Here is a 56,428-nt window from a genome sequence, read left to right on the forward strand (position 1 = left end):
ACGGCAAGAATGTCGGATTTAAAGGCAAGATATCATATTTAATGGCAAAGAAGCCCCATTGATTTCGTTGACTTTCGTATCCCGCTTTTAAGGGCTACGCGACACCAGGGCGAGCCGCCGACCACCCTGCGCCTGCCACCCGGCGCGGTGGGGCAGATCGCGATGGCCGGCCTTCTCCTTGGCCTCCTCGTCCTCTTTTGGCTCAGGGCGGCCGACCTCCTTTATGCCCTGTTCTTCGGGCTTCAACCCTTCCCCGGCGCGGCCGAGGCGTTCCAGAACGCCTTCACCAAGCCAAGGGGATGGGCGCTGATCGCGACAGGCCTGCTGGTGGGCGGGCTGTTCGCAGCCCTCGCCTTCGCGATCAGCGTCTTCTCCTTCCCCATGCTGGTCTCGTCCCGCCGCGATGCACTGACCGCGATGGGCCGCAGCTTCGCGCTGACCGCGCAGAACCTTCGCCCGATGCTGGCCTGGGGCGCCATCGTGACCGCCGGCACCGCCCTGTCGATCCTGACCGGCCTTACCGCGCTGCTTCTGGTCTTTCCCCTTCTCGGCCACGGCACCTGGCACGCCTGGCGCGCCATCGACCGCGAGGCCCTATGACCATCGGCTTCCTGATCCCGCTGTCGATCGGCATGGGCCTTGCCGGGCTGGTCGCCTTCTTCTGGGCGCTACGCAACGGCCAGTTCAGCGACCCCGAAGGTGACGCCTGCCGCATCCTGATCCCGCAACCTCCAGCGAAAGGAGATACCCATGTCCGACTGGCTTCCCAGCCTGATCACGAAGACCCCGACCGAGGGCTATGATCTTGCGGTGAAACTGGCCCGGGTGGCGATCAAGCTGACCCAGCCCGATGCCGCAGTGCGCGACCGTCTGCGCCCGGAATATGCCGAGGATGTCGCGGCGCTGATCGCCGTCAGCCAGGTGGTCGCGACGCATTTCGCCACCGTCGCCGCCGCGAACGACTACTGGCTTAAAGGTTGAACGTGGATCAACCTTTGCCTTTTGCCAGATCCATGCCGATCAGTTCGCACGGCCTGAATTCGCCTTATACGAGAACTACCGGTATCGGGTCTGCCGCGGCGTCTCGATGACGCCATACTGCCCGTCCAACATCTGTTCTGCCCGCGGAAAGCCGATCCAGATGTTCGTCTTAAAACTTCAGTTTGTTACGCACCACATTCTGTAGCGCCCCTGCCCAGTTACTTCGCGGATCAAGGCCCGGGTTTCCATCCATGCAAGGTTGCGCTGGACGGCCGCGCGACTGGCACCGGTCAAGACCTCTGCCATTGGCGCAGAGACAAGCGGCCATTCGGCCAGTACCACGCGAAGGGCCGGGGGTGTCCTGCCTGAGAGAGCGGTCATTTCGGCGTCTGCCCGTGCCGACCACTCATCTATATCGTCGAGGTGACGCATCGCAGTCAGGCAGGCCGTTTCCATCCCGTCGAGCCATCGCGCCAGACGGTCAGCGGTTGGGCCACCGGCGCGAAGGCCCCCTGCACCACCCATTGCGACAGGCGCAAAGACGGCTCCTCTCCCGTCACCGGCCGCAATCCGCGCCGCCGTAACCGCCGACTCCATCCGGTCGCCGTGTTGCCCAAGGCCCGCCAAGCTCCAGAGGTGGAAGCCAAGGCTGGCGCGGGTGATCGGGTGCAGATCGGCAGCTTGCGCCATCAGGTCCAGCCAACCGCCCGCACGGTACGCGAAGGGTTCAGCTGCATCACCGAGGTTCCCGGCGTCGCGGCGGTCTAGGAAGGCTGAAAGGTCCACTTCCGGACCAGGCCCGCCCGTCAGGCGTCGGACTGCCCACCCGACACGCGCCAGCGCCCCTGTGTCGTCTTGGACGCCCGATAGGCGCAGGGAAATCCAGAGCGCCAGTCGATCCGGGCCGATGCGGTCCCCGACGAACCAACTCAGGTCGGCCGCTTCAATGAGAGCGAGCCTGTGCCGCCAGCCCTCCGGCCCACGCCGCAACCGATCATCCAGCGCGCCAAGCCGACCTGCGACGCGGGCGAGGCGTGCGGCATGACCCGCTTCAGCCCTCCGCCAGTCGTCGAGAACTGCAGTCTCGCGGGGGTCAGCCCGTCTCCCGGGTGGCAGATCGTCGTGATCCGCGTCGATCGGACCGGGAAGGAACCATAGATCGCTTTCGGATGCCTCCATGACCTCTGCGTCACCAGCGAGAGGATCATCGAAGTTGTCATGAAAAGCAGTTGCTTGAGACTTCATATGTGCAAATTATGAAGATTTTGCAGTTTACCCAAGGGTTTTCTTGGAGTGCTTCTGGACACCCTACATAGCACGCGCATGCAACCGTCTCCGAGATATCTCTGATCGTGCTCGGACTCAGGAAACCAAGGGCGTTCTGCTGAACAGCGCCGGAGAAAGTGCCCTTGCATGCTTTTACAAACGGTCGTTTACTCCTGACATCCGCAATTGCAAAAAGGCCCCCTGCCCCGTGCCACTCATCGGATACTCGCGTATTTCCACCGAAGATCAAACCGCCCTGCCCCAAGTTCAGGAGTTGCGCTCCGCAGGCTGCGTGGAAATTGTCGAAGAGCAAGCCTCGGGCGGCAGTCGCTCCCGGCCAGTTCTGGCGCGTGTGCTGGATCAACTGCGCATTGGCGATACACTTGTCGTGGTTCGGATCGACCGCCTTGCCCGCTCGCTTTCTCACCTCTTGGAAATCATCGAGCGGTTGGAGGCGAAAGGCGCGCATTTCCGGTCCTTGCAGGATCCGATCGACACGGCGTCGCCGCAGGGCAAGTTTACCCTGCAGGTCCTGGGCGCAGCCGCCGAGTTTGAACGGGCACTGATACGCGAGCGCACCAAGGCCGGGCTGCGATCTGCGAAGGCAGAAGGGCGGGTTGGCGGCAACCCAGGGCTAAAGGCGGGCGATCCCGTGGCAATCCGCAAGACAAGGGCCGCGCGAGTGGAAAGCCATTTCCATAAGCTGAACGCCAATGCCGACCAATGGATGCCGGAGGTGCGTCGTCTGAGACCGGGCCTGCCTTGGGAAGACGTGCTGCGCATCGTCAATTCAGGCCTGCCGCGCGAGGTGCAGCCTTGGTCCCTGCCCCGCCTGATCCGTGCTGCCAAAACTTTCGTCCGCGAAGGCCTGCTGCCGGAAACCATCCTTTCCCGCGCCACCTCATCCGACAAGGATGATCGCCTACCCGCCATCGTCGCGGGCATCAAAGGCGCAGATCCCGAGATGCCTCTTCAAGCTATCTGCGACCGGCTGGAGACCATGCGCGAACGGACACCTAGGGGCCGCAGCAAGTGGGAGCCGTCATCGGTCAAGATGATCTTGGAGCGGGCGAAGAAGTTGGGGCTGTTGTAGTAGGTAACGCTTTTCGGTGCCCATGAGGCCAAAAGGCATTCAACCGACGGGCTTAGACGAAGAATCGCTTGCGATGCTCAAGCGAACACGATTGCCGTGGTCAGGTCTGCTACAGCGTTACTGAGCCTGGCCAGAGATTTTCCAAGCATCACGCGTGGGTTCAAGGGCGTCGGGTCCTGTGGATAAGTCTCGCGACACTTTCTGTAATCTTTACAACCTCCTACAACCAATCTTTAACAGGTCACTTTAGCCCCTTCGCATCATATGGTGCCATGGTCGGCAGAAAGCACAAGATCACTACACAAGATTTGCCTTGAGTTTCTTCCCGACGGGCGTCATATCTGTAACGCGAAAACTAAGAAAACGACGTCCACTGCGTTCCTGCTGGCACCGATTGACTGCAGATCACGGGTAACGCTGAAGAGATGTCTCGAGACAGGCGAATGATGATGCACCAAGTGTTGCATGACAAGCTAAAGGCAGACGCAGAGCGGCTTTCTGAAGCCCTTGAGCATATGTCGAAGCTTTTTCTCGCACCGAAGGAAGAAAAGACACTCCGCGCCTTCACAAGCGCAGAGGTCGGAGAGTTGTTGCGGGTGAGCGACGGCTATCTGCGCAAGGCGCATTTCGACGGCAGAATTCCAGAAGTCGAACAGGGACCGGGTAACAAGCGCCTTTATTCCGCCGAGAACATTCTCCAGATCCGCAACATTCTGGCTCAGAATGCAAAAGATCCGTTTCAGTTCCTTCCCGGACGGCGACAAGGTGACAAGCTTCAGATCTGGTCAACCGTCAACTTCAAGGGCGGATCCAGCAAAACTACGACCACCGTGACTCTCGGGATGAGGCTCGCCCTGCGTGGATACCGTGTGTGTTTGGTCGATGCAGACCCTCAGGCCTCACTGACGACCTTCTTTGGATACCAGCCAGAGATCGACTTCCGTCACGGCGGAACGCTGTATGATGCAATTCGCTACAACGATGGCGAAACGTCCCGGGTGCCTATCGTGGACGTTTTGCGCAAGACCTACTTCCCGAACCTGGATCTAGTTCCCGGCGGGATCATGCTCTCGGAATTCGAAACCGAAACTCCAACCGCGCTGAGCCGTGGCGAACAACCCGTCTTCTTCAATCGCATCCGCGACTCGCTACGACAGGTTGAAGACGATTATGACATCGTTTTAATCGACTGCCCGCCTCAGCTTGGCTATCTGACGATGGCGGCGGTCTGTGCATCGACGTCGCTTCTCATGACCATCATCCCTGAGCGTGTCGATCTGGCCTCGGCCAGCCAGTTCCTGACGATGGCGTCGGGCGTGTTGGAAGTCCTGTACTCGAACGGTGGCATCGGCGCGTATGACAATTTCGCCTACCTCCTGACGCGCTTCGACACCGCTATCAGCACGCAGCAGGACTTGTCTGAATGGCTCAGGCAATTGCTAGGCGACAGTGTGATCAAGACGCCCTTCGTGAAGTCTTCGGCGGTTAGCGAGGCCGGCCTTTCGCAGAAGACAATCTTCGAAGTGGACCTCGCTACGACCAAGAACCGAAAGACTTATGAGCGAGCCCTAGAGTCGGTGATGAGCTTTTCAAATGACATTGAAAAGATGATCCAGTCAGCATGGGGTCGAGGGGGCACAAATGAAGCGTGATCTTCTTGCCAAGAGCCTAGCACAAATGGGCTCAAAGCCTTTGGTTGCTGCCGAGGCCGGGTCGAAGGTGGACGAAAGCTCGCCTCGTTCCCTGAAGAGCATGTCAGACGTCCTTTCTCAGGTCTCGGCACAAGCGGCCCAGGACGTGGATGTCAATGAGATCGGCGATTCTGAAATCGCGGATCGTTTTGACGTATCCGAAGGGCTTGATGATCTGATCGAGTCCATCAGGACATCAGGACAACAGCTCCCTGCACTGCTCCGCTATCGCCGTGGCCCTGGCCCTCGCTATGAGGTGGTTTACGGACGCCGCAGAATTGCCGCGTGCCGCGTGCTTGGGATCAAGGTCAAGGCTTATGTCAAGGAGATGGACCACCGTGAGGCGCTTGTCTCACAGGCCCTGGAAAACTCTGCGCGCCTAGAACGCAGCTTCATCGAACAAGCCATTTTCGCCACCAAACTAGAGGACCAGGGCTTCACCCGGGCCGAGATCGGCGATGTGCTAGCTGTCGACAAGGGAACGCTAAGCAAACTGATTGGCGTTGCCCGAGACGTGCCCGACGCAGTGATCTACAAAATTGGCGCCGCGCATGAAGCAGGCCGTCGCCCATGGCTGGAACTGCGTCGTCTGGTCAAAACCGAAAACGCCCCTTCAGACAGTTCTGTCCTTTTGCTTGTTCCTGAAGAAGGCACTGCGGCAGAGAAGCTCAGCGCTGTCATCGATGCGCTGCAGAAGGTTGCGGATGCACAGCAGAACGCAGCGGAGTCTGCCGCCAAGGGCCCCTCCCCTGCCCCGCTCAACAAGATGCCCGCAACTTCGGTGGCTTTCAGGTCCAAAGGCCAACGTCTTTTGATCGAGGTTTCCGACAAAAAGGAGCGCGGGTTCATCAACTTCGTGGAGACGCAGCTTGAGCGCCTCTACCAGGAGTGGAAAGAAAATCATGACGCCGAAACGGTTAAGTGATTGATCTTTATAGGGTTGGCCATGGTCAACCCTAATCAAACAGGCAAGAAACAATCAAAAAGGAGGCAGACGTAGCGCAAAAAGAAACCCCCCGAAGGCGGTGAAGCACTCCAGAGGGTCCCGATTTACTCGCAATCTATTGGTACCCAAAAAATCGAATCACTGCAACACCGATTTCGGTGACCGGTATCCTTTTGCTGTCTGAAAACAGATGGAACAAGAAGCAGTCACGACCATCGAGGTCGAGGCACAGTTGAGTTGTGCGCCTTCAATCTTCGATTCTTTCGCCGGTATTGGCACGATCGAACAGCAGCCAAACTTTGCACCTGTAACGCGGCGCGCGCTCATGGCGGCCGTCAACACCACAAGTCGCGCACTCGGCCTGCGACCGTCTTCAGTCGTTGTGCTTGACGCACTCTTGAGCTGCCTTCCCTGCAACGATCCGAAAACCGGGAATGACAGCCCAATCACGCCACTCACCCTGCTGACCGTGTTCGCTTGCAACGACACTTTATGTTTTCGCGCGAAAGGCATAACGGACAGGCAACTTCGGCGGCACCTTGAGAAGCTTGAAGCTGCGAAGCTGATCCAACGGCGTGACAGCTCCAACGGCAAACGATTCCCAATTATGCGCAACGGTAAAGTCATCGGCGCGTTTGGCATCGACCTGTCGCCCCTGCTCATACGGTCTGGCGAAATCCTTGCACTGTCTCAGAAACATCGTCAGGAAGCCGACGAACTTCGAGGCATGAAAGCCTACATCCAAAAACTGCGCGGTGAATGCCTCTCCCTTTGCCTGCAAGGCGAGGCCTTAGAGTTCGTCGAAGCTGCCCGCAACGTTATGCGTCGAACCGGAGTAACTGTACTTCAGGCAAGCAGCGTAATCAGCAGACTTAAATGCATCCTGCAGAGTAAGGTAGTCACTCCAAGCGTACCGCATTTGGAAGAGTTGGCCACGGCCAACGATCCGGAACACGAACAACGCCAAGAACAAGCACCGTCTTCTAACTCGAAGAAAACGACCGCCTCAGACGGACAAAATGTCCGGCACAAAGAGACTCAAAAATCATATACAAAAAAAACCTTACCGCGCTCGATGAAAGAGCTGTGGGCTTGCTTGACCGAAATCCCGGCCTTTTATCCAGACCACCCCACCACAGAACACGGCCTCCTACAGCTGCTATTTGAATTTGGAAGGATGCTGAGAATAGACAGCGCTCTGTTGGGTAGGGCGGTGACTTTGCTTGGCCTGGCAGAAGCCATTCAGGTGGCAGATCAAATGGCCTGCAAGATCGACCAGGTCAAAAGCCCTGATAGCTACCTATCGAGGATCCTAGCCGGTTGCACCAAGCCAAGAGTTGGCCATGGCCAACTTTGCGTTGGCACATAGATTACCAACCTAAAACGCGCCGCCCTGCGGGTCAGGCGCGCTGTCGTTGCCACCTATGTCCAGTAGGAAAGTGAGAGAATGGTTGGTTTGAGGGTGACGGGAAGTGAGATCGGGAGAGTGGCTCCCGGCGCCCGTCGTGGAGAAGACCTGATGGCCCAAGCTGCCCAGAAGATCACCCTGTCGTCCTCTAGGGACATCCCCTTTGACAAGCTGGTGCTGAGCCAGTCCAACGTCCGACGTATCAAGGCCGGTGTGTCGGTTGAAGAGTTGGCCGAGGACATCGCCCGCCGTGGCTTGTTGCAAGGCCTGAGCGTGCGGCCTGTGTTGGATGCCGATGGCATCGAGACCGGAAAGTTTGAGATCCCTGCTGGCGGTCGACGCTTTCAAGCGCTGTCGTTGCTGGTGAAGCAGAAGCGTTTGGCGAAGACCGCACCTGTGCCTTGTGTGTTGCGCGATGTGACATCAGATGTTCTGGCCGAGGACGACTCCTTGGCTGAGAACATGCAGCGGGTTGCCTTGCACCCGCTCGATCAGTTCCGCGCCTTTGTTGCTTTGCGCGACAAGGGTCAGGGCGAAGAGGCAATCGCGGCGGCCTTCTTCGTGACCCCACAGATCGTGAAGCAGCGGCTGAGACTTGCGTCCGTGGCCCCTGCCCTTCTGGACGTCTATGCCGAGGATGGCATGACGCTGGAACAGCTGATGGCCTTCACTGTGAACCCGGATCCCGGGCGTCAAGTTCAGGTCTGGGATGCGGTGAAGAACTCGTGGAACAAGGAGCCCTATTCGATCCGGCGCATGTTGACTGAGACCTCTGTGCGGGCCTCGGATCGGCGTGCGGTGTTTGTCGGTGTTGATGTCTATGAGGCGGCGGGTGGCGTTGTCCTGCGCGATCTCTTCCAAGGCGATGATGGTGGCTGGTTGGAGGACCCTGCCCTGCTCGACCGTTTGGTCACGGACAAGCTGCAAGCCGGGGCGCAGGCAATTGCTGCTGAAGGTTGGAAGTGGATCGAGGTGTCAACCGACCTGCCCTACGGCTACAGCCACGGTCTGCGGCGTCTTGTTGGCGATCCTTCGCCACTCAGCGCGGATGAAGCTGCAGACCACGCCAGGCTGCTTGCGGAGTATCGCGCACTGGAAGAGGAATATTCTGGTCAGGACGAATACCCCGAAGAGATCGACACCCGGCTTGGTGAGTTGGAAGCTACCATGGAAGCCTTCGAGCAGCGTCCGCTGATCTTTGATGCGGCAGAGGTTGTCCGCGCCGGGGTCTTCGTAACGCTGGATCGAGATGGCAACCTGGCTGTCTATCGCGGATATGTCCGGCCGGAGGATGAGCCTCGCGAAGAAACCGTGGCCAACTTCGGCGATGAGCTGAGTGCGGAAGGGCAGGGGGCCGATGGCAGTGTCTCCGCCTATCAGCTTCCAGTTGGCGCATCTGCGGCCACCGTCATCACTTTCGGCAGCCAGCCGTTCAGCGCCGGTCTTCCCGACGACGAGGATGATGGCGCATTGAAGCCTTTGCCGGAGCGTCTGGTCATGGAGCTGACTGCACATCGCACCCTTGCATTGCGCGAGGCGATTGGGCGTTCGCCCGACGTGGCCTTGACGCTGCTGCTCATGAAGCTCGTCAATGACACCTTCCGCAGTTCCGGGGCTTCGGGCAGTTGCTTGGAGGCTTCTGTGCGCACCGTCTACATGTCGGCTCAAGCGCCTGATCTGAAGGACAGTCCGGTGGCCAAGGCCGTGGACGATCGTCATTCTGCCTGGGAGGCCGATCTGCCGCTTGGCGACGATGCCGTGCTTTGGGACTATCTCTCAGCCCTCGATCAGGCCAGCCGATTGTCACTGCTGGCGCATTGCCTGAGCTTCGGGATCAACGCGCTGCATGAGAAGGTGAACCCTTACGGTGCCGGCATCTCGGCCAGCGGGTTGAACCGCCGTATGGCGCAGTCGGAGATTGTGGCTGAAGCCGTCGATCTCGACATGGTCGCGGCAGGCTGGGAGCCGACGGCAGACAACTATCTGAATCGGGTTCCCAAGGCGCGTATTCTTGAGGCCGTGCGTGAGGCGATGGGGGAGGGCACCGCACAGCTGCTCGACCACCTGAAGAAAGGTGAGATGGCGACGGAAGCCGAGCGCTTGCTCAAGGGCAGCCGTTGGTTGCCGGAGGTTCTTCGGCGCAGTGATCTTGCCGGTTTGGACGATGATGGCGCTGCAGAAGGGCAGGGGGCTTTGAGCGAAGAAGTCTTGGGCGATCAGGACAACGTCGAGGAAATCGACTTGCCCGCCTTCCTGATGGCAGATTTGCCGATGGAAAGCGCCGCGATGATGGCTGCGGAGTGATCTGAGCCCCCGAGGGCGGGGAAACCCGCCCTCAACCACCATAAAACACAACAATATCAATATGATGAGTGCGAATCCTCGCATTCAGGATGAGGAATCATGTCCGCAAACACAATAATCGACCAAGCGCCCTTGGGCGCGCTCATACGTTACACCGACGGCAGCCCCAAACCGCCTGCACGCTTCACCAAGAAGTTGGCAGCCTGGGAAAGATCCAACGGTGTTGGCCGTCTGGTGAAGAAGGAACCGCCGCGGCCTTATCCGACCTGGACGGCTCCGGCGTCCTTCACGCTGCATGAGGGCAACTTTTCCTCGAACGGGGTCATCCTCGTGACAATCATGCGCAGCCACTCGGCGGACAGCCATCTCAGCTTTGAACTGGTCGAGGAGCCCAAGGTGGGGCAGGTCCGCGTACTCTTGGATTTCGGGGGCAGCACCGAGCTGTTGCATTTGGCTGTATCGGTCCATGCGGCAGAGCTTTGGATTGCCAAGGAGGGCTATCGCAACGCGCGGTTCGAGATCGTCGGAGCTGAGGACGACGATGGGGCAGGGGAGGCGGGTATCGCCGCCTGAGCCTTCTCAGTGACCAAGGGGGCCCGCCGCACGCGGGCCTCTCATCCAGCACCAACCTGTCCCGCGCATCTGCGCGGGGCACCAAAGGCTTCATCCCCAGTAAGGCCTCGGTCAACCAAAAGCATGACTGCAAGGCAGGCTGGGTGAGCATCAGCGGGACAATTCGGCTCCTTGTGTCAAAGAACCATCCCCCGCTTGCCAGTCCCTTCCTTGGCCCAAATCCAGTCTTCGAGATCAAGCCACAAGGGCTCGGACTACGGGGCAAGCCCGTGCCGCCGGCCGGATTCGGGGCAAGCCCGAACGCACCCGGTGATGTCAGACCGTCTTTGGGCCTGCGGGTTCCTGTCAGCGCGGGGGATGGTCCCTCGCCTCCCGGCAGGAGCCAAAACAAATGTCCCGCAAAGATGCACACGCCTTCGCCGCCAGCCTCGCAGCCACGCTCATGGTCTCCATCGTGGTCTTTCAGGCAGGGGATGGAACCTATGGTGCCGTCCCCGCCGATGAAATCGATGGGGACGAGGTTTTGGTCGTGGCTGAGCACGACCCGTGGGCGTAATGCCCACGGTCTTTAAGAAGGCCCGGGCACGGCGCGAACGCGCCTCCGGGCCTTTCGCCTGTCTGCCATTCCGGCCGCACGGCAAAACGCGCGGACGATGGTCAGCACCCCTGCATAAAAACAAAAAGGAGTTTAGGCATGTCCATGACCTGTTTCCCCTACGGCTTCCCCACGGGCTATGCCCCCTCACCGAGGGGCAGCTCGCGGATATGGCCGCGTTGCACCAATGCTGAGCCCGGCAGCTACGGCCATGAATGTGGTGAACAGGCGGGCTTTATCGGTTCAAGGGCGGATGGGGGCCAGTCTTGTTTCTGTTCCGCCTGCAAGGCGCAAGGGTCTGAGGCGCGGCGGTATTCCGATTGGCAGGCATTGCCGACGATGGCTCAGGGGGATAGCGCCGCCGAGGCAACTGCTGTGCGCGCCTTCGTCGTGACTCTTCCTGGCGATGCTGGTTCAGATTGGACAGTCCGCACCTGGGCAAGCACAGCAGAACAGGCCGCCCGGCAGATTTGCGATTGGCAGGGTATTCCGACGCATTTTGTACGTGCTGTCCGGCCAGACGCATGATCCGGACGTCTGCCCCTGAAACCCAGGTCAGGTTCAGCCGATTGCCAAATCCTCAGGCGTTTTGCCTGCATCCAGGGCTGCCACAAACCAAAGCGGTTTACGCCCACGACCAGACCAGGTGAGGCTCGGGTTTTCTGGATGGCGGTATTTCGCGATGACGGGCGCACGGGTGGGTTTCACCTCGGTGCCGATCAGGTCGGCCAGGGAATAGCCCATCTCTTTGGCGATCGCGTCCAGCTTTGCGCGGGCTTCGGCTTTGTGGCGGTCCTCATAAGTGGAAATCGCCTTGGCGAGGTCCTTGTGCAATTGACGCAGTTCTTTCAGCGACAGTGCCTTGAGATTAAAATCAGCCATGCTTGCCTCGTATCCGGAATGATCCATCCCGGATAGCCGCCAAGTCATCGCATCGCAACTGCCTTCGGGCAAAGGCTGCGTGGAAGGGCAGGGGGGTTGGGTGATCTACCGCAGGGCTGCAGTGCGGTTCGAAGGCTTCAGTCCTGTTGCAATGGCAACGAAGGTCTTCGTTCTGCAAGGGGCCCAGGTCGCTCCCATCCCCGGCGCCATCCCTTCGACTGACAATCCCCTAAGCCTGTTCGGCCTCTTGCGCGCAACCCCGCGTCATTCCGGGCCGTGTTGGCTAGCGTTTCTCTGGAAACGCTGCACCTGCCCGCTCCACCCCAGACCTCTGGGGGTTTCCGTCTGGTCTGATGGCCCAGCCGTGCACGCCTCACCCGACAGGCTTCTTTCGGGTCTTGTCGAAGGGACGGTCCCAGGGACAGGAAACACAGGAGCTCAACATGCAAAACATCGTCATCCTCGCCGGCAACATCGGTCAGAAGCCCGAAGTGCGCGCCACTCAGAGCGGCACCAAGATTACCAACTTCACCCTGGCCACCTCGCGCCCCCGCTTGTCCGAAGGCCGAGTGCTGCGTGACGAGAACGGCTACCGGGTCATGGACACCGAATGGCACCGCATCACCTGCTTCAACGGTCTCGGCAAGACGGTCGCCGAGCACTGCGAAAAAGGCATGAAGGTCCTCGTCCACGGTCGCATCCACTACACGAAGTGGACCGACGCAACCGGCACCGATCGCTACGGCTGCGAGATCATCGCCGAGAAGGTCGACTTCCTGAGCCGCCCGAAGTCGGCCGAGAACGAAAACCCCGAATTGGTCGACCGCGACGACGAGATCCCGTTCTGAAAAGAACGGGGTCTCCCCCTCGGGCCCGGCGGGGAAACCCGCTGGGTCTGTTAAACTTCAGCCTTACGTCTTCATCGCCGCCAGCTTCTTGTCGATCCTACCGATGTGGTGGTCCCAGTCATCTGCCCAGCCCTCGGCTTTCGCTTGCTTGCAGAGCGCCCTCGCCAAGGTCCAGTTGCCGCGCTTCTCTTCGATGATGCGAAGCTGCCGGTAGCCCGCGTGGGCAGGGATGAAGCCCCAGTTCTTGTCCTCGCGGAAGAACCGGGCGACATTAGCCCCGAGGCCGATCTGGCGCTGGAAACTCGTCACTGCCTCGTCCAAGGCGAATGGATCGTGATCCCGCCACCGGTAATAGAACCCACCCCTGACCGCAAAGTAGAAGTGCAGGTCAAGAACCGGGACGTTCTCGTTCACCAGCGTGTCCGCCCGATCTAGCAGCTTGTACCCCAGATGGCGCAGGTGCTCCTTCTTCAGGTATTCCGCCAGCGTGCCGAGGCTGTTGGGGTTGGTCGACCGCGCAAGGCTTTCCGCAGTGCCTCCGCCGAGTGGCGCGAAGACCCCTTCGATGGTCGCGCGTTCCTCCTGCGTGAAGGCGTCAGTCCACCAGTCACCGCCCGGGTTCGGTTCGGCTTTTCGACGGAAAAATGGCAGCATCCTGTTTCCCTTTCCCACCACCGTGGGTAGCATCGCATCATGCAAATACCTGACGACATCACACCCATCCTGCGCGAGATCGACCAGTCGCTCAAGGAGAAGGCAATACCGCCACACTCGCGCCCCATCATGGCGGTGATCGAGTTCGGAAATAGGTTCCGCATCAGTCTTCCGATTGCGAAGCTCCCTCCCGGTGCACCTGAAGAACTGGCCGCCACCAGCGTATACACCGACCGCATCCACCGCTGGTACGAAGAGGTCTACGGCGACCTGATCAAGACCGATTTCTCTGAGAAGGCCAAGGTCGCGGTCCTCGCGGATGAGGACATCTGGGAGATGAGAATTCCGTTGATCTACGGGATGGCGGTTATTGGGGTGAAGCGCGAGTTGCCGAAGGAGACTGGCAAAAGGATCGGGACGAAGGTTCTGGACATCAACGCTTGCGCCTCCCTTACCGGCATCACGGAGGCCCGCCTTCAGCATTTCTCGGATGATGACCTGAACGAGGTCTATGGGCTTTTCGTGGTGGGCCTCGACGTTCGCAAGGCATTCGACCGTTTCCGCAAGGCTGACCCTATGTTCGCTGCCGCCGAGGATGACTGGGCTGCCGCCGTTGCGAACATGACCAGTCAGTCACCGAACTGGGGACACGCGAGATGGGCATCTCTTCAGATGACCGAGAAGTTCATGAAGGGCCTGATCACGCTGGTCGGGGACGTCCCGGTCAAACGGGTTCACGACCTGATGGAGTTGCACGACGCACTTGCCTTCTCTGCCCCCGGCATGAACCTCAAGCACCTCCTTGCGGACATCCAATGCGGCGCTGGTGTCCGCTATAACGACCCGAAGACGCCATCCACGCGCCAGCAGGCCTACGCCGCGCACAAGGCCAGCGTGCTCGTCGTACGTGTCTTGGGCGACGTCCAGTACAGCCAAAACCGATGACCCCCCGCAGGCCTCGGACACTGCCGCTTTGCTCTAATTCGCCATTGTGAACCCAAGAGTTAGAGGAGTGCCGGTTTTCCGGTGACGGGTTGAGGGCTGGGAGAGTGGCTCCCGGCGCCTGTCACGGGAGATAGCCGATGGGTGTTGTGGAAGTTCTGGATTCGGTCGCACCGACGCGGACTGGTGGCTGGAAAGTGGATGTGAGCCGGGGTGAGCGGAATGGGCGGGTTTCGTCCGAATGGTTCAACCGGCCCGATGACGAGCGGTATCTGTCGCTCGATGATCTCTGGGCCAATGTGAAGGCTCGGTCGGAACGCAGCCGCAGCCGGGTGGTGCAGACGGCGGATATCCGGGTCGAGGCCGCGCGCGACACCCCCGAGCGGTTGCACCTGATGCTGCCGAAAGCGCATGAACCGGTGGCACCGACGCACTGGGCCTTCGGCCAGCTTGCCAGCATCGTCGGCGCACCGGTCTCCTACCTGCGGCAGCTGCCCGCGCCGCTGGCGGGGATCAACCTGCAATATGGCCTGACCAACCACCGCGCAGAGCAGGTGAAGACCTTCGAGACGGAAGACGGCCGCACCGAACTGCGCGCTGTGACCGGGCCGGACTACGGCCGCATCCATGACCATGAGCTGGTCGAGGCGGTTCAGCGCATCGCGGGCAATGGCACGGGCGACACGCGCTGGAAGGTGCCGGGCGTGCTTGACTGGTCGACTGGGGTCTACAACCCCGATGTCGAAATCAGCCGCGACACGACCACGCTCTATGCTTCGGACCGCGATGTCTTCCTGTTCCTGGTCGATGATCACAACCCGATTGAGGCGGGCCGCCTGCCGGACGGCTCCCCCGATCTCTATTTCCGGGGTTTCTACTGCTGGAACTCCGAGGTGGGCGCGAAAACCCTCGGCATGGCGAGCTTTTATCTGCGGGCCGTGTGCCAGAACCGCAATCTCTGGGGCGTCGAGGATTTTCAGGAGATCAAGATCCGCCACTCGAAATACGCGGCCTCGCGCTTCGCGCATGAGGCCGCGCCCGCGCTGACGCGGTTCGCCAATTCCTCGCCGCAGGGCTTCGTGAACGGCATCAAGGCGGCGCGGCAGCTGATCGTGGCGCGGACGGACGAGGACCGGGATGACTTCCTGCGCAAGCGCGGCTTCTCTAGGCCCGAGTCTGCCAAGATCATCGAGAAGGTGCTGATGGAAGAGGGCCGCCCGCCCGAGAGCATCTTCGACTTCGTGCAGGGCATCACGCGGCTTGCGCGCGACAAGACCCAGCAGGATGCCCGCCTCGACATGGAAGGGCGGGCCAAGAAGCTTCTCGATCGGGTCGGCTGACGGGGACCCCAACCTAGCGACCACCCGCACGCGTGGCGGGCGGTCTTCCTTCCCTTCTATTCGCTCGCCTCTGGCCTTGCCCCTGAAGGGGCAGGTGCTTGCAGCGTGCGCAATTCAGCGAGACCCCCATGACCCCCCAAGAAGAAACCGTTATTCTCGAAGCCCGGGACATCCTCGGCCGCTACCTGAGTCAAAACCCAGTCATCGGCAGTTGGCAGGCGCTGATGGACTATTGCGCCCTGACCGTCCGCGGTCCGATAGAGCGCTTCCACGTCCTCTATCTCGATCGCAAAAACCGCATCATCGCCGATGAGCTTCTCTCGACCGGCACGGTTGACCATGTCCCGGTCTATCCGCGCGAGGTGATCAAGCGGGCGCTGATGCTGAACGCCAGCGCCCTGATCCTGATCCACAACCACCCATCAGGTGATCCGGCGCCCTCGGAGGCCGATCTCGGCATGACCAAGGAGATCCAGAAGGGGTGCAAGTATCTCGGGCTGAGGCTGCACGACCACATCATCGTGGGGGCAGGGTCCGAGGTGAGCCTGCGGGCCTTGGGCAAGATCTGACGCTTGCTATGACCAAATCCTGCCGCCCCTTCGAGGAAGAGGGCGGCGGTTTGGGCTTTGACGGTTTGAGGTGGGGAGAATGGCTTCCCGCGCCGTCGGAGATCCCGACATGTTTGACCATTCATTTCCGGCACCGACTGCAGCACTCCCGAACCAGCTGCCGCCAATGTTTGTCAACGCCGCTGCAGATACCAGCTTGGCCTTTGCCCTGACCACGCCCGACCACAGCCTGGTGGCTGCGATGTCTGGCACCGCGCGACCTCTGGTGCTCGACCGCTTCGCGTCACTCGCCGAGGCCATGCGAGGTGCTATCGTCTTTGTCGATCAGTTTGCCTTCGATGCGCGGCCGCCAATGCTGGCCATCCTTGATCGTGATGACCGTCTGGTTTTGGCCGGCGCCGCAACCGACGGCGCAGTGGCGTGGTGCCATCCGGTGATCAGCGCCGCGGAGGCCCGGGCTGTGGTGACTGAAGCCAGCCAGTTGCGGGCGCAGGCAAGCCGCGCCGCCGACTGGAAAGAGCATGGTCTTTCGCAAAGGCTGCGGCAGCGTGCCGACCTTCTGGAGGCGCGGCTGGTTGATCCGCTTTGGCGCGCCTTTGCTACCCGTGCGCTGCAGGTCGCCGCATGACGCCGCAGAGCGAGAGGAGGGAAGGGGGGTCTTACGAGCTGTGCGGGGCGAGAGAAATCGCGCCCGCTGGCTTTGCCCCTTTCCCCCATTTCCGGAGATATCCATGACGCACGTTGAACCCACCCTTGCGGCCCCGATGCCGCCGTCCAGCATCGACTTCGCGCAGGTCTTTGCCGAACAGGCCGAACGCAGTGCACGCATCGATGAGCTGCGCCCCGCCAACCGGGACCGATTGTTCGAAGGCTTGAGCGCCGCCGGGATCACCCATGTCACCGTGACCTTCGACGGCGAAGGGGACAGCGGCCAGATTGAAAGCATTGGCGCATGGGCGGGCGACAAGGCTGTTGACTTTCCCGCTGTGGAAATCCCCTACGCCGCGCTGACCTGGGACAATCCTGAGGTCGAGATGCGCCAGCTGTCGCTCGAGGATGTTGTCGAGCAGCTGGCCTATGACTTTCTCGCCGATGCCCACGGCGGTTGGGAAAACAACGACGGCGCCTATGGCGAATTCTGCTTCGACGCTTCCGCGCGCAGCATCCACCTCGAGTTCAACGAACGGTTCACGTCGTCTGAACTCTTCACCCATGAATTTTGAGGGGGCAGCAATGGCCCATCCATATCACCACGCCCTGTCTTCGGTGAAGAAATGGGGCGGTACCGTTGATGATTACCAGGCCATCCACGCTTGGTTTGATAGCTCAAAAGCCCACTGTGCAGACTTTCGTCACCGCGCGATGTTTCATCATTCGGCTGGGATCTGGCTCTCGGAGGCAATCTTTGGCCCGACGATCACGCTCTCCACCGGCCGGATCATTCCGACCCGTTGGGTCGGAGAGCAGCATGTGCGGGAGGACCTCGGGTTCATCCCTAGTTTCACGGACTGGTTGAAACCTATTCGGCCTGAACCGTGGATGGGCCGCGCCGAGAGGATCGAAACCCTCGTCGATCCGCATCTGGCTCCGCCTGTCGTGGAGGTCCGCTGAAATGTGCCGGGCCTATCAAGACCTGTGCGTGCCGCCGGAGGCGGCGAACCTGATGGTTCTGCGCGTGGCGATCCGGCGCCTGCACCCCGACACGCTCGCCGTCCGCAGCTGGCGCGCGGCGCGCAAGCGATATTACCGCGATCTCCTCACCGCCCATCAGGCGGCTCAGGACCAGCCGAGCGTGCAGCCGGACTGACGCCCGCTTCAACTACCAAATCGAAATTTCCATCTCGCTCGGCCACGGAGGCCGGGCGTCCTCGCATCTGGAGGGCCCAATGGCCGATTATTTTGCCCACTTCTCCTGTCTGCTCGACGTCGGCACGCCCGAAAGGGCCGCGCGCGCGATCGGCTTTTTCGCCGCCCTTCGCGACGACGATGATAAGTCGGAGGAACCGCAGTTCCACGGCTTTGACTTGTCGCTTCAGGACGGCCAGAAGAGCGGCGTTTTATGGATCCACGACGACGAAAGCGGCGACGTCGAGGCCGTGACCGCGTTCATCCTGCGCTTGGCGGAAGAGCTCGATCTGTCTGGCCTCTGGGGCTTCGAGCATTCCAACACATGTTCTCGTCCGCGCCTGGACGCCTTTGGCGGTGGCGCACATCTGATCGACCTCGGAGCGCGAAAGGTCATCGGCTGGGTGAATACCCAGACATGGCTGGCCGAAGTGTTGAACGGGGAGGAACTCGAAGCCTTCTGTAATGGGGCCAGTGCAGTCAATGGGTAATATTCAACAAAAGGCCCCCTCGAGGCTGAGCGCTTCGAGGGCATGGCTAGGCGGAACGGATAAGTCCTGGCGGTCACCCCCTCTGGCGCTTTCGATACCGTTCCATCGATTGTGATCCTACACCGGTTCGCGCTTCTGTCCGTGGTCGACGCAGTGGTCGCCAACTTGATGCTGGTTCAAAGCGGTCTCCGCGCGCCTATCTGAGATACGTGCTCGGAGCAGAAGCTTCGGCTACAAGGCATCGGGCGGCGTCGTCGGAAACCGCGTCCTGGTGAGGACCTCGATGGCCGGTTTTCAGGTCGGCCAGTTCGTTGTTTTCAGTCGCGGCAACTTGGCTGGCTTTAAGCCATCCTGGCAGCCTGGAATTCGGTGTTGTCGACCCACATGCGATGCAGAATCACACCCATCCTGCGGGCCAGAGCGACCGCGGCCCGCTTAACGCCACGCCGACGAACAACCCGCTCCGCCCATGCGCGCAACCAAGTCGGCTTTTTCGAGCGATGGATCACCACGGTGGCAGCTTGATACAGTGCGGTCCGCATATCCAGATCGCCAGCTTTGGTGACACCGCCGATGATATCCGTCTCTCCGGATTGGTAGCGACGAGGTGTCAATCCAATTGATGGGCCAACATCTTTCGACCGCCGAAACCTGCCGGGGTCATCGATGGTTGAGCGGACGGTCAATGCGACGACCGGACCAATTCCGGGCATCGTCATCATCAAGCGACAAACTGGATCCTCGCGGGTGATGTCTCGTGCCAGGCGTTCAAGGCGCACAAGCTCGCTGCGCAACGCAGCTCGAGCCCTGAGCATCGGTTCGATTGAAAGCTGGATGAGCTTGTTGCCATCGGTCAATTCGCGAACACGGTCTTCAAAGCTGACTTTGCCAATCCGACCAAGTCGAAGTCCGAAATTGCGCAGCATGCCCCGAATAGACATCTCGATGTTGATAGCGGCGTCTTGCACGGATCGGCGTGCACCGAGAAGCACCCTAAGCTCCTGCGCGGAAAGCGACTTGCAATGGACTGGCCGGAACCAACCCATCTGCAGCAAGCGGGCCAGGCCAGCAGCATCGCGGCGATCGGTCTTTACCGGCGCAGCTTTCAAGGCGGCTTTTACTTGCCGGGTCTCCATCAGCACCACCGGCAGTCCAAGGTCGGTCAAAGATTTATGAAGCCACTGGGACAAGGGTCCGGCTTCGATACCGATCGCTTCTACCACTCCCGGCATATTCCTGATGCAGGCGTTCAATGCCCCGGGGTCACTCGCGACTTTCGTTTCCTTCACAAGCTTGCCGTGTTCGTCCACGGCGCAAACCGCAGAACTTTCGAGAGATACGTCAATGCCAACGAAAACACCCATAGATCACTCCCCTCTTGATCCCAATGACAGGCAGCCTGAATCAAGCAACGAAGCGCCCGAATTTCCCAGCGGGAAAAGTTCTGGATCCGCTTCAGCCCCGGGCAGCCACCCCATTACGGCATCTGACATCATCTGCACCACCGTCTACCAGTTCCCGGAACTGTCCGATGCGGCCAAGGAGAAAGCCCGCAGATGGTATCGCGAGGCTGCGTTCCACGACGATTGGTGGGATGTGGTCTATGATGACTTCGAGCGCATCTGCGACATCCTCGGGGTCAGCCTGAAGCGCCGTTCTGTTCGGCTGATGGGGGGCGGCACCCGGCAGAAGCCCTGCATCTGGTTTTCGGGGTTTTCGTCACAAGGGGACGGTGCTTCCTTCGAGGCGACGGTTGGACACGCCAATGGCTCCGCGCGCGAAATCCGCGCCTACGCCCCGCAAGATCAGATCCTGCACGGCATTGCCGACCGCCTGCAGGCCGCTCAGCGGCAGAACTTCTATCAGCTCAGTGCCGATGTGACCCACCGCGGGCGGTACTACCACGAGTATTGCATGAGCATCGACGTCTCGCGCGACAGCCCTACGGGTCAGCCACCTACCGCGGGCAGTGAAGAGACCGTTGTGGAGACGCTGCGCGATCTCGCCCGTTGGCTCTATCGGCAGCTTGAGGCCGAATATGACCATCTGACCTCGGACGAGGCCGTCGAGGAGGGGATTGTTATCAATGAATACACCTTCACCGAGGGAGGGCGGCGCTTCGGGTGATCGCGGTGGCCAAGATTTCTTTCGCCATCATCTGAGCGCGGCCTTGAAGGCCAAGAAATCCCTCAGACACCAGCAATTTCTCGGTTACCGTGTCAACAAGCTTCGGGCTCATGCTTTCGGTGACCCGAAGCGCCTCCAGACAGGCATCCGGAAACCTCGAGCATGCCTCAACGACATAGTTGGTACCCATAGCCTGGGCTACTGCTGCAATGTCGAACATATCCCGCGGCTGCAGGTGCGATCCGCGGAACACCACTTTCTTCGCGAGGATTTCAGCGGGCGTCTCGAGCCTGACGTTTCGTCCGCGAATTTCGGAAACAACAAACGGGCCCTCGGTGACCGGGTCGCAGCAGATGAAATCGATCTCACCGATACCGTCGAACACGATCTTCAAAGCGCGGGTACCATCGGTTTCGTAATCGCTCGGCGCAAGCGCCAGATCGTAGTCTTGCGTCTCAGGGTTCAGATAGGGGAGATACTGGGCATCGTCGATGAAGAGATCGATGTCGTGGCTTTCGCGATGTTTGATTTGAAGCATAAGAGCAGTGCCGCCGCCAAAGCTCCAGCCGTTCATCCCGATGCCCTTGGCGTTAGCCTGATCAATGATTGCCATTGCCATGTCGAATAGCTCAGGCCAGCGGCTCGGCAGAGGCGTATTCATTCAGACCGCGAGCGGCAGCTGAAAACCGGCGAGGACAGAGAATTTCTTGGCAACTTGGGTGACCGCGTCCTTGCTCACACCCATCTCGTCGATGAACGATTGCTGCAGTTTGGGCGACACTTCGGACAGGAAAGCGAAGACGCTGCAATCGTAGGAATCGGCACTCTTGAGATCGGCGATCTTTTCAGCAAGCTGCGCAGCCGTCACCAGCACGCCGTAAGGCGCGCTGACTGTCGACATCACCTTTGCGGCAACCGAGGCCATGGCATCAACTCTGTGCAGACTTCTATTCCATCAATGTAGTCGATGTCCCTCAACAAAGCAATAAAGCCCCATCTGCGCTGGTTTTCACCTGTTCCCGTCGATCCACTTCGACATCAGGCCCTTGTCGCGGAAGCATTCATCCGGGACAGCGCGGCGCTTGATGCAAGCGAGACGCTCAGCAAAGGCGACCTGCTTGGATGACGGCAGCTGGTCGAGCGCGGAGACCGGTTTCAGCCTGGCCTGCGCATCGATCCAGGAACTCAAAGCTCGCCGATCCTGCTGCACCTCCCAAGGTAGCAACGTCTGGTTGCGCAGCGCCAGTGACCGCGCATAGGCGATCTGCTTGGGCGTCACGGGCAGGGCAAAGGTCGTGGCTTCCATGGGATATCTCCCTTGTGGCGTTGAATTTGTATATAGAACATTACAGGAACAAAATCAAGCCGCGCATCCGTAGTTCCGGGGTTTGAAAGGCAGAGGGGAGCGGGAAAGGGCTAAGCCGAAGGGGGACAGAGAGAGTGCCCCGCCGGTTTGTCCTTGTCCCAATCCGGAGAACCCCGATGACGTTTCAGACTTCTGTTGCAACCGCGCTGTCGCTGGTTGCCCCGCTGCAATGCCCCGACACCGCCGACGCTATTTTGATCGTGGCGCAATCCCTGCAGCCGGATCTGGCGCAGGGTTTTCAGATTGACGCCTTGCGCCTGCGCGTTGAGATGGAGCGCGCCTTTGGCGGCTCCGATTCCGACGGTGCCTGGGATTGGAAGCTCGCCTATGAGGCTGGCGAGGTGGCGCTGGTCCTGTTCCTGCGGAAGTTTGGCCGCGCGCTGCTGGCCCGTGCCGGCTCGCCTGCAGCACTGTTGCCCACCCTCGCCAAGGTGGCAGGCCTCTTGCCCACGCACACCCGTCGCTCGGAAGAAATGGAGCGCTTCCAGCAATTCAGCACAACCCTGCCCATAGGGCTGGCGGCCTTGGCGGCGGCACAGATCACGCCCCGCGATCTGGTCCTCGAGCCATCGGCCGGGACCGGGCTTCTGGCGATCTTTGCGGAGATCACAGGCGGCAGCCTTGCGCTGAACGAGTTGGCCGACACTCGTGCCGACCTTCTGCGCCTGCTGTTCCCGGGCTGCCCGGTCACTCGCTTTGACGCCGCACAGATTGAAGATCACCTCGACACGAGCTTTCGCCCGAGCGTCATCCTGATGAACCCGCCCTTCTCGGTGGTGGCCCATGTCGATACCCGCACCACCGAGGCGACGGCCCGACATTTGCGCTCGGCCCTCGCGCGTCTGGCCCCCGGCGGACGGCTCGTCGCCATCACAGGGGCTGGTTTCGCGCCCGATGCGCCCACCTGGGTGGAAACCTTTGCCCGCCTAACCGAGTCCGCGCATCTGGTTTTCACCGGCGGGGTGTCCGGAGCCGCCTTCGCCAAGCATGGCACCACTTTCGAGACCCGGATTTCGGTCTTCGACAAATGCCGTGGTGGCGAAATGGGTGGTGTCACGGCTGACTTGCGCCAGCTGGCCTCTCCGGATGTAGCGCATCTCCTCGCCCGGATCACCGCCGAAGTTCCGCCGCGTCTCGAACTGGAACAGGTCGCAACAGCAAGTCAGAGCCGTTCTTCCCTCTTCCCGGGAAACTCTGCCCCCTCCACACGCAAGGCCATCGGAATTTCTCGCGCGACTCCGGTCGTCCAACCGGCCCAAACCATCGCGGCGATCGAGGCTGAAGAGCTCGCCTACACCCTGCGCGAGGAGCGCGAGAACGATGATGCCGCGCGCCTTTCGGATGCGATCTACGAGACCTTCCGCCTGCAGGCGATCGATACCCCCGGCGCGGTTCCACACCCGACCAAGCTCGTGCAATCGGCGGCCATGGCCTCGGTCGCGCCCCCAAAACCCAGCTACCGCCCGAAGCTGCCCGTTGCCGTGTTGCGCGATGGCCTTCTCTCCGACGCGCAGCTCGAGACAGTGATCTACGCGGGCGAAGCGCATACCGGCCATCTCGCAGGATCCTGGAACGTCGATGAGACCGGCGACATGGTTTCGGCCGCGGCGGAAAATGCCGCTAACGCCATCCGCTTCCGCCGCGGATTCTTTCTTGGCGACGGCACCGGCGCGGGAAAGGGCCGCCAATCCGCCGGGATCCTGCTCGACAACTGGGCGCAGGGTCGCCGAAAGGCGCTCTGGATCTCCAAGAGCGACAAGCTGCTGGAGGATGCGCAGCGCGACTGGTCGGCGCTTGGCCAGGAGCGCCTGCTGGTGACCCCGCTATCGCGCTTTGCGCAAGGCCGCGACATCCCGCTTTCTGAGGGCATCCTCTTCACGACCTACGCCACACTGCGGTCCGAGGAGCGAGGGGCCAAGAAATCCCGCGTCGACCAGATCGTCGATTGGCTGGGCGCGGATTTCGACGGGGTGATCCTGTTTGACGAAAGCCATGCCATGGCAAACGCTGCAGGATCGAAAAGCGAGCGCGGCGATACGGAAGCGTCGCAGCAGGGCAGGGCGGGCCTGCGCCTGCAGCACAAACTGCCGAATGCCCGCGTGGTCTATGTTTCGGCCACGGGGGCGACGACGGTCCACAACCTCGCCTATGCGCAGCGGCTCGGCCTTTGGGGAGGGGAAGACTTCCCGTTTGCGACGCGCGGGGAGTTTGTCGAGGCCATCGAGGCGGGCGGGGTCGCGGCCATGGAAGTGCTGGCCCGAGATCTCCGCGCCCTCGGCCTCTACACCGCGCGGTCGCTGTCTTACGATGGCGTCGAATATGAGATGCTCGAGCACGCGCTGACCCCGGAGCAGCGTGCCATCTATGATGCCTATGCCGGGGCTTTCGCCATTATCCACAACAACCTCGCCGCCGCGATGGAGGCGGCCAACATCACTGGCGAATCCGGCGGCACGCTGAACCGCCAGGCCAAGTCCGCCGCCCGCTCAGCCTTCGAGTCCGCCAAGCAGCGTTTCTTCGGTCACCTTCTGACGTCGATGAAGACCCCCACGCTGATCGCGTCCATCGAGGCCGATCTGGCGGCCGGACATGCCGCCGTCATCCAGATCGTCTCAACCGGCGAAGCGCTGATGGAACGCCGCCTGTCGGAAATCCCCACCGAAGAATGGAACGACATCCGCGTCGACATCACGCCTCGGGAATATGTTCTGGACTACCTCGCCCATTCCTTCCCGGTTCAGCTCTACGAGCCCTTTACCGATAGCGAGGGCAACCTCTCATCCCGGCCCGTCAAGCGCGACGGCCAGCCGGTGGAATGCCGCGAGGCCGCGCGCCGCCGCGATGCGCTGATCGAGCATCTGGCCTCGCTGCCGCCGGTGCCCGGGGCACTGGATCAAATCGTCCAGCGCTTCGGCACCGATGTCGTGGCCGAGGTCACAGGCCGCTCGCGCCGCATCGTGCGCAAAGGCGAAGGGCATGCCGCGCGGCTTGTGGTCGAATCCCGGGCGGGCTCGGCCAACCTGTCCGAAACCGCCGCCTTCATGGACGACCAGAAGCGCATCCTGATCTTTTCCGATGCCGGAGGCACGGGGCGCAGCTATCACGCCGATCTCGGGGCCAAGAACCAGCGCCTGCGCGTTCACTACCTACTGGAGCCCGGCTGGAAAGCCGATGCGGCCATCCAAGGCTTGGGCCGCACCAACCGCACCAATCAGGCGCAGCCGCCGCTTTTCCGGCCGGTGGCCACCGATGTGAAGGCTGAGAAGCGCTTCCTTTCGACCATCGCGCGCCGCCTCGACACGCTCGGCGCCATCACCCGCGGTCAGCGCCAGACCGGCGGGCAGGGGCTGTTCCGACCCGAGGATAACCTCGAGTCCCCCTATGCCCGCGATGCGCTGCGCCAACTCTATCGCCGGATCTATCGCGGCGATGTGGCCGGCTGCTCGCTCGGGGCCTTCGAGGATGCGACCGGCCTCAGCCTGACCGATGACAACGGGCTGAAGGATGACCTCCCACCGATCACGACCTTCCTCAATCGTCTGCTGGCGCTGACGATTGCGATGCAGGGCATCCTGTTTACTGCCTTCGAAGAGCTTTTGGCGCAGCGCATCGAAGGCGCCATCGCGACCGGGGTCTATGACCTCGGGCTCGAGACGCTGCGCGCCGAGAGCTTCCGCGTCACGGATGCGCGGGTAATCTACACTCATCCTGGCTCCGGTGCCGAAACCCAGCTTCTGACCATCGCAGAAAAGCGCCGCAATTCGCCGACCTCCCTCGCGGATGCTCTGGACTGGCTAGATGACCCAAAGGCGCGGCTTCATGTCAACAGCCGCTCGGGCCGCGCCGCGTTGCAGGTGCCTGCCACCAGCCTGATGCTGGATGATGGCACGATCGAGCCCCGCTTGAGGCTGATCCGGCCGACCGAGGCGAGCACGGTTCCGGCCAGGATCTTGGAAGACACCCATTGGCTGGAAGCCGACCGCACGGCCTTCGCCGCCGCCTGGACCGCGGAACTGGCCGAGGTGCCGGAGTTCTCGGAAGCCACGCTGCATATCGTGGCTGGGCTCTTGCTCCCGATCTGGAAGCAGCTTCCCCAGGACGAAACCCGCGTCTACCGGCTCCAAACCGATGACGGCCAACGCATCATCGGTCGCCGTGTCTCACCCGCCTGGGTCGCGACCACGCTTGCCGACGACGCGCCAAAACTCACGGCGGCGCAGGTCCATGCCCTCGTTCTGGAAGGCAAGACCGTGGTGCGGCTGGCTGAAGGGATGGAGTTGCACCGCTCGCGCGTCATGGGCGTCAACCGGATTGAGCTTTCCGGGTTCACGGAAGCGCAAAAAGACCGCCTCAAAGCCGATGGCTTCTTCTCGGAAATCATCGCCTGGAAGCTGCGCCTCTTCTGTCCGACGGATTCCGGCGGTGTGAAAGTGCTCGATCACCTGCTTGCACGTTTCCCCCTCCAGGGTCTAAATGCACGCAAAGGTTGTTAATCGTGTGTGCCATGTCATTGGAAACAGAAGAGATACTGCGAGACCTTTCGCAAAATGCCGAAAGCGTTTGCCGCCACTATCTTCCCGCCGGGAGGCGGGAAGGTTCTTACTGGATGGTCGGCGATCTGCAGAACAATCCGGGGAGATCGCTGTTTGTCAGGTTGACGGGTCCGACATCAGGGGCGGGCGCTTCTGGGAAATGGACCGATTCAGCAACCGGCGAACATGGTGATCTCCTAGACATCATCCGCGAACGCACGGGGATCACCCGCTTTCCCGATCTTCTGAATGAGGCTCGGGTGCATCTTGGCCGTCCGCAGCCGATTCTTCCGGATGCCAATTCCCCGCGCAGCCGAAAATCCCCCTCGGGTACGCCAGCAGCAGCGGCGCGCTTGTTTGCGGCTTCGCTGCCTTTGGCGGGTTCTTTGGCCGAGGTCTACTTGCGCACCCGGGGCGTCACCCAAGCAGTGCCGAGTGCAACCCTGCGCTTCCACCCGAAGTGCTGGCATCGGGATGAAGGCCAGACCAAGCCCATCCCCAGACCAGCGCTAATCGCTGCGGTCACCGATGGGGCAGGGGCCTTGCAGGGCGTGCATCGCACTTGGTTGGCACCTGACGGACAGGACAAGGCTGCTGTCGACACGCCGCGTCGGGCTATGGGTCACCTTCTTGGCAATGCCGTCAGGATCGCTCCTGCAGATCACACCCTTGTGCTGGGAGAAGGCATCGAGACCATGCTGTCTGTCCGCGAGGCGGCACCTTCTTTGCCCGTCTGGGCGGCGCTCTCGTCGGGTCACCTCGGAGCCGTCCTGCTGCCGGAAGGGTTGCAGCGCCTCTTCATCGCCATCGACCGCGATCCGGCGGGGCATCGCGCGGCGGAAAGGTTGACTGCCAGAGCAACCGAGGCCGGGATTGCCGTACAGGTGCTTGAGCCACGTCTCGGGGATTTCAACGACGATCTCCGTGTCCACGGCGCTGAAGCGCTGCGTCAGCATCTGGCGCAGCAGATCGACCTCAAGGATCTGCATCGGCTGACGATCTGAACTCTCTCAAAACGCAAAAGCAGTCAGGGAGCGGGGCAGGGGGTCAAGCATCGCTTGAGGAACTGGGTCGCGTCTTTCTCCTCTTCCTGGCTGTCGAACCCGCCCGACACCCGCACGTCCTTCAAGAGATGGGCAGGCGGCCGTCAAAGGGGCCGCCCCTTCAAGGACGGGGGGCAACTGATTTCCGCCGCGGGGGACGAGCCCCCGCTTTGCATCGCGAAGCAAATCAGCCGCCCCCCGTCCTCCTCCACATGCGTTCCGGCCCCGAAGGCGGGGTGAAGAGGCGTCCCCTTCCACGGCTTTCGCAGCCCATGAAGGCCGCGCGGGATGTCGCGCAGGCCCGAGCAGCCGGAGGCAAAAGACCATGACGACCCAATTCCAGAGCGAAGATTTCGACCGCAGCGCCGCCCTTTCCCAGACCGCTTGGGCGCTTCAGGAGCTTCAGCTCTACGGCACCCGTGCCTTTCAGGACGAGATCGATCTGCGCCCGATGCCGGAGCCCGAACGCCTCATCGACGCGGTCAGCGATATCTTCGATGCCCTCGTCGCAACCCTTGGCGACACCCGCATGGAACCCGACCTCGAAGAATTGCTCTGGGGTCAGGTCAACCTCTTCCACCGCGCCGCCGCCCGGACCGAACGCTTGCTCGACGACAACGAACTGGCGCAACATCGCCTGCAGCGCGAACAGGACGGCTCTGAGGTGAAATCCACCGAACTCGAGCGCCTGACGGCCGAAGGCACCAGCCTCGTTGAACGGCGGCATTGTCTCGAAGCCTTCCGCGACCGCAGCGCCGAGGCCTTTGAGCTGCACACCGGCTCAACCTGGCGTCCCCGCTCGGGCTCGATGGTGAACCATAGGCACCTGACCGCAGCGTTGATCGACAGCCGCGACTTCCTCTCCGCCAAGCGCCGCTCGGAAACCGAAGTGATGCTTCCCCAAGGCACCAAGATCGCCCTCACCGGCGGGACCGACTTCAACGATCACCGCCTGATCTGGGGCAAGCTCGATCAGGTCCAGACAAAATATCCCGACATGATCCTTCTCCACGGTGGTAGCCCCAAGGGTACCGAACTCATCGCTGCCAAATGGGCCGAGGCCCGCAAGGTCACGCAAGTAGCCTTCAAGCCCGACTGGACCAAGCACGCCAAGGCCGCACCCTTCAAGCGCAACGACGCCATGCTGGATGTGCTGCCCGTGGGTATCCTCGTCTTCCCGGGCAATGGCATCCAGGAAAACCTCGCCGACAAGGCCAAAAAGCTCGGCATCCCGGTTCTGAAGTTCGAGAAGGGGGCGTGAGCCCCCTTTGCTCATCGGGCGGGCTGTGCCTCATGCACGTGACTGGACTTGACGGAACAGAACCTATCACCCATTTTGAGGATGGCCTTCAGCACAGGCCTGTGTGTCCGCCATGCAAAGCCCAGCAGTGCTTCATCCACCTCACCCCGTTCCTTTTCGAACGGGTCTGATTAGTAGCGGGCACCTAGTCGGATCCGGGAATTGGAATGGATCATGACATCTCACGACTACCTCAAAGATCTGAAACGCATCACTAAGGACTGTGCACGCGCAAGTGGCGCGGAACTTCATGAGGTGCAAAAGCGTGCCGCACAGGCGATTGGTTTTGCACATTGGCATGCGCTCGCCAGCAAAGCGAAGCTAGGCTGGCAGCCGACAGCCGAGGACATTGCAAAGGTTGAAGGGATTTTGCGCGGCGATGAAAACTACCCCGATGAAGGGTTCATCGGGCAGCACCCCTATCAGCTTGATGATGTTCTGCGGGATACCAGGATGAGGGGGCGCGGCTGGTGTATCTTCATTGGAGAAGCGCCCTCCAGCAAACCGCAATTGCTGATCACCGATCGGCGCTTCAAGAACAACCCGATCCAGGATCCGGACTTTGTGGCCAAGGCGCTTCCCATCGCCCAATGGAAAGCAAGGCAGGTTCGAGCGGAAATCGCGCGTGACTGGCCGAGGAACTCGACGAAGCCGGACGCTGACGGTCGTGCGATGCACCCGCTCAATCATGAACGGTCTGACAAATGGTACTGCCTGCATTGCGATGGCGAGTCTTCTGGAGCCCAAATGGCCCAGAACTTGTGGCATTGCCCCTACTGCGGAGCCACGCCTCTCGACATGTTCAGTGAGCCGTTCCCCACGTCAGAACGACCTGAAACGGAAAACGACCCAGCCTGATTTTTCTATCGGCCAAAGTGACTGGCATCCGCTGGAATGCGGGTGCCAGACCTTACGCCGCGACATTTCCAGGTTTGGCGATCGGTGGACGTAACCGCATCAAGATATTCAGAAGACCATGCAAAGCCCAATTCAAAAAACCAAGGCAGAAATCCAAGCGCTCATTCAATCTCTTGCCCCGGCATCAATTGGATTGGTTGCGACGTCCCGTGATCTTGTGGCCATCGTCGACAAGCGCTTCGACTGGCAGGTTCGTGCCCATCGTTGGTACGCGGTGATTTCTCGCGGCGATCATATCCATGCTGTCGCGGACATCGATGGTCGCCGAATTTCCCTGCAGCGGTACGTCATGAAGCTTCAGTATCCGGATCGCAGCTATGACGACCTGAAGCAGATCTCATTTGAAAACAAGATCACGTTCGACTGCCGTGTTTCAAACCTTGAACATCGGGTTGGTCGCCAAGCTGTCATGCGCAATCGGCGGTCAAAGCGGAACACCTCTTCCCAGTACAAAGGGGTGATCAAGGCGCTCGGTTCGGACGGTTCCCCACGGTGGCGCACACAGATCATGGCCGAGCATGGTTCGATGGGCATCGGTGTCTATGAGGACGAAGCCTGGGCAGCAACAGTCTACGATGCTGCTGCCTACCTTCTTTTTGAAGGAGCGGCGCTATACAATTTTCCTGGCCGGTCGCCCGATCAGGAGGCGCTTCTGATCGCGGCGACCAAGATCGCCCGATATCGTGCCAAGGCCAAACGATCGAAGGGCGCCCTGGCAGAGCAGCAAATCGAGATGGAGTAGGGCGGCGCTACCTGATATGGTGGGGACGGCTATCCGGATCGCTATATGTTTGATCAACCTGCCCAGCTCGAAGTCTTTCCGACCGATCTTCAATTGAGGCGGATTGACCCGGCCTGCAACATGCGTCGCTTCTACCGTCTTAGCGTTCAGCGAGACCTTTTTGGCGGCGCTTGCCTTATTCGGGAGTGGGGCCGCATCGGGTATCGAGGTCAGGTCTTGATCGAGTCGCACGATGACGAGGGCAAGGCGATCACCGCACTCATGAAATTGGCAGCGGTGAAGCGGAGGCGGGGTTATTGCCTTCCTCCGACGCTTATCCCACCAGCAATATAGGTCTGAACCGACAACAGCGCTGGGGCACCGGTCGGCGTCAGCAATGCCTTGTTTTGACAGCCATTCCAGCTAGGGTTGCAAAAAGCACGCCGGGGCAGTTCATGTTTGACCAGATCATTTCCAAGTATGGCGCGACCGCCAAGGCCAAGCTCTCGAGCCCTGCGATCACGGGCGCTCCGGAGGACAACATCCGTGCACCGCTTGAGGAACTGATCACAGCGCTGGCAGAAACCGCTGGCCAGCAGCCCGGCTGGGTCACGCTTGTCGGCGAAAGCACCCTTTCGGCTTTGGGGACCCGACCTGATTATGCCGTCACCGTTCGCAACGCGCTGACGGGCTTCATCGAACTGAAAGCCCCGGGCAAGGGGGCCGATCCGCGCAAGTTCACCGATCCGCATGACAAGCGTCAGTGGCAAAAGCTGAAATCCCTGCCGAACCTCATTTACAGCGACGGCCAGTCCTTCAGCCTCTGGCAGAACGGCGCGCTCGTTGGCCAGATCATTCATCTCTCCGGTGATCTCGACACAGCGGGTGCCAAGCTTACAGCCCCGCAGACGCTCGTCACTCTCCTGACGGACTTTCTGAGCTGGAGCCCGATCCCGCCCGACAGCCCGCGCAAACTGGCCGAGGTTTCGGCGCGCCTGTGCCGTCTGTTGCGTGACGAGGTGTTGGAAGAACTGGAGAACGGCACTCAAAGCCTGACCGACCTTGCCACCGAGTGGCGGGGGCTCCTCTTCCCTCAGGCTGATGATGCGCAGTTCGCTGACGGCTATGCACAGGCCGTCACCTTCGGCCTGTTGATGGCGCGGGCGCAGGACATTCCCTTGGACAAGGGCATCGCCCATGCGGCCTTGGCCCTGCGCGACACGAACACACTGATCGGCACCGCCCTGCGCCTGCTGACAGACGATCCGCAGACGCAAAAGGCGCTGTCTACCGCAATCTCGACCCTGACCCGCGTGCTTCATGAGGTGCATTGGCCCACCCTGTCCAAGGGCAAGCCCGATGCCTGGCTCTACTTCTATGAAGACTTCCTTGAGGTTTACGACAACGCCCTGCGCAAGAAGACAGGCAGCTACTACACCCCGCCCGAGGTGGTGCAGGCCATGGTCCGCCTGACGGACGAGGCCTTGCGCGCCCCCGCCCTGTTCGGTCGCCATGAGGGCCTTGCCGCCAAGGATGTCACCATCGCCGATCCCGCGACAGGCACCGGCACCTTCCTTCTTGGCGTGTTGCGCAAGATCGCCGAGACGGTGGCCGATGATCAGGGCGCGGGCGCTGTTGGCCCGGCCTTGGGTGCGGCGGCGCATCGGCTGATCGGGTTCGAATTGCAGTTCGGCCCCTTCGCGGTTGCGCAGCTGAGGCTGATGGCGGAAATGCGTGCGCTGATGGGCGTTTCGGCCAGCGGTAGCGGGTCGGGCGCCAATCTGCCGCAGCCCCGCCTGTTCGTCACCGACACGCTTGGCGATCCCTATGCGGCGCAAACGCAGTTCTCGACCATGCTGGCCCCCATCGGCAATTCGCGGAAAGAGGCGAATGCCATCAAGCGGGATGAGCCGATCACCGTAGTCATCGGCAACCCGCCTTACAAGGTCGATGCGGCGGGGCAGGGCGGATGGGTGGAAAAGGGCAGCCCCGGCCGCCCATCACCGATGGACCTTTGGGCACCCCCGCCCGAATGGGGCTTGGGCGCCCATGCCAAGCATCTGAAAAACCTCTATGTGTTCTTCTGGCGGTGGGCTGCATGGAAGGTTTTCGGCTCGGGCCACGCCGAGGCGACGGGCGAGCCTGAGGTTCATCGCCCGGGGATTGTCTGCTTCATCACCGCTTCGGGCTTTCTGAACGGGCCGGGGTTTCAGCAGATGCGCGCCGACTTGCGCAAAAGCTGTTCCGACATCTGGGTGATCGACGCCTCGCCCGAGGGTTTTAGGCCTGAGGTGAATACCCGAATTTTCCAGGGGGTCATGCAAGAGGTCTGCATCGTGATGGCGCTGCGTAGACCGACAGCACAGACCGGAGAAGTAGCTCGGATTCGCTATCGCGCTTTGCCCGAAGGGCACCGCGAAGACAAGTTTTTGGCCCTTGCCGACGTCACGCTACACGATGAGGGCTGGCAAGATGGTGAGGCAAGTTTACGCGGACCATTCTTGCCCGAACGTGGCTTAGGCTGGGGTGCTTATCCGGCGTTGCTGGATCTGTTCGCCTGGTCGACTCCAGGAGTCAAAACGCATAGGACCTGGGTTATTGCGCCTGATGCTGTTTCGCTAGGTGATCGATGGGATCAACTCCGATCAGCCCGTGATCCTAAGCTGAAGGAAGACCTGTTCCACCCTGATCGTGATCGCACGCTGGACCGCAATGTGAAAGTGCCGCTCGGCCAACAGCCGCTTCGGTCAGTGTCCGTCGGCTTGGATAAAGGGCCGGTCGTTCCCCCCGTTCGATATGGATTTCGTAGTTTTGATCGCCAGTGGATTATCCCTGACCACCGCTTGCTCAGTCAGGCTCGTCCGGACCTTTGGTCTTTGGACAGCAAGTCTCAAGTCTACCTGACGGCTCTGGACGACTTCGCGCCTGAAAATGGCCCGTGCCTTACGGTTACCGGCCACATCCCAGATCAGCACCACTACCATGGACGCGGTGGTCGTGTTCTTCCCCTCTGGCGCGACGCCGCCTCGACGGTCCCGAACGTCAAGTCCGCCCTGATCGCGCATCTTTCCACCACCTATGGAAAACCCGTCACCGCGCCCGAGGTCATGGCCTATATCTCTGCGCTTCTGGCGCATCCCGCCTTCACGGCGCGCTTCAAGGAAGACCTGATCCGACCCGGTCTGCGTGTGCCAATCACCGCAGATACCGCCCTTTTCGACCGCGCCGTCACCTTGGGGTGCGAAGTGATCTGGCTGCACACCTATGGCGAACGCTTTGCCGACCCCTCGGCAGGCCGTCCCGCGGCGCCCCCTCGGATGCCCAAGGGGCAAGGCCCGACGATCCCGGTCGGCGGTACCATCCCCGGCGCGCCGCACCCCTTGCCCGACACGATGCATCACGACCCTTCCACGGGTCGGCTGCATGTGGGGGAGGGGTTCATCGAAAACGTCCCAACCGCCGTGGCCGAATATCAGGTTTCCGGCCGCAACGTGCTGCGCCAATGGTTCAGCTATCGCAAGGCCGACCGCACCCGCCCGGTCATCGGCGACCGCCGCCCGCCCTCAGCGCTGGACAAGATCCAGCCCGATCACTGGTTGCCCGAGTATACCGAAGACCTGTTGAACCTGCTGCATCTGCTTGGCCGTCTCGTCGCGCTGGAACCCGCCCAGGCCGCCCTTCTGGACGAAGTCTGCGCGGGCCCCTTGCTGACCGAGGCTTCGTTGGCTGGCGCGGGTGCCTTGGCATCGGAGCCGGTGGTTAAGGGCAAGAAGGCGAAGGCGGCGGCCCAACCCGGACTGTTCGACTGAGCAGGGCACAGCATTGGCGGTCGGCTTGCGCCAAGCTCGGTCGCGGGGGCCCTGTCCTCTTGAGCAGTCCCTGTTCGGTGCCAGTTTGGTCTATGCCGTTGCAGCCGTATGGGTCGCCCCGGCCCCCGACCTTTCCGCGATCTACCTTCCATCCAACCGCCAGACCCGTGGTGACATCGCAACGGCGTTTTCACGACGGCACCAACCATCACCCTCATGCCCATGGAACGCAAATCGCGACGTCGGCCAATGACCCTTGGGTGAAAGCGACACATTCGGCCTGTCCAATCGCTGCCTGTCCCTTTGCGCTGCACCGTTTTCGACCCGCATGTCGCTCCAATCGGGCGGGGCACTGGTGACATGGTCTCCCCACCTCTTTCCGGGTTCTTGACCCGTGGGGCTGATATGGCCGGTTGATCGTGTGAGCGGTTCTGCCCGGAAGCTTCCCGTGGTCCGGGCTGAAGGGACCATCCCTTCGACGGACAATCCCCTAAGCCTGTTCGGCCTCTGGCTCGCAACCCCGCTCAAGTCCGGGCCGTGTTGGCTAGCGTTTCTTTGGAAACGCGTCACCTGCCCGCACCACCCCGGCCCTTCGGGGGTTTCCGGCGGCTTCAAGGGCCGCCGTGCAGGCCTCGGCCGACAGGCTTCATTCGGGTCTTGTCGAAGGGATGGTCCCTTCAGCCAGAAACAGGAGCTTCACATGCAGAACATCGTCATCCTCGCCGACAACATCGGTCAGTCCCCGGAAGTCCGCACCACGCAAGGTGGGACCAAGATCACCAACTTCACCCTCGCCACCTCGCGCCCGCGCCTGTCCGAGGATCGGGTCCAGCGCGACAAGGACGGCTACCGCGTGATGGACACCGAATGGCACCGCATCACCTGCTTCAACGGTCTCGGCAAGACGGTCGCCGACAACTGCGAAAAGGGCATGAAGGTGATGGTCCACGGCCGCATTCACTACACCAAATGGACCGACGCCGCCGGGGTTGACCGCTACGGCTGCGAGATCATCGCTGAAAAGGTCGACTTCCTGAGCCGCCCGAAGGCCGGTGAAGGCGAAGATCCCGAACTGGTCGACCGCGAGGACCAGTTCGCGGGCTGAGGCCCTGAGATCAGAGCCCGGTGGCGCAAGCTGCCGGGCCTTTTCAGTTCTTTGCCGTCGGCGCTTCGGGCCAAGGCATAAAATCCAGGCGCCACGGCGCTACGCGCTGATCTTGCCGGTGGACGAGACCAGGTCCGTGACCAGCAAGGCGTTCTTCGCGCGCCGCTTGTTCGCCGTGTACCATACTGTCTTGCGCTCGCCGGTGTGGCTGAACGCATAGGTGACGCCGAGTATCTTCTCGCGATGATCTGGGTCGACCATCCATTCGACAGGCCGGCCAACATCAAGTTCGGCTGCCGACATGACGCAGTCGAGGGCATTTGATTTCTGATCAGTCATTTCTCTTCTCCCTCAGTTGTCTTGTGCGGCGGCGCTTTGTCCAGGGCCAAGTCGAAAGCCTCCTGGAACCGCGCGCGGAAGGCCGGGCCCATGACCCGCGCCAGTCCGAGAATGCCAAGCGGGTCGTGCCGGGCAGCAAGGTCGGCTGCAAAAGGCGGTCGCAGGGTCAAGGTCACGCTGGTCGGATGCTTGCCCCGCGCGCCTCTAGGCTCAATGACCTCCGGCATTCCATCGCGTTCCCAGTCGTCAAAGACCCGGTCACGAAGCCCCTGCGCCACACGACGGATCAGGAACTGAACCGAGCACCGCGCCACTGAGGCCCAGGCTTCAGCCAGACAGGCTTGCCGGGCAGTGAGCGACACCGCGACATAGACGACCTGACCGCGTGCCGCTGCGGAGGGAACAGGTACCGCATGGGGCCGCGCCGAGTGCGCTGGTGCCCGCGGTTCACCCACCTCTTTCCGGGCTTCTTCTTGGCCGCGGATGGCTTGTCTACCGACAACGCTTTTGGGCATGACCACTGAGTCTACTGTCACGGTTGCCGGTTGCTCAGGCTTCGCGTCTGGCAGGACGCTGACCGGCACCAAGGGTATCGCGCTCGGTCTGTCGGACTCGGCTGGAGGCGTAGCCATCCCGCCAAACCCAAGCTTCGCTGAAAAACCCGCATCCTGCCGGATGATCCGCATCTGATCTTTACGCGGTGCCATTATGCGACCTCCGCCGTTGCGGCGATCAACTGATCGATTTCGTCGAGAAGCTCCCCCGCCTCCTTCACGGCCGTCTGAAGATGCGCCGCCAACCCGCGATTTGGCGTCTTGTCCGCGATCGGGCCGAGGAGCCCTTCCTTGTCCATCCGGACATAGGCGCTGCGACTGGATAGCCAGGCTTCGCAGGCGGGCAATGACCGGAAGAGTTCATCCGCCACCGCGCGCTCCGTCTCAGAAAGCCGGACCTGCACGCGGCTGAACACCACGGAGAAGCCGGCAAGCTCATCTGGTTTGTCGACCCTGCCTCGCAACTTCAGATACCAGCTGGCCGTCTCGAGCGTCTCGCTGAGATCGCCGCGCGACAGCATCATCGGACAGATGATCCGATGGGCGGCGACGGCCAGCACGTCTTGCGCCTCAGACCCGCCACCGAAGGTGTCGATCAGGATCAGATGCTCCTGGTCCGGCTGTTCATAGATCTGGTCAATCGCCTCGACGACCCGGTGCGCGTCAAGCGTGTGGATCACCTCGACAAGGGGTGACCAGTTCCCAGCCTCTTGCCCCGCCTGCATCCACTTGAGGCAAGACCTCGATGCGTCAGTGTCGAAGATCGTAGCCGTCTCGCCGCGACTTGCTGCAGCAGAAGCAAGGGCGCGGCAGAGCGTACTTTTGCCCGATCCTCCCTTCCTGTTCATCACCAGTACAACCCGTATTCCGTAACCCATGACCCACTTCCTCACTTCGCATATCGACGATCCCATTTCTGAATGCCGATCGCTGAAATCGTTTATCCCAAATCACATTTCTTTAATCCGAGTTCAGACTGCAGATATCAGAAACCATCTCGCGCAACTCCTATTGCGCAAGGCGTATCTCTTTAATCATTTGTCTGATTACTGGATGCGTATGTCTTTTATCTGATTGCGCAATGCGTGTATCATAAGGCGTAGCCCTGATCACACGTCGCTGATGCCACAAGACGCATCCCACACTTCCTTTCTCCGAACCCGCAACACTGAACGTTTGGGTCCGTACATCAAACAAAACAGGGCGTTACCGCCACTTCTGCCCGGGAAATGCCCTCCTGCCAAGGGCTTGGAGGTGCACCTTCTCCGGTTGCGCCTTGTGCATTCAGCGATCAGCGAAGCGCACTCGGTGGCAGGTGAGTTACCCAAGGTTAACACAACCTGCAAGGGGTCATATCGCGCATAGATTGTGCTTGATCAAGAGCTGAAAGAAGGGGATAGAGAAGGTGGCAGGAAATGCGAGATGTCTACAAATAATCGGTGGCGGAAGTTGGCAGTAAAATCAGATCCTCGCAAAACAGGACCCAAGTCGGAGTCCAACCTTTCAGCCAAGAAGAATTACGTGGGGGCTGATTCTGCAGCGCAGCAAGCGACCCGCCGGGGGCGGCCCCGAGGCGAGAGTTCTGGCCAGGTGGTCAGCTGCCGTCTGCCAGCCGAAGAGCTTCAGGCCTTCGATGCGCTCTGCACCCAACTGGGCGCGAAATCCCGCTCTGACGGTGTACGGTCGGTCGTGCGGATGGCGTCGGGTTTCCTTGAGTTCAGCCGGGAGGACAGCGCGCGGCTGGAGGATATCCGCTACGAGTTGGCCAAGATCGGGACCAACGTGAACCAGATTGCACTGGCGGCGAACCGTGGCAGGGCGCCGATGGTCAAGGCGCAGTGGGCGTCGGTGGACGAGTTGCGCCGGTCGCTGCCTATGGTGGCGAAGGCGCTGAGCCAGATCATCGCGGAACGCCGTCGGCAGGGCGTTGCGCTGTTCCGCAAGTTTGCTGAAACCCAGGAGGGCGCGCGCCATGGTTAAGCTTGGATCGCGCCCGATCGGGCTGGCAGCGGCTGTTCTTGGCGACCTCGACTTCCTGCGTCCCCAGTCCGGGCGCGTGAAACCCGGACCCTCTTCCTCCTCTCGGCAGGGTTTCCGGTTCTCGCCGCGGGCGAGCCAGTTGTGGCGATTTTCGTTGGGGTCGAACGCTGCAGTGCTGAAGAAGATCGGCAAGGGCGGCACCGCCAACGCGAAGGAACTGGCGGCCCAGATGGATTATCTGTTCTCGAAATCGGCCTCGATCTTCGGCAACGGGGTGGTGCTGGATGCCGATGCCAAGGGCCTCACCAAGGACGAACGGAGCGACATCGTCGGCGACTGGGTCGAGGATTGGCGCGGATCGCCGAAGAATGGCCACACCAGCCATCTGCTTCTCAGCTTTCCGTCGCATGTGCGGCCCGGGAAGGCCAGGCTGATTGCAGAGGCCTGGGCCTTCGAGATGTTCCAGTCCGGCGAACACCAGGACGATATCTGGTCCTATGTCGCGGCTCTGCACACCGACCGGCCGCATCCCCATGTCCATATCGTCGTGAACAACCGGGGTACGCTGAATGACAGCTGGTTCTTCATGGCGAAGGAGCATGTGTTCAACCTCGATAGGATGAAAGAGCGCATGGTGGCCATCGCCGCTGAGGAGGGTGTGTTTCTGGATGCGACCTCGCGGGCGGAGCGGGGGCTGCTGACCTATGGCCCGTCGAGGGCAGAGATCGAACGTGCCCGGGAAGAGGGCAGGGCGCCAGAGGAGCGGCCGCGTGAGGGCAGGGCGCTGGAAGATGCGCTTGCCACGATGGCGCGCACTGCCGACACCATGCGCAGTCTGAGCCATGTGGCGGCCCTGACGGGGCTCCCGGAGATCGGCGAGAAGATCGCCGCCGCCGAAGAGGCCCTTCGCCGGGGCGGGGTGCTTCATCCCTTCCCGGCTGGGGCAGCGACGCTCGAGCGCGCTGACTTGGAGCGGCATTTCAGCGGGTGGATGGCAGAGACCGGGGACAGGATCCGCAAGGCTCCGCTCGCCGAGCGGAAGGACCTGCGGGATGAACTTAGTGGCTACGCCATCGACATCGCGCGCGGGCTTGGCGATGCCCGCGGCGCGCAGCTTCTGCAGATGATGCCGCAGTCTACGGTCTACGGCATGGTGCTCGATGGCGATATCCTGACGCGGCGCAGGCTGGAGACGACCTTGCGGCCCGGCGCGGCGGAGCGGCTGCGCGTGGAGATCGTCGCGGGCGCGAGCGCGATTGGCCTGAGCGGCGAGCGCATCGCCAGCCGCCTGGAGACCGGCGCGGCACATGCCTGGGAAGAGCGGGACTGGGTTCAGAGCGACCTTCTGGTCCTCGCCGGTCGGCGGCGGCTCGATCTGCGTGACCCGGATCAGGGGCGACGCGCGGCCGACGAGTTACAGGGGTTCTACGACCGAGCGGCAAGGACGATTGACCTTGCCGTTACCCATGAAGCCGTGCCCGAGAACGACCGACTGGTGCGTACGCTGCGGTCGATGGGGCGGATCATGCAGGCCGAGGGCAAGATCGAGTTCCGCGGGGATGCCCATGCGGAGCGGTTCGCGGCCGAGCTGCGCGGGCGATACGGGGAGGGTGTCGTGGCGCAGCTTGCCGCAGGTCGGACCGATGCGTTGGCGCGGGATGTCGAGGATGAAGCCGAGCGGCGGTGGATCGCGCGGGCGGTGGTCTCAGCGGCGAAGTCGCATGTGGCTTTCGGGTTGACACTTCGAGAGGCAACGAGGTCGGAGCGGACTCTGGCCGGCGGCCCTGAGCACACAGGCCCGAAGGATTGGGAATTGTGAGGCGGTCCCGCCTTGCGCCCTCGTGACCTTTCACATCGGTTCTCGGCCAGAAATCGCATGTGCGCCGTTCATTTGTCTGGCTCCGACGCTGTAGCTCCCTGACAAGGCACGACCGCGTCGCTAGGTTGGTCGCTGAAATCAGGCAGCCGGGGCAGGTGACAGGTGGCAAAAGATCGGATCGACGAGGCATTGGCAGCACTCGCGCAAGCTGGCGGCGACGGGTTCGGCGCCCGCCGCGACATCCTCGAACGGTTCAGCTTCGATCTCCTGCATCGCCCGGCCCTCGGCGGCCAGATTGTCGCGCGCCTTTGCGCGATCGACGATCTTTCGCCGAAGGACGAGGATCTGCTCGACCTGCTTGGCGCGGGCCTTGATGCAGCGCGCATCGCTTGTGAGAACGGCAAGGTTCGCGGGCAGGCCTTTGTTGATGCGGTCGAAGACGCCCTCGCCCTCGCGCGGCGTCAGGGCCGGATGACGCCCGCGCACAACCTGATCTTCGCCCGGGCTTGGACCCGCAACGGACTGACAGCGCCGGCTTCTCTGGAGGTGCAGCGCGAAGATGTCGTTCCGGCAGATGGTCGGCGCACGGCCAATCCCGCCGAGGGCGATGCGTTGCTCGACGGGCTCTTTGCCGAACTGATCAGCCAGGCAGAGGGAGAGCCGCTGGCGCTGCACACCGCACTGACCGAAAGCTTCGGGGCCATGCCCGCCGAGATGCGCGAACATGTCGTGGCCTATTCGTTGGCCCGCAGCGATCCGATCCATGCCGATCTTGCCTGCTTCTGGCTCCTCGATCCGGCTCCGGCCATCCGGCTTGCGGCGGCCCGGGCAATTGCGGCACGTCTGGCGCGCGGCGATCTGCCGGGCAGAATCCTCGCGACACTCGTCGTCCTGCGCAGCTGGATGCCGGAGGATGACGCGCGGCGGGAGATCGACCTGGTTCTCAGGGAGGCGATGCGCAGGGGCGTGGCAGCAGAGCCCGAACCGGGACCCTGGACGCTCCACGCTATCCGCGCCACCCTGCCGGATGGCGGCGGTGCCCAGAGCATCGGCATCGCCCTCCAATCGGGAAGCCGGCGCAAGATGGCGATGCTGCTTCTGAAACAGGGGCAGGGCGTGAAGGATGCCTATACGATCCCCTGTCGCTCGGCGAAGGATCAGAAGGCGGTCATCGACCACATGTCCGGGGAGGTCGGCGCGCTGAGCGTCACGGCTGATTACGTCCGCCGTGCCCTGGCCATCGCGCTGGCCGACGGCCTTCTGCAAGGTCGGCCGCCGGTTCCGGGCCTGATCGAGGTTGCCCGGATCTGCGGCCTCTCTGGCCTGCGCCCCGAGATGAAATCGACGCCGGACCTGATCGCCGGTCTGGTCTCGACGCCCGCCATCCGGGCGCTTCCGCCGCGAGAACAGGGCGCCCTGATCCTCGCGAGCGAGGGCTGGTGGGACCGTCATGAAATCGTCGAAAGCTGGTTCGAGGAAAGCGATGAGGCGCAGGCGGTGCTCGACAAGGCGCGAACTGCGCGCTCGGGCGAAACGGCGCTCTGGAAATGGCTGGAGACCCGGCGCGACTGGTGGGCGCGCATTCTGGCCCGTGCCGCCGATGTGCTGGAAACCGCCCTCGAACCGGACGCGGCGAGTTTTGCAGCTTGCGCCGCGGCATTGCTCGACGGTCGTGACCTGAAGAAGATCCCGGTGATGCTCGACATTCATGAGCAGACCATCGAGGCCTGGATCCGGGACGATCCGGATTTCGATCCGGGCGCGTCCCTTGAGGAGCTGGCCGCGGAGGCGCCGGCACCCGAGAAGAAGGGCGAGATGGTGGCGCTCCTGCGCGGCACGGACCTCGCGCCCGACTGGCTCGATGGTTACCTGACCGGTGTCGTCATCGCACCGCAGATGCTCATGCCGAACCAATGGTTGCCCGCGATCCTCGATGCTGTCCTGCCGCGGATCGATCCGTCCCGGTTCCAGCGGTTCATGGACCTTCTGATGATGCGCGCCCAAGCGGTGTCGGATCTTGCCTCCGAGCCCGGAGAGTTCACCGCATCGATGGCCAGGCGCTCCAGGAAGGGGCAGGCGGATTGGGCCGCGGGATTTGCGGAGGCTGCGGGGAAGTTCCGGGCGGCCTGGCCGAAGAAGGGCATGACTGAGGAGGACCGGCGGCTTCTCAAGATCGCCTCGGACGGGCTGATCGGTGTCGAGTTGACGGAGTTCGCGGCACTGATCGCCCGGCGGCAGGCGAAGAATACTGAGTGAGGGCGATCCGGTCGGCTTCGTGTGGGCGGGGAGCGACCGCATGGCGACTGCCGCTCGGGCAGAAAGCAGGCTTTTAGTCCCTCAGCCGAGCCGGAGTAAGTTTCATGGATGTCAGAGGTATTGGGACAATCAGACGACCGTCACTGTGCGAGGCGCAAATTCGCGATCGTTTATTCTTTCCACAGGAACTTTTATGCACTATGTTACATCGGGAAAGGAGGCGATCATGCTGAATGCTCACAGACACTCCGCAGAGCCGGATCGCAGGGCGGTCCTGACCAAAGCCGTCCTCCGGGCGGCTGAACGGCTCGACATCTCGGGCCGTCTCCTTGCCGAGGTGCTTGGCGTCTCCGAGGCGCAGGTGTCCCGTTTCAAGAGCGGGGAAGCCGCCCTGACCGATCATGGCAAGCCGTTCGAGCTTGCCGCACTTCTGGTGCGTGCCTTCCGCTCGCTGGATGCGATCACGGGCGGGGATGAGGGCGTTGCCCGGGCGTGGCTGACGGCACCCAATACTGCGCTCGGGGCACGCCCCGCCGAACGGATTGCCTCTGCCCAGGGACTCGTGGATGTCGTCACCTATCTGGACGCCCGACGCGCTCCGCTCTGAGGCCCGGCCGCTTGAAAGCCCGGCCTGGCGACTGGTCGAAGCGCAGCACCGTGTCTCGACGCTGAAACTCGTCGACAGCCTCGGTGAGCAAGACGTGCTGGAAACCATCCTGGACGAGACCAAGCCGCCTGTTCCGCCCGAGTGCCGCCATCTCGACTATCTGCTTTCAACGCCGTTCCGCTATCGGCCCTATCCGCAGGGCTCTCGCTTCCGCCGGGCCGGGGTCACGCCGGGCGTCTGGTATGGTGCGGAGCGGCCCGAGACCGCGACGGCCGAGATGGTGTTCTATCGTTTCCTCTTCTACGCCGAGAGCCCGGAGACGCCCTTCCCGGATGATGCCGCCGAATACACTGCCTTTTCGGTCGATCTGGCCGCTTCTGTGGCACTTGATCTGACCACGGGTGCACTGGCGGCGGACCCGGGCCGATGGCAGCACCTGACCGACTACGAGCCGTGCCAGGGCCTTGCCGAGACCGCGCGCGAGGTCGGGGTGGAGGTCATCCGCTACGCTTCCGTGCGCGATCCGGCGCGCGGGGCGAATTTCGCGGTGCTGACCTGCCGGGCGTTCGGCAGCCCCGCGCCGGTCGAACGGCAGACATGGCGCATCCGCGTCAACCGGACCGGAGCGCAGGCCGTCCGCGAGCACCCGCGCCTCGGGATCGAGTTCCCGCCGGGCTCGTTCGCGGACGATCCTCGCCTTGCCGGCATGATCTGGGACCGGCCGCGGGCACGGTGATTGTTCTGTGGGCGCACGGCAACGGCTGGCCCGCCGACGCAGGGGGCGGGAAACGGCCGTTCGCTGCGGTCGCCTTCATTTGACACAATGAACTCAATGCGGCCGTTCACGGCGGCGTCGGTTCAGGGTTCTGCACCTGGCCTAGGTCGTCCGCCAGAGCGCTTTAGGGATAAGGGCAAAAAGCAGTCAATCTCTGCGTCTGAGAACGTCATGTCCTCCATGTTTTTCAGCCGGTCCTGGGCTTCCTCATAGGCCTTTCCATCAGTCTGAGGCGCCCCCACATAAAGAGCCGCGAGCATAGCCTGTAACTCGTCACGACGCTCAACGGCTTGCTCGTGCGGCATCTTTGGGAGATCAGTCAGCAGTGATTGATAACATTCGCGAATGTTCCAGAGTTTTGCGGCAGCATCGCGATGTTTCTGAGCTGTGGCCCCTGGATCAAAGTTCTTGAGATACGCCGCCACCAGCAGGGTTAGGAACGACAAAGCCGCGGTCACCAGCTCAAGGAAAGCACCCTCTTTTACCACCACGCCTACGGCTCCGGCGCTTGTAAGCGCGGAGAGTGTGATCTGAGCCCATTTGAAAACACGCAGGCTCCCGGCGCAGCGGTCAGCCATCCTTTCGTGCGTTTTGTGAGTGTGTACGACTCGTCCAAAGCACTCACGGATTTGGTCTTCGAAGGCGATGTCGTAGCTAGGCGGCATAGTTTTCGTCCTGGGCGTCTCGCACGCGAATCGGAACTCGGATTGTGTCGCGTGCGACAACCACGCCGCGGCTTACGGCATAGCATTCGACAAGGTGGTCCCCGCGGAAGTTTGTCGTCTCTTGACGCTCGGCTCGTCCCTCGTCGTGTACGATCTGGCCACGGATCATATCGCGCCGCTCCGCTTCATCGCCGCGGTTCAGTACTTTCCAGTACAACTCCACGTTTTCGGGCAGGTCCGATGCATCTGCCAGGAAGAACCGGAGCTTTTTTTGTGGCCGGAGCACGCCGTACCCCTCCAAGAGCTGCCGTAGCATCGTAGGTCGGAATCCGTCCTGGGTAACTTCGCAGTTGATGCGAAGGTCGTATCGGATATCGACAGGGAATCTGTCTTCGACAAATTCCTCCGTGTTCTTGAAGACATGGGCGTATGCTGCGGCTTCTCCCGCTGCACTCTTTGCGGGGGCAGGATAAGCGTTGCCGAAGACATCTCGCCACTTCTGACGCTCGTTCTTTTGGCCGCTTGCCTCGATCGCTTTGAGGCACAACTCGTAGGCCTTCTTTGCCTTGCGTTCGAAGCGCTTTTTCACACGAACGCGTTGGCGGCTGCCCAGTGCGGCATATTCGGATTGTTCGGGTTGATCGGCCAGAAACTCGAAGAAATCCCGGCACATAAAGTCGTAGTAATGGTAGCTCTTCGTATCGTAGTCGTCGGTCGACTCGAGGAAGTTGTACGCCAGCGTGTCGATCAGAAGGCCGCCCATTGCGACACCGTGCTTGTTTTTCCAGGCACGGGCCATCTTGCACAAGCGACGTAGATTTCGGTTCTTCCGCGCGTTGGCCTCCTTCATCTCATCAAGCTCAGCCTGGGGCTTCGTGATCTTCCACGACCCGCCATTGGCGGTGTCAGGATATTTGTAGCTCCCATCTGCGAGCTTGAAGGCTGGCATCACCTCGAGGTGGAAGTCTTTGTAGAGTACCCGGACCACCAAGCGATCTACCTTTACCGTTGTCGAAGGGTATCGCCGCTTGATCGCGGCCCTCGCGTCTCGGAGGAGCTCATACTGTCGACCGTCCTTGTAGTCCTCCCACTTGCCCGCCGGCATGACGTAGATCATGTCCAAGTCCGAGATACCATTGATCGCTGTCCATCGACCATAAGAACCAACTTGGAGACTATTCGCCGTCTTGGACTCCGTGTCGCGAAACTCCTTGTTCAGTGCAGCGGTCACTTCGCCGTACCGCGACCCAATCGTCGCAGCGTTGTCGATCTTGATGTTGTCGAGAAAGGTCTTGAAGTCGTCCGAAATGCTCATGTGCGCCTCGCTATGTGCCTTCGGCCCAAATGGGCACAAATTTGTTAGTTACTCGGCTGCGTAGTTAAAGCCGAGCTTCGCCAAGAGCGCGGCGGACTGCCGGCCTGACAAATAAGGCCCCTGCGGCGGAAGACCGGCTAGGTCGGTCGGTTTCACTTGGGCGAACTTTGCGCCAGTCGAGATCTCTGCTATCCGGCCGCCGTTTACGCCAAACCAGGCGGCGATGTCATGTTGACGATCCCCGCGGGCGAGCATTCCTTTGACGATGGCAGCGTCTTCTTCGTTGAGCCGGATACCGCTCGGCACGGCCTTAAAACCCTGAGTCATCCTACATCACCTTGTGGCCGGACTCGAAGTCAGACTCCGTATATAGTGGGTGAGTCCAAATGCCGCAAGGGGCGGTTGCACATGTACGAAATCAGCGGTTGAAAGGAGCCTTGGCTGCTCTTCCTCGTCCTGCGCCGGCATATTCTTGTCCCCGAGATGGGCTGACCGGCGGTTCCGCAGCAAGCACGAAAGCCGGCTGCGGGGCAGCTGTCGGTTAAAGTAGAGCGGCGGTCTTGGGCTGGCTAGCTTTGGAACGCCGTGTGGGATCCGAGCAACAGCCACAGCGCCGGCCCGGCTTCGTCCGGGGGCGAAACCGGCGTTCTCGCGCTCTCCGCGCCACTTCCAAACGATCGATAATTCTGTCTAGATTGATCTCATGTGCGGCGCATCAACTTCAGGGCGCAGCAATTGTCGAGGTGGGAAATTGGTAAAGAACATCTGCATTTTTTCGGACGGTACCGGTCAGATGGGCGGGGTTCGCCCCGATCAGCGGTTATCGAATGTCTACAAGATGTACCGCGCCATGCGCCCTGGTCCTGACTCCCCGATAAACCCGGCGGAGCAAGTTGCCTTCTACGACCCCGGCCTCGGCACCGGCGAAAGCGGGGGTTTGTTTCGGCGCATCAAACCAATCCTCGAGAGCGCTGTCGGCACCGGCATCGACCACAACATTATAGACTGCTACGAGCAGATCATTGCGCACTACCAGCCGGGCGATCGCGTGCTTCTGTTCGGATTTTCACGCGGCGCCTACACCGTCAGGGCCTTGGCAAATGTGATGAACCTCTGCGGCGTCCCGACAAAGATGCCGGATGGCACGCCGGTTCCTCGATCTGGCCCAAGGCTTCGCAAAATCGCGAAAGACGCCGTGAAATTCGTCTACAATCATGGCGCAGGGAGGCCTCGCGGTCGGAACCCCTATTTCACACATCGAGAAGAACTGGGGCATCGTTTTCGCCAGAAATACTCCTCCTCGCCAGTCGAAGGCGAGGATAAGCAGGGTAACGTGCAACCGACTTTCATCGGCGTTTTCGATACGGTTGCATCGTTGCGAACGGCGGTCGTACGAGCTTTGGTCTGGGGCACAACGCTGCTCGTCGGGGTTGGGGTCTACGCTGGTGTGGCTTTGGGCTGGACCTGGTGGGTTCTCGGACCACTGGGGCTGTTGCTCGCATCCCTCCTCTTTCAACTCGGCACCTTGCTCGCCGACAACTTCAAGTACTTCTCGGACGACCCTTCACGCAAACTGAAGCTTTGGCGGCCATCAGATTGGCGGCAGCTTTGGAGAACCGGACATTTCGCGGGGTGGAGCAAACAAAACTATGATCAATGGCTCGATCCCGATGTCCAGCATGCGCGGCATGCCATGGCTATTGACGAGGACCGGGCCGACTTCCCGCGCGTTGGCTGGGCTTCAAAGAAAGCGGCCATCGAGACTGCAAAACGGGAGCCCAAATGGCTCAAACAAGTTTGGTTTGCCGGCTGTCATAGCGACATCGGCGGCAGTTACCCGGAGGCGGAGTCACGCCTCAGCGATATTGCCTTGGACTGGATGATCCAGGAACTGAGGGAGTGCGTGCCCTCCATCCAGATCAACGAAGGCGTTCTTCACCTCTGGCCCGATCCCTTGGGGATGCAACATCGTGAAGACGCGATGTTGAGCGCAGGGCCTCTGCGAATTGGCTGGAAGAAGGGAATCCGGGAAGTCGGGGACGACTTCCCGCTCCATCCTTCGGTCACCGAGCGCCTGAAAGCTGATGCGGTGGTCCAATCTGGAGAGGTGAAGCCCTATCGCCCGGAACAACTGAAGGGCCGCAAGGCCTTGGAATGCTATTACGGGCAATGAACCGCTGACACCCACGACGAAACGCCGCACCAAGTTGCATTCCAGCCTTCGTGAATGTGGCCTGCGTATGCGGCAAACCTGGCGACCCACTGCCCATTCTTTCAGATCTTATTCGGCCCGCTCTGCGAGTTTCGCTGTGAAGCGGCCCATTCGCGCGAGGGCTTTTTCTTGTGGCGGCGTGAGAACTTCCAGGTCTGGCCGCCGTTCCGTCTTGGGGGTCACGACTCTGTCCGCCATGATCTCTGCCGCCAGCTTCGGCGCGGACACCGCCGGTGGCTCGGATCCAGCTTTCACCTTCTCAGGCCGCACGAAATCCACAACTACCTTCTGCACGGCCTGCCGCTCCAACTCCTCCACCCGCGCCGCCAGCGCCCGTAGGGTTGCGCCGTCCTTTGATGGATAGGGCAGGGGCCCGGACTGCGCTTCGAAGAGCGTCTTGAACGTCGGGTCATGGAAGTAGACGATCCGATGGACGAGGAGCGGGTTCTGCCGCTCCGGGATGAGGATGGCCTGATCCGGGTTCAACCTGCGCACCTCGTCGGGCGTCAGGAGCGGCCGCTCCTCCATTCGTCGGCTCACCGACCGCCGCTGCATGAAATCCCGATCCCGTGACACACTGTCCGACACCGAAAGCTTGGTCGTCTTGCCCAATGCGTCTGAGATTTCCCCTGCCGTCTTCTTGTCGTTGGCGGCGAGGTAGAGCTTCATGCCGGCGGCGGACTCAAGCGACATGCGGACGTTTTCGCCATAGATGTTGTCGAGGCCGGGGATCGACTGGGTGATGATCGAGACCCGCGCGCCGTGACCGGCGAGCTGTTTCAGGGCCTGCTCGACGATGGGCATAGGCCCGAGTTGGTCGAATTCATCGAGCATGACCATGACGGGCCAGAGTTCGGATTTTGGGTCGGGGAGGGTGGAACGCATCGTGGCGATGAGTTCGCCGAAGAAGAGCCGGACGAGCGGCGACAGGGTGCGGATGTCATCGGCGTTGACGACGACATAGATCGACATCGGGCGCTTGCGGAGATCCGTGAAGGAGAAGTCGTTGCCAGATGTTGCGCGATCTACCGCCGGGTTGTTCCAGAGGGTCATGCCCGCGCCGCCCAGGACAGAGGCATGGGAGGACAGTGTCCGGTCGGAGTAGCCTGCAAACTTGCGGAAGGTTTGGGCGGCGTTGGGGTGTTTCACCTCTTCGGCATGTTCGCCGTAGACCTCCTGGGTCGCACCCCGGCCAAAGAGAATGCGGCTGATCTCGCCGATGGTGGGCTTGCCCCGTTCAATGGCCAGAAGGCCAGCAGCCACGAACAGCTCGCGCCCTTCGGTCAGGAAGTCGCCCGCCGTCCCCTTGTCCGAAACTGTCAGGAAGTAGTCCGAGATCTTGGCGAGTTCCGTGTAGCGCTGTTCCAAGTTTTCAATGCGAGCAACGCGTTCGAGCGGGTTGTAGCGATGGGTCGGATGTTCAAAATCGAATGGCGAGAAGCGATAGACCGCATCGCCCTCCGCTTGCCGGTGCCGAGACGTTGCTTCGAAAATCTCGCCCTTCACGTCAAGGACGACGATGCTGCCGTTGAACAGAAGCGTGTTCGGGATGACATAGCCCACGCCCTTGCCGGCGCGGGTGGGCGCGACAACCAGACAATGCGGGAACTTCTGGAACGTGGCGCTGACGTAAGGCGCGCGCTTTGAAGGTGCCCCGAGCTTGCCGAAGACCATGCCGGCGCCCAAGGGCTGCAAGAGACCATTCGCCTTCATTTCAGGGCGGGCCTGGAACTTGGCCTGACCATAGCCTGTGAGCTGCTGGCGGAAGGTCAGGGCGACGGCGGCAATCGTGAAGAGAACGGTCGAGGCACCGACGATCTGCCAGGGCAGAACCCAAGGCACGGACGACAACCGCGCGAAACCCGGGAATTCTTCGATCAGGACGAAGATGCCGGTCGCGTTCGGATCGCGGCCCAAGATCAGGTTCAGAGCGAGGCCGCCGGCAATGAGGCCCACGAGGAGCCCGGCCGACAGACCGAGCGGGAGCAACAGCGCGATACGGTGCATGGTCAGAATTCCCGGTCCTTGGCATGTGTCCGGTCATGAACAGGCGCGCGCGCATGTTCCGGCGGCTTGTTCGCGGCCTCGGCAGCCATCCGGCGCTCTGCAGCCTCGACCTCATGGGCGCTGAGGCCGAGGGAAGGGTGTTCCTTTGCCGCGGAAACAACGGCCGCTGCCATAGCCTGGCGGGCGCTCGCGTCGGGAACATCCTTGGCCAAGGCATCGGTGCGCCCGGCGGCCATGTCTTTCAGGACGGAAGCGCCATAACGCTCCTTCATCTCCTCAGTGAAATCCCGTGCTTGCGTCTCATTGCGGAAGACGACGGAGCCTTGCTGGGCATGGAGTTTCGCCATCTTGTCCAGGGCCTCGACCATGGGATCACGGGCTCGCGACAGATCGATGCCGCGGGCGGACTGGATCATCTCAGCGGCGCGTTCGTAGAAGCGATCCAGGCGTTCGGCGGCCGCGCTGCGGCCTTGCGGGTTGTCGAGGTCATAGCTGTGACGCTTGGCGACGTCGCTGAGATCGGATTTCACCCAGGCTTCCTCTTCGCGGGCGTTTGCAGTCCCTGTCTCGAGTCGAGACTGGAGCTTCTTGGCTTCGATCCCCGCGAGATTTGCCGTCAAGCTCAGGACTGCATGAAGCGTCTCGCCGCGACCTTTCTCGAGTTTGGTCTCTTCATCACCGATGACCACCGAATTCGGTCTGATCGCCGTGCTGTAGAGTGTCGAACGTGGAGGGGCCTCGCGCCCGGCCTGATCTCTGTCGAGACCAAAGGCTGCCGCGGCTTCCTTGGCGATACCCAGCATTTCGGATCGCAGCTCTTCCTGTTGCTCGGACGGCAGTCGGTCGATCCGGGCATCCGACTGCGCCACCCAGGCGGAGATCGCCCGCGCGGGATCAGCCGTGAAGTCGCTGTGCAACCTTTCGTCTTCGACATGGGCCGTGAGAACCGGGCTCTCGGCCAGATGCCTGGCCAGGGCCTCACTCAGCGGCCCTTCATCCGGGAACTTGGCCAGAACCTCAGCTCTGCCGTCGCGGCCATAAGATGTGACCGCGAGAAGGTAATCGGGCAGAAAGCCTGCGGAGCCCTCGCCGTCGACAAACCGGCCAGTGCCAAGCGTGACCTCAGCCTCGGGAATGTGCTCGGCCACCACCTTCCGGAAATCCGGATCGGCGACGAGCCGCTCGGCCAGATCGCGGCTTGCCTCGGTGTCTCGGCCAAGGGTCAGCACCAGTTGGGCCTCTTCGCCCGCGTAGATCGCGGTTTCCGGGCGGGGGAATTCCGGCTGTTCCCGATGTTCGAGCACGAGGCCCGACGGCCTGCGGTCTGCATCGTCGCCCATGTCGCGATCCATGGCCGCGGCCCGGCTGACGGCAATCTCCAACCCCTCTTCGCCGCCTTCGTAGAAATCCCAGGCGTGGCGCAGGGCCTCCCGGCTGGTCGCAAGAGTCCGGTCCGAAAAGCTGATCTCCGCCTCGCCTTTGGGTGACCTTGCCTCAAAGCCCGCATGCACCCCCCTGCCGGTCCTCATCGCTACCGGTCGCAGTTCGACATCCCGGTCTGTATCTACCCAATCTCCGGTCGCAACCACCTGCGGCTTCTCCGACGTGACGACCTGACCAACCTGCGCTTCCGCTTCCACCACGCCTTCCCGGGCCTTCACCGCCGCCTGCAAAATGGGCCCTGGCGCAGGTTCCTCCGTCCGGTCAGACCAAAGGCTTGCTGCCTTCTCGGGCTCGCGGCGTGCAAAGGCCTCGAGGTCGTCTTTCAGCCCGGCGTCCAGCCGCTCGACGACATTTGCGCCATCCCGGCCGTTTGTGACCTTCTCAAGCCGCTCGGTGATCGAAGCCTCCATCGCTGACAGAAACCCGGCCCGGAATTCTGCATCGGGGGCGTGCGAGTCCGGCAGCGACTTGAAATACCGCGTCACGCCGCCTTCGTGTGTCCCATGGAGTTCCGTGCGGGCAATGGTCCGGGCGGTGTTGCCGTCGACATGGGTCACCGAGGGCCGCTCAGCCGGATCGGCCCGGAAGAAGGCCTCGCCGGCAAGACGTGGATCTTCGAATTCCTGAGAAGTTCCGGAAAAGGTCAAACGGACGGAGAAGTATGCTTTCTTCCGCTCTGGGACCCCACGGGTCCCACCAGCCTCGGGCTCTTGGCTCGCGGCGCGCCCTGCGGACCCGTTTATCTGCTGGCCGTCAATGTCCTGGTCCATGAATGCAACCTTTTGGCTCGCTGGCCGGTCAAGTGGGGAAGAAGGGCTGGGAGACCGCAGCCTGTCAGTCGTCGAGCCCAGGGAAATACATCTCCATGATCCCGCGGCGGTCGCCCTGGCGGCCCATCTGCAGGATCACGTCGATCGATGTCTCGAGGTAGCGGATGACCTCGGCGAAGCTGAGCTTGGTGCCCTGTGCCATAACGAGAAGCGCCAGCCGGTCCATCGCTTTGCGCGCCGAATGGGCGTGGAGCGTGGTGAAAGAGCCGGAATGGCCGGTGTTGATCGCATCGAGAAACGTCGCGGCTTCCGCCCCGCGCAATTCGCCGAGGATGATCCGGTCTGGCCGAAGCCGCAGGGTCGCCTGCAGAAGCTTGTCCGCCGAGCGGGGCGAGGCCTCGTCACGCTGCGCGATCAGGCTTACGGTATTGGGCTGGCCGGGCAGGAGTTCGAGGGAATCCTCGATGGTGACGATGCGCTCATCGGGAGCGACCATCTCCAGAAGCTTGCGGCCGAGCTCGGTCTTGCCGGTGGAGGTGCCGCCCGAGACGATGACGTTCAGCCGCTCAGAGACGAGCCGCCCGAGAAAGGCATCGACATCCGCCCCTTCGGATCCGGCACGGATTTCCGCGACCATGACCCGCCGTTCCTCTTCCAGAGACTTCTCCTGTCCCCGCAAGAAGCTGAAGGAGCGCGGCGCGCGCCGATGATCCCCTTGTCGCGATCGAAACACCCGGATGCCGATGACCGTGCCGCCAGAGACAGCAGGTGTGCCGACCACCTGACAGCGCAGCATCAGATCACGGTAGCGAACGGCGGCCGAGACAAGCGGTGCGGCTTCCGTGAAGGTGTTCGAGGTCGAATTGGCGATCTGCGCGGCGAGGTCGCGCACTGAGCGCGCGGGCAGGGGTGCAAGCCCGCTCGGTCCCATATGGATTTGCCCCGACCTCTCGACCCAGATCGTGCCATCGGCATTGATCGCAAGTTCCATGACGGCCGGGTCAGCGAGTGCCGCGTCGAGTTGCCCGAGATAGGTATCGAGATAGCTCATCAGTAGAACTCGATATCGGCGTCGACCCGGACCATGACGACAGCCCCCTGATTGACGCTGATCGTCGGCGGGATGCGCAGGTAGTCGGCCATGACATCATTCACCGCCTCACCGAGGTCATTGCCGACGTTCTCGGCGGTGTCGGATGCCACCTCGTCGCCTTCGTATCGGGCGGCGGCGATCGCAGGGACGGCCCCGATCACCGAGATTAGGGCGGCGGTGCCGAAGCGCTGCAGGAAGTGGTTGCGCACCTTGCCGGGAAGGCCGGAGCGCCCGATGCGGTCCGTGCCGTAAGCTGCGAGTTCCACGGACTGGCCATCGGTGGTCACGATCCGGTCCCAGGCGATCAGCACCCGGCGTTGACCTGCATCGACCTCGGAATCGTAACGGCCAAAGAGACGGGAGCCGCGCGGGATGAGGACGCGGGACATATCGAAGGACCAGACATCGTGACTGACCACGGCGGCGACATTGCCGGAAACATCGGTGCTGACGGCGGTCTCCAACGAGGCCTCGATCAGGGTGCCCTGCATAACGGTATAGGCAGGGTTGGCGATTGCCTCCGCCTGGCGGACCTCGGCCGACTTGGCCGCCGCGCGCCGGAAGGCCTCATCGCCAGTGGCAGCGGCACCTCCACCTCCTGGACCGGTCGGAGCTGCGCCACCCGTCTCCCCGCCCATATCCATGGAGGAGCGCATCGCGACCATGTCGGAGTGGATCTGGGCTTCCTTCAGCATCTCGGCTTCCTGGCGCCTCCGAGCCAACTCCTCTTCGCGGGCCCGGGCCGCTTCGGCCTCGGCGTCACCCTCGACGAGAGCCTTGGTCTCAAGCTCGGTCTGAAGCCGGATGTTCTCGCGTTCGAGGTCGGAGAGGGCCGCCTCGCGTGCCTTGGCATCGGCATCGAGGGCCGCCAGTTGTGCTTTCAGATCCGCGAGCGCCGCCTCATCGGTAACGGTCACCGGATTGGCCTTCAGATCGGCGATCTGGGCGTTCAGGGCTTCAATCTCGGCATGCAGCCGGTCCGCCTCGGAAGTGTCCGTGACGGCAGGGACGATCTGCGGCTTTTCTTTCGTGATCGAAAACCCGTCGGCGCCTTGCGCGCCTTGGAAATCACTGACCGAGGCGGTTTCCAGCCCGGGTGCCGGGGCAGGGGCCTCCGGCGCGGCGAGGACGAGCCAGGCCCCGACGCCGACGCCCGCCACGGCGGTGACGGCCGAGAGGGCATAGGGGTTCACGCCGCTGCGACGCTTTGGTGCTTCGGCAGGTTTCATGCGAGCCATGCGCGCGGCGAGTTTCCTGTCCTGATCGTCCTCGCTCATTGAAGGGTCCCCACGTCCGCGGTCACGCAGACATAGTCATCTCCGTAGCGCAGGACCCAGCGTTCCGAGCGGGTGCTGACGGTGATCGTGGTGCCGCGCACGGCGGAGTTGACCGAGTATTCCTGCCCCTTGGCATCGGCCCGGAAAATCGTCGGCATCGGTGCGCCGGGCGGGATGACAAAAGTGGTCTTTCGCCCATCGTCAGAAATCGTCACCGGCGCGAAGTCCGGCAGCCTCTTACCCTTTTTCATGAGTTTGTAGGTCATCGGCAGGGTCGCCGGGATGTCTGTTTCGGGCGAGGTGCCGCGGGAACTGCCCGGCACGGTGAATTTCACCGAATAGTTCGGGTTGGCCTTGGCGCTTTCGGTCACTTGCAGGAAGTAGATGTTCTTCTGGGTCTCGACCGTCAGGTTAGTCGTGGCACCGGTGACCACGGGCTTGATGATGAAGAGGTTCGACCGCTCGAGCTTGTCGATCTTGAAGCTTTCGAGGTCACCAATGGCGATGGACTGGATCTTTTCGCCGTCGCCCAGCTCGACGAGGGTCACGGTCCGGAGCCGCGTGGTGATCCGGTAGACCTGACCCTCCTGGTAGGTGGCATAGGTCACCCGAGCGTCATGACTGCCGGATTTCGGGGAGGTCTCGGCAAGGGCGGGCAGGGAGGCAAGGCTGGCCGCAAGACCCGCCGCGAAAAATGTGAAGCGTGGGGTCATGTCAGCCTTCCGAAGGGGTCAGGGCCTCGGACGTGAGGCGGTAGTCGGTGACGAGGAACCCGGTCGGGTTCTGCCAGACGAGATTGAGTGCGGTTTGTTTGGTCGGCTCGAACCGGTAGGTGACGGTCGCGGTAAACTTGCCCTCCCGGTCGGGGATACCCTCGCCATCCGAAACCCAGGTCTTGGTGAAGCGAACTTGTGCGGTGGTCTCGGTCACCGGCGTGATCGAAAGGATGTCGACCCGGACCTTGGAGCTCTCGCCGTAGAGCTTCGGTGGGTAGTTCGGATGCCCTTCGGTCCAGAGCGCCACAAGGGACGACTTCGCATTGGCCTCAGACCAAGTATAGGCGCGGAGGATCCGTTCCTCATTGTCATGTTGATCATAGGTTTCGCGGTCGGTGACGTAGGCGAAGAGGAGGCTTTGGCGGATCGCTTCGACCTGTTCCATTCCGGCCTTGTCGACCGCCACCACGCGCTCGGCCACGCCGGTGTCCTTGTCGACGATGGCGAGGAAGGCCTCGGTCTGTTTCAGAGGCAGGAGCGTGACGATGGCAATCATCCCCATGAGGCCGATGGCGAGACCGCCGCCCGCCACCGCATAGGCGATGCGCTCGCGCTTCTTCACGCCAAAGAACATCTCGGCCTCGAGAAAACTTCTCAGTTCAGGGGGGGAACCTGACATGATCTTGCTCCGGAAAATGGGGGTGGCGCAGATTTGAGGGCGGTTGGTCAGCTGTCGCGGATGAACTGGCCCAAGCGCGCCCTTGCGGCATGGCCGCGCTCGGCATCAGATCGCGCCTGATCGCGTAGATAGTGATGTTCGGTCTTGCCGGTCATGAAGCCAGAGCGGAACTCGTTCATGCGCCGTGCGGAATAGTCACTGGCCTTTTCCAGCGGCTTGCCCGCAACCCGCAGAGCCTGGGGCGCAATGCTGGCAAGGCTGATCTGGCCGGTGATATGCGTCACGGCATTCGGGATGGCCATCAGAGCGAAAATGCCGACGAAGACGATGACGAAGAAGCCGAGGATCGACCCGAGATCGGTTACCGCATCTGCGTTTCGAAACACGTCATGCGCCACCGTGACGACGGCGACGATGATCCCTGCGGAGGCGACCGGGTACATCAGATAGCCAATCATCGCCGAGAGCCAGGCCTCGAAGATGCCCTTGGTCTTCTCGAAGATCGTGGCCCCGATGGCGAGCGGGGCGACACCCAGAAGGAAAGCGATCATCAGCTTGGCGAAGCCGACGAT

Annotated in this window: 54 protein-coding genes (1 of these 54 cut by a window edge); 34 read left to right on the top strand and 20 right to left on the bottom strand. The window is 61.8% G+C overall.

Going from position 1 to position 56,428, the window contains the following annotated elements; translation table 11 throughout:
- The first annotated feature begins 147 nt into the window (after positions 1-147).
- The 3 genes from IE126_RS21650 to IE126_RS21660 are packed head-to-tail and all read left to right on the top strand — an operon-like array spanning position 148 to position 981.
- Positions 148-600: a DUF2189 domain-containing protein gene (locus IE126_RS21650; protein WP_268245839.1), complete on the top strand. Its 453-nt coding sequence runs from the start codon at positions 148-150 to the stop codon at positions 598-600.
- On the top strand, positions 597-803 hold the full coding sequence (gene ccoS / locus IE126_RS21655) for a cbb3-type cytochrome oxidase assembly protein CcoS (RefSeq protein WP_189382216.1): 207 nt from the start codon (positions 597-599) through the stop codon (positions 801-803). The genes IE126_RS21650 and ccoS overlap by 4 nt, the downstream gene beginning before the upstream one ends.
- On the top strand, positions 751-981 hold the full coding sequence (locus IE126_RS21660; protein WP_189382217.1) for a hexameric tyrosine-coordinated heme protein: 231 nt from the start codon (positions 751-753) through the stop codon (positions 979-981). Before ccoS ends, IE126_RS21660 begins: the two co-directional genes overlap by 53 nt.
- Positions 982-1,158: 177 nt before the next feature.
- Here the strand turns inward: IE126_RS21660 and IE126_RS26115 are convergent, their stop codons facing one another.
- A complete protein-coding gene (locus IE126_RS26115; protein WP_229825779.1) occupies positions 1,159-2,226 on the bottom strand; it encodes a hypothetical protein in 1,068 nt (355 codons plus the stop codon).
- Positions 2,227-2,455: 229 nt separating this feature from the next.
- On the opposite strand from IE126_RS26115, the gene IE126_RS21670 reads away from it, so the two are divergent.
- The 7 genes from IE126_RS21670 (at position 2,456) to IE126_RS21700 (ending at position 10,818) form a co-directional block, all read left to right on the top strand.
- The gene (locus IE126_RS21670; RefSeq protein ID WP_029372457.1) at positions 2,456-3,340 is read left to right on the top strand and encodes a recombinase family protein; all 885 of its coding nucleotides are present in this window, start codon (positions 2,456-2,458) and stop codon (positions 3,338-3,340) included.
- 443 nt (positions 3,341-3,783) lie between these two features.
- A complete protein-coding gene (gene repA / locus IE126_RS21675) occupies positions 3,784-4,992 on the top strand; it encodes a plasmid partitioning protein RepA (protein ID WP_008030564.1) in 1,209 nt (402 codons plus the stop codon).
- Positions 4,982-5,956 carry a plasmid partitioning protein RepB gene (repB, locus tag IE126_RS21680; RefSeq protein WP_029372472.1) on the top strand — a complete coding sequence of 325 codons (975 nt, stop codon included), beginning with the start codon at positions 4,982-4,984 and terminating at the stop codon, positions 5,954-5,956. The genes repA and repB overlap by 11 nt, the downstream gene beginning before the upstream one ends.
- A 211-nt stretch (positions 5,957-6,167) precedes the next feature.
- Positions 6,168-7,346, top strand: a complete 1,179-nt coding sequence (locus tag IE126_RS21685) for a helix-turn-helix domain-containing protein (RefSeq protein ID WP_050804210.1) — start codon at positions 6,168-6,170, stop codon at positions 7,344-7,346.
- 150 nt (positions 7,347-7,496) lie between these two features.
- The gene (locus IE126_RS21690) at positions 7,497-9,689 is read left to right on the top strand and encodes a ParB/RepB/Spo0J family partition protein (protein ID WP_010398657.1); all 2,193 of its coding nucleotides are present in this window, start codon (positions 7,497-7,499) and stop codon (positions 9,687-9,689) included.
- 99 nt (positions 9,690-9,788) lie between these two features.
- Entirely contained in the window at positions 9,789-10,262 is a 474-nt protein-coding gene (locus IE126_RS21695) for a hypothetical protein (RefSeq protein ID WP_010398661.1), read from the top strand.
- Between the two features lie 391 nt (positions 10,263-10,653).
- Positions 10,654-10,818 (top strand): hypothetical protein, encoded by a 165-nt coding sequence (locus IE126_RS21700; protein ID WP_010398665.1) that lies wholly within the window; start codon positions 10,654-10,656, stop codon positions 10,816-10,818.
- A 600-nt stretch (positions 10,819-11,418) separates the two neighbouring features.
- Here IE126_RS21700 and IE126_RS21705 read toward each other — a convergent pair.
- Complete coding sequence (locus tag IE126_RS21705; protein ID WP_010398667.1) at positions 11,419-11,739, bottom strand: H-NS histone family protein; 321 nt, start codon at positions 11,737-11,739, stop codon at positions 11,419-11,421.
- Positions 11,740-12,182: 443 nt separating this feature from the next.
- On the opposite strand from IE126_RS21705, the gene IE126_RS21710 reads away from it, so the two are divergent.
- Positions 12,183-12,587: a single-stranded DNA-binding protein gene (locus tag IE126_RS21710; protein WP_010398669.1), complete on the top strand. Its 405-nt coding sequence runs from the start codon at positions 12,183-12,185 to the stop codon at positions 12,585-12,587.
- 63 nt (positions 12,588-12,650) lie between these two features.
- Here IE126_RS21710 and IE126_RS21715 read toward each other — a convergent pair whose 3' ends face one another.
- A complete protein-coding gene (locus IE126_RS21715; RefSeq protein WP_010398670.1) occupies positions 12,651-13,241 on the bottom strand; it encodes a hypothetical protein in 591 nt (196 codons plus the stop codon).
- 39 nt (positions 13,242-13,280) lie between these two features.
- Here IE126_RS21715 and IE126_RS21720 point away from each other — a divergent pair, with 39 nt between their 5' ends.
- The 8 genes from IE126_RS21720 (at position 13,281) to IE126_RS21755 (ending at position 18,428) form a co-directional block, all read left to right on the top strand.
- Positions 13,281-14,186, top strand: coding sequence for a hypothetical protein (locus IE126_RS21720; RefSeq protein ID WP_010398672.1), 906 nt, complete (start codon positions 13,281-13,283; stop codon positions 14,184-14,186).
- Positions 14,187-14,323: 137 nt separating this feature from the next.
- On the top strand, positions 14,324-15,523 hold the full coding sequence (locus IE126_RS21725; protein ID WP_029372475.1) for a hypothetical protein: 1,200 nt from the start codon (positions 14,324-14,326) through the stop codon (positions 15,521-15,523).
- 128 nt (positions 15,524-15,651) lie between these two features.
- The gene (locus tag IE126_RS21730) at positions 15,652-16,092 is read left to right on the top strand and encodes a JAB domain-containing protein (protein WP_029372476.1); all 441 of its coding nucleotides are present in this window, start codon (positions 15,652-15,654) and stop codon (positions 16,090-16,092) included.
- Positions 16,093-16,201: 109 nt separating this feature from the next.
- On the top strand, positions 16,202-16,720 hold the full coding sequence (locus IE126_RS21735) for a hypothetical protein (RefSeq protein WP_010398680.1): 519 nt from the start codon (positions 16,202-16,204) through the stop codon (positions 16,718-16,720).
- Positions 16,721-16,823: 103 nt separating this feature from the next.
- Positions 16,824-17,315, top strand: coding sequence for a DUF6878 family protein (locus tag IE126_RS21740; protein WP_189382219.1), 492 nt, complete (start codon positions 16,824-16,826; stop codon positions 17,313-17,315).
- A gap of 10 nt (positions 17,316-17,325) precedes the next feature.
- Complete coding sequence (locus IE126_RS21745) at positions 17,326-17,703, top strand: DUF6915 family protein (protein WP_010398685.1); 378 nt, start codon at positions 17,326-17,328, stop codon at positions 17,701-17,703.
- 1 nt (position 17,704) lies between these two features.
- Positions 17,705-17,899 (top strand): hypothetical protein, encoded by a 195-nt coding sequence (locus IE126_RS21750; protein WP_010398687.1) that lies wholly within the window; start codon positions 17,705-17,707, stop codon positions 17,897-17,899.
- Positions 17,900-17,978: 79 nt separating this feature from the next.
- Positions 17,979-18,428 carry a hypothetical protein gene (locus IE126_RS21755; protein ID WP_010398688.1) on the top strand — a complete coding sequence of 150 codons (450 nt, stop codon included), beginning with the start codon at positions 17,979-17,981 and terminating at the stop codon, positions 18,426-18,428.
- Positions 18,429-18,769: 341 nt separating this feature from the next.
- On the opposite strand, the gene IE126_RS21760 is transcribed toward IE126_RS21755, so the two are convergent.
- Complete coding sequence (locus IE126_RS21760; RefSeq protein ID WP_010398690.1) at positions 18,770-19,792, bottom strand: IS110 family RNA-guided transposase; 1,023 nt, start codon at positions 19,790-19,792, stop codon at positions 18,770-18,772.
- A gap of 112 nt (positions 19,793-19,904) precedes the next feature.
- On the opposite strand from IE126_RS21760, the gene IE126_RS21765 reads away from it, so the two are divergent.
- On the top strand, positions 19,905-20,555 hold the full coding sequence (locus IE126_RS21765) for an antitoxin (protein ID WP_040602244.1): 651 nt from the start codon (positions 19,905-19,907) through the stop codon (positions 20,553-20,555).
- Here IE126_RS21765 and IE126_RS21770 read toward each other — a convergent pair.
- The 3 genes from IE126_RS21770 to IE126_RS21780 all read right to left on the bottom strand — a co-directional run bounded on the left by IE126_RS21770 (position 20,527) and on the right by IE126_RS21780 (position 21,861).
- Positions 20,527-21,216, bottom strand: a complete 690-nt coding sequence (locus IE126_RS21770) for a nucleotidyl transferase AbiEii/AbiGii toxin family protein (RefSeq protein ID WP_029372479.1) — start codon at positions 21,214-21,216, stop codon at positions 20,527-20,529. The genes IE126_RS21765 and IE126_RS21770 overlap by 29 nt on opposite strands.
- Positions 21,217-21,480: a hypothetical protein gene (locus tag IE126_RS21775; RefSeq protein ID WP_010398697.1), complete on the bottom strand. Its 264-nt coding sequence runs from the start codon at positions 21,478-21,480 to the stop codon at positions 21,217-21,219. It lies immediately after the preceding gene.
- A gap of 84 nt (positions 21,481-21,564) precedes the next feature.
- Positions 21,565-21,861 carry a hypothetical protein gene (locus IE126_RS21780; RefSeq protein WP_010398699.1) on the bottom strand — a complete coding sequence of 99 codons (297 nt, stop codon included), beginning with the start codon at positions 21,859-21,861 and terminating at the stop codon, positions 21,565-21,567.
- 176 nt (positions 21,862-22,037) lie between these two features.
- On the opposite strand from IE126_RS21780, the gene IE126_RS21785 reads away from it, so the two are divergent.
- From IE126_RS21785 to IE126_RS21820, 8 genes are all read left to right on the top strand, one after another.
- The gene (locus tag IE126_RS21785; RefSeq protein ID WP_189382220.1) at positions 22,038-26,414 is read left to right on the top strand and encodes a strawberry notch family protein; all 4,377 of its coding nucleotides are present in this window, start codon (positions 22,038-22,040) and stop codon (positions 26,412-26,414) included.
- A gap of 11 nt (positions 26,415-26,425) precedes the next feature.
- Positions 26,426-27,457 (top strand): DUF7146 domain-containing protein, encoded by a 1,032-nt coding sequence (locus IE126_RS21790; RefSeq protein WP_189382221.1) that lies wholly within the window; start codon positions 26,426-26,428, stop codon positions 27,455-27,457.
- Between the two features lie 364 nt (positions 27,458-27,821).
- Entirely contained in the window at positions 27,822-28,757 is a 936-nt protein-coding gene (locus IE126_RS21795) for a DUF2493 domain-containing protein (protein ID WP_189382222.1), read from the top strand.
- Between the two features lie 213 nt (positions 28,758-28,970).
- Positions 28,971-29,654 carry a hypothetical protein gene (locus IE126_RS21800; protein ID WP_189382223.1) on the top strand — a complete coding sequence of 228 codons (684 nt, stop codon included), beginning with the start codon at positions 28,971-28,973 and terminating at the stop codon, positions 29,652-29,654.
- A 118-nt stretch (positions 29,655-29,772) separates the two neighbouring features.
- Positions 29,773-30,456 (top strand): hypothetical protein, encoded by a 684-nt coding sequence (locus IE126_RS21805; protein WP_189382224.1) that lies wholly within the window; start codon positions 29,773-29,775, stop codon positions 30,454-30,456.
- A 45-nt stretch (positions 30,457-30,501) separates the two neighbouring features.
- On the top strand, positions 30,502-30,789 hold the full coding sequence (locus IE126_RS21810; protein ID WP_189382225.1) for a WGR domain-containing protein: 288 nt from the start codon (positions 30,502-30,504) through the stop codon (positions 30,787-30,789).
- 101 nt (positions 30,790-30,890) lie between these two features.
- A complete protein-coding gene (locus IE126_RS21815) occupies positions 30,891-34,244 on the top strand; it encodes a type ISP restriction/modification enzyme (RefSeq protein WP_229825785.1) in 3,354 nt (1,117 codons plus the stop codon).
- Positions 34,245-34,944: 700 nt separating this feature from the next.
- Complete coding sequence (locus IE126_RS21820; RefSeq protein WP_189382226.1) at positions 34,945-35,349, top strand: single-stranded DNA-binding protein; 405 nt, start codon at positions 34,945-34,947, stop codon at positions 35,347-35,349.
- Positions 35,350-35,448: 99 nt separating this feature from the next.
- Here IE126_RS21820 and IE126_RS21825 read toward each other — a convergent pair whose 3' ends face one another.
- From IE126_RS21825 to IE126_RS21835, 3 genes are read right to left on the bottom strand one after another with little or no spacing between them, the layout of a single operon-like run.
- Positions 35,449-35,688: a hypothetical protein gene (locus IE126_RS21825; protein WP_189382227.1), complete on the bottom strand. Its 240-nt coding sequence runs from the start codon at positions 35,686-35,688 to the stop codon at positions 35,449-35,451.
- Positions 35,685-36,395 (bottom strand): hypothetical protein, encoded by a 711-nt coding sequence (locus tag IE126_RS21830; protein WP_189382228.1) that lies wholly within the window; start codon positions 36,393-36,395, stop codon positions 35,685-35,687. The genes IE126_RS21825 and IE126_RS21830 overlap by 4 nt, the downstream gene beginning before the upstream one ends.
- Positions 36,395-37,120, bottom strand: coding sequence for a nucleotide-binding protein (locus IE126_RS21835; protein WP_189382229.1), 726 nt, complete (start codon positions 37,118-37,120; stop codon positions 36,395-36,397). Before IE126_RS21835 ends, IE126_RS21830 begins: the two co-directional genes overlap by 1 nt.
- Before the next feature lie 712 nt (positions 37,121-37,832).
- Here IE126_RS21835 and mobC point away from each other — a divergent pair.
- From mobC to IE126_RS21860, 5 genes are all read left to right on the top strand, one after another.
- Positions 37,833-38,222 (top strand): plasmid mobilization relaxosome protein MobC, encoded by a 390-nt coding sequence (gene mobC, locus IE126_RS21840; protein ID WP_229825786.1) that lies wholly within the window; start codon positions 37,833-37,835, stop codon positions 38,220-38,222.
- Positions 38,215-40,041 (top strand): relaxase/mobilization nuclease domain-containing protein, encoded by a 1,827-nt coding sequence (locus tag IE126_RS21845; protein ID WP_189382230.1) that lies wholly within the window; start codon positions 38,215-38,217, stop codon positions 40,039-40,041. Before mobC ends, IE126_RS21845 begins: the two co-directional genes overlap by 8 nt.
- A gap of 162 nt (positions 40,042-40,203) precedes the next feature.
- The gene (locus IE126_RS21850; RefSeq protein ID WP_189382231.1) at positions 40,204-42,297 is read left to right on the top strand and encodes a UPF0149 family protein; all 2,094 of its coding nucleotides are present in this window, start codon (positions 40,204-40,206) and stop codon (positions 42,295-42,297) included.
- A 226-nt stretch (positions 42,298-42,523) separates the two neighbouring features.
- The gene (locus IE126_RS21855; RefSeq protein ID WP_189382232.1) at positions 42,524-42,904 is read left to right on the top strand and encodes an MbcA/ParS/Xre antitoxin family protein; all 381 of its coding nucleotides are present in this window, start codon (positions 42,524-42,526) and stop codon (positions 42,902-42,904) included.
- The gene (locus IE126_RS21860) at positions 42,864-43,640 is read left to right on the top strand and encodes an RES family NAD+ phosphorylase (RefSeq protein WP_189382233.1); all 777 of its coding nucleotides are present in this window, start codon (positions 42,864-42,866) and stop codon (positions 43,638-43,640) included. Before IE126_RS21855 ends, IE126_RS21860 begins: the two co-directional genes overlap by 41 nt.
- A gap of 122 nt (positions 43,641-43,762) precedes the next feature.
- Here the strand turns inward: IE126_RS21860 and IE126_RS21865 are convergent, their stop codons facing one another.
- From IE126_RS21865 to IE126_RS21875, 3 genes are read right to left on the bottom strand one after another with little or no spacing between them, the layout of a single operon-like run.
- The gene (locus IE126_RS21865; RefSeq protein ID WP_189382234.1) at positions 43,763-44,344 is read right to left on the bottom strand and encodes an SLATT domain-containing protein; all 582 of its coding nucleotides are present in this window, start codon (positions 44,342-44,344) and stop codon (positions 43,763-43,765) included.
- Positions 44,334-45,659, bottom strand: coding sequence for an SMODS domain-containing nucleotidyltransferase (locus tag IE126_RS21870; RefSeq protein ID WP_189382235.1), 1,326 nt, complete (start codon positions 45,657-45,659; stop codon positions 44,334-44,336). Before IE126_RS21870 ends, IE126_RS21865 begins: the two co-directional genes overlap by 11 nt.
- Positions 45,660-45,707: 48 nt before the next feature.
- A complete protein-coding gene (locus IE126_RS21875; protein ID WP_189382236.1) occupies positions 45,708-45,986 on the bottom strand; it encodes a hypothetical protein in 279 nt (92 codons plus the stop codon).
- 424 nt (positions 45,987-46,410) lie between these two features.
- Here IE126_RS21875 and IE126_RS21880 point away from each other — a divergent pair, with 424 nt between their 5' ends.
- Entirely contained in the window at positions 46,411-47,832 is a 1,422-nt protein-coding gene (locus tag IE126_RS21880; RefSeq protein ID WP_189382237.1) for a phospholipase effector Tle1 domain-containing protein, read from the top strand.
- A 108-nt stretch (positions 47,833-47,940) separates the two neighbouring features.
- Here IE126_RS21880 and IE126_RS21885 read toward each other — a convergent pair whose 3' ends face one another.
- From IE126_RS21885 to IE126_RS21915, 7 genes are all read right to left on the bottom strand, one after another.
- A complete protein-coding gene (locus IE126_RS21885; protein ID WP_189382238.1) occupies positions 47,941-49,878 on the bottom strand; it encodes a type IV secretory system conjugative DNA transfer family protein in 1,938 nt (645 codons plus the stop codon).
- Positions 49,879-49,880: 2 nt separating this feature from the next.
- Complete coding sequence (locus IE126_RS21890; RefSeq protein WP_189382239.1) at positions 49,881-52,091, bottom strand: hypothetical protein; 2,211 nt, start codon at positions 52,089-52,091, stop codon at positions 49,881-49,883.
- Positions 52,092-52,155: 64 nt separating this feature from the next.
- Positions 52,156-53,142, bottom strand: coding sequence for an ATPase, T2SS/T4P/T4SS family (locus IE126_RS21895; protein WP_189382240.1), 987 nt, complete (start codon positions 53,140-53,142; stop codon positions 52,156-52,158).
- Positions 53,142-54,461 carry a TrbI/VirB10 family protein gene (locus IE126_RS21900; protein WP_189382241.1) on the bottom strand — a complete coding sequence of 440 codons (1,320 nt, stop codon included), beginning with the start codon at positions 54,459-54,461 and terminating at the stop codon, positions 53,142-53,144. The genes IE126_RS21895 and IE126_RS21900 overlap by 1 nt, the downstream gene beginning before the upstream one ends.
- Positions 54,458-55,174, bottom strand: a complete 717-nt coding sequence (locus IE126_RS21905) for a TrbG/VirB9 family P-type conjugative transfer protein (protein WP_189382242.1) — start codon at positions 55,172-55,174, stop codon at positions 54,458-54,460. The genes IE126_RS21900 and IE126_RS21905 overlap by 4 nt, the downstream gene beginning before the upstream one ends.
- A gap of 1 nt (position 55,175) precedes the next feature.
- Positions 55,176-55,856, bottom strand: a complete 681-nt coding sequence (locus tag IE126_RS21910) for a virB8 family protein (RefSeq protein WP_189382243.1) — start codon at positions 55,854-55,856, stop codon at positions 55,176-55,178.
- Positions 55,857-55,903: 47 nt separating this feature from the next.
- Positions 55,904-56,428 carry the 3' portion of a type IV secretion system protein gene (locus IE126_RS21915; RefSeq protein ID WP_189382244.1) on the bottom strand. It continues 492 nt past the right edge of the window, so the window shows 525 of its 1,017 coding nt (coding positions 493-1,017); its start codon lies off the right edge, out of view; it ends in the stop codon at positions 55,904-55,906.

This window comes from Gemmobacter nanjingensis, assembly GCF_014652195.1.
GTDB lineage: Bacteria > Pseudomonadota > Alphaproteobacteria > Rhodobacterales > Rhodobacteraceae > Gemmobacter > Gemmobacter caeni.

Bases quoted from the DNA above. Each gene is read 5' to 3' on its own strand.
- IE126_RS21790 (WP_189382221.1), top strand. From the start codon at position 26,426: ATGTCATTGGAAACAGAAGAGATACTGCGAGACCTTTCGCAAAATGCC.
- IE126_RS21885 (WP_189382238.1), bottom strand. From the start codon at position 49,878: ATGCACCGTATCGCGCTGTTGCTCCCGCTCGGTCTGTCGGCCGGGCTC.
- IE126_RS21695 (WP_010398661.1), top strand. From the start codon at position 9,789: ATGTCCGCAAACACAATAATCGACCAAGCGCCCTTGGGCGCGCTCATA.
- IE126_RS21715 (WP_010398670.1), bottom strand. From the start codon at position 13,241: ATGCTGCCATTTTTCCGTCGAAAAGCCGAACCGAACCCGGGCGGTGAC.
- IE126_RS21815 (WP_229825785.1), top strand. From the start codon at position 30,891: ATGTTTGACCAGATCATTTCCAAGTATGGCGCGACCGCCAAGGCCAAG.
- IE126_RS21900 (WP_189382241.1), bottom strand. From the start codon at position 54,461: ATGAGCGAGGACGATCAGGACAGGAAACTCGCCGCGCGCATGGCTCGC.
- IE126_RS21835 (WP_189382229.1), bottom strand. From the start codon at position 37,120: ATGGGTTACGGAATACGGGTTGTACTGGTGATGAACAGGAAGGGAGGA.
- IE126_RS21865 (WP_189382234.1), bottom strand. From the start codon at position 44,344: ATGCCGCCTAGCTACGACATCGCCTTCGAAGACCAAATCCGTGAGTGC.
- IE126_RS21845 (WP_189382230.1), top strand. From the start codon at position 38,215: ATGGTTAAGCTTGGATCGCGCCCGATCGGGCTGGCAGCGGCTGTTCTT.
- ccoS (WP_189382216.1), top strand. From the start codon at position 597: ATGACCATCGGCTTCCTGATCCCGCTGTCGATCGGCATGGGCCTTGCC.
- IE126_RS21735 (WP_010398680.1), top strand. From the start codon at position 16,202: ATGTTTGACCATTCATTTCCGGCACCGACTGCAGCACTCCCGAACCAG.
- IE126_RS21785 (WP_189382220.1), top strand. From the start codon at position 22,038: ATGACGTTTCAGACTTCTGTTGCAACCGCGCTGTCGCTGGTTGCCCCG.
- IE126_RS21820 (WP_189382226.1), top strand. From the start codon at position 34,945: ATGCAGAACATCGTCATCCTCGCCGACAACATCGGTCAGTCCCCGGAA.
- IE126_RS21685 (WP_050804210.1), top strand. From the start codon at position 6,168: ATGGAACAAGAAGCAGTCACGACCATCGAGGTCGAGGCACAGTTGAGT.
- IE126_RS21690 (WP_010398657.1), top strand. From the start codon at position 7,497: ATGGCCCAAGCTGCCCAGAAGATCACCCTGTCGTCCTCTAGGGACATC.
- IE126_RS21870 (WP_189382235.1), bottom strand. From the start codon at position 45,659: ATGAGCATTTCGGACGACTTCAAGACCTTTCTCGACAACATCAAGATC.
- IE126_RS21825 (WP_189382227.1), bottom strand. From the start codon at position 35,688: ATGACTGATCAGAAATCAAATGCCCTCGACTGCGTCATGTCGGCAGCC.
- IE126_RS21710 (WP_010398669.1), top strand. From the start codon at position 12,183: ATGCAAAACATCGTCATCCTCGCCGGCAACATCGGTCAGAAGCCCGAA.
- IE126_RS21895 (WP_189382240.1), bottom strand. From the start codon at position 53,142: ATGAGCTATCTCGATACCTATCTCGGGCAACTCGACGCGGCACTCGCT.
- IE126_RS21800 (WP_189382223.1), top strand. From the start codon at position 28,971: ATGACATCTCACGACTACCTCAAAGATCTGAAACGCATCACTAAGGAC.
- IE126_RS26115 (WP_229825779.1), bottom strand. From the start codon at position 2,226: ATGAAGTCTCAAGCAACTGCTTTTCATGACAACTTCGATGATCCTCTC.
- IE126_RS21725 (WP_029372475.1), top strand. From the start codon at position 14,324: ATGGGTGTTGTGGAAGTTCTGGATTCGGTCGCACCGACGCGGACTGGT.
- IE126_RS21775 (WP_010398697.1), bottom strand. From the start codon at position 21,480: ATGGCCTCGGTTGCCGCAAAGGTGATGTCGACAGTCAGCGCGCCTTAC.
- IE126_RS21730 (WP_029372476.1), top strand. From the start codon at position 15,652: ATGACCCCCCAAGAAGAAACCGTTATTCTCGAAGCCCGGGACATCCTC.
- IE126_RS21830 (WP_189382228.1), bottom strand. From the start codon at position 36,395: ATGGCACCGCGTAAAGATCAGATGCGGATCATCCGGCAGGATGCGGGT.
- IE126_RS21745 (WP_010398685.1), top strand. From the start codon at position 17,326: ATGGCCCATCCATATCACCACGCCCTGTCTTCGGTGAAGAAATGGGGC.
- IE126_RS21720 (WP_010398672.1), top strand. From the start codon at position 13,281: ATGCAAATACCTGACGACATCACACCCATCCTGCGCGAGATCGACCAG.
- IE126_RS21810 (WP_189382225.1), top strand. From the start codon at position 30,502: ATGTTTGATCAACCTGCCCAGCTCGAAGTCTTTCCGACCGATCTTCAA.
- IE126_RS21760 (WP_010398690.1), bottom strand. From the start codon at position 19,792: ATGGGTGTTTTCGTTGGCATTGACGTATCTCTCGAAAGTTCTGCGGTT.
- IE126_RS21890 (WP_189382239.1), bottom strand. From the start codon at position 52,091: ATGGACCAGGACATTGACGGCCAGCAGATAAACGGGTCCGCAGGGCGC.
- IE126_RS21700 (WP_010398665.1), top strand. From the start codon at position 10,654: ATGTCCCGCAAAGATGCACACGCCTTCGCCGCCAGCCTCGCAGCCACG.
- IE126_RS21750 (WP_010398687.1), top strand. From the start codon at position 17,705: ATGTGCCGGGCCTATCAAGACCTGTGCGTGCCGCCGGAGGCGGCGAAC.
- IE126_RS21905 (WP_189382242.1), bottom strand. From the start codon at position 55,174: ATGACCCCACGCTTCACATTTTTCGCGGCGGGTCTTGCGGCCAGCCTT.
- IE126_RS21805 (WP_189382224.1), top strand. From the start codon at position 29,773: ATGCAAAGCCCAATTCAAAAAACCAAGGCAGAAATCCAAGCGCTCATT.
- IE126_RS21910 (WP_189382243.1), bottom strand. From the start codon at position 55,856: ATGTCAGGTTCCCCCCCTGAACTGAGAAGTTTTCTCGAGGCCGAGATG.
- IE126_RS21860 (WP_189382233.1), top strand. From the start codon at position 42,864: ATGTCGTCACCTATCTGGACGCCCGACGCGCTCCGCTCTGAGGCCCGG.
- IE126_RS21795 (WP_189382222.1), top strand. From the start codon at position 27,822: ATGACGACCCAATTCCAGAGCGAAGATTTCGACCGCAGCGCCGCCCTT.
- IE126_RS21855 (WP_189382232.1), top strand. From the start codon at position 42,524: ATGCTGAATGCTCACAGACACTCCGCAGAGCCGGATCGCAGGGCGGTC.
- IE126_RS21780 (WP_010398699.1), bottom strand. From the start codon at position 21,861: ATGGAAGCCACGACCTTTGCCCTGCCCGTGACGCCCAAGCAGATCGCC.
- repB (WP_029372472.1), top strand. From the start codon at position 4,982: ATGAAGCGTGATCTTCTTGCCAAGAGCCTAGCACAAATGGGCTCAAAG.
- IE126_RS21660 (WP_189382217.1), top strand. From the start codon at position 751: ATGTCCGACTGGCTTCCCAGCCTGATCACGAAGACCCCGACCGAGGGC.
- IE126_RS21755 (WP_010398688.1), top strand. From the start codon at position 17,979: ATGGCCGATTATTTTGCCCACTTCTCCTGTCTGCTCGACGTCGGCACG.
- IE126_RS21740 (WP_189382219.1), top strand. From the start codon at position 16,824: ATGACGCACGTTGAACCCACCCTTGCGGCCCCGATGCCGCCGTCCAGC.
- IE126_RS21705 (WP_010398667.1), bottom strand. From the start codon at position 11,739: ATGGCTGATTTTAATCTCAAGGCACTGTCGCTGAAAGAACTGCGTCAA.
- IE126_RS21770 (WP_029372479.1), bottom strand. From the start codon at position 21,216: ATGAATACGCCTCTGCCGAGCCGCTGGCCTGAGCTATTCGACATGGCA.
- repA (WP_008030564.1), top strand. From the start codon at position 3,784: ATGATGATGCACCAAGTGTTGCATGACAAGCTAAAGGCAGACGCAGAG.
- IE126_RS21875 (WP_189382236.1), bottom strand. From the start codon at position 45,986: ATGACTCAGGGTTTTAAGGCCGTGCCGAGCGGTATCCGGCTCAACGAA.